We start from the raw sequence: 56,957 nt of genomic DNA, 5'->3' as shown, positions 1-56,957 counted from the left end.
CTCTCGCGATGGTTTGAGCCGGTGCACGGCGACCTCGCACCTGGTGGCCGGTACAGGCTGACAAAGAGCGGCACGGAGGGCGATATTCAGCGATGCGAGCCACCCCAGCACTTGGCGATCACCTGGGAGTACCAGGGGAACGTCAGCAACGTCGATGTGCAAGTCATCCCCACGACGGCGGCGCGGACTGTGCTCCGCCTGATCCACCACTGTCCGCCCGATGACCACTGGGAGACCTACGGGCCCGCAGCGACCGGTGTCGGATGGGAAGAATCGCTGCGAGCCCTCTCGCTGTATCTCGCGGACGACCCTCGATGTGCGCCCGATGAGATGGAGAAGTTCGCGAGCACGCCCGAAGGTCAGGAACTGACCCGCCGCGCATCCGACGCGTGGGGTCGGGTGGACCACGAAGCAGGAACGCCCGCGAGCACTGCGGAGTCCCGAGCACTGAGGACCGCGGCGTTCTACCTGGAAATGAACGAAACGGACGAGAACGATGAGTGAGAAGCCGACAAGCATCGACGAGTACCTCGATGGGATCGAACCCGCATTCCGGCCGCAACTCGAACGGATTCGCACGCTCGTGACCCGGCTGGTGCCGCACGTCGAAGAAGCCATCAGCTACCGCATGCCCACGTTGAAGTACAAGGGCCGCGCGCTGGTCTACTTCACCGCATCCAAGAAGCACATGAGCTTCTACCCCTCGTCGTGGGCAATCGAGGAGTTCAAGGACCAGCTATCGGGCTACAAGACCACCGAACACGGCATTCAGTTCACGCTGGAGAACCCGCTCCCAAGCGAGCTGATCGAGGACCTCGTTCGATTCCACGCGAGCCAGATCGACGCCGGCCGTCAACAGTGAATCCTCATAGCGTCGTCGCTGAGACAGGAGGACTCCCAGCATGAAATACACCATCTCGATGGAGATCGCTCTGCCGCGGGAGCGGGTCATTCAACTACTCGAAGACCCCACAGGGCGACCGAAATGGCTACGAGGATTGGTATCGCACGAGATCGTACGGGGTGTGGACGGACAGGTCGGCACCGAATCGAGGGTCGTCTTCCGGTCCGGGAAGCAGACGATGGAGTGCACCGAGACCATCACGCGTCGGGAACCGACGAACCTGCGGGATGTCACGTCAGGCCGGGGCATCCATTACGAGCGTGAGATTGTCGCAAATGGCATGTGGAACGCCGCGCGTGAGCGTCTGACTGAGGCCGGCCCGGAGCGAACGCTCTGGGTCAGCGAGAACGAGTACCGGTTCACCGGCCTGATGCGGTTGATCGCTCCTCTCATGCGCAGCTCCTTCATCAAGCAGTCACGACAACACATGGAGGACTTCAAAGCGTTCGCCGAGCACGGCACAGACGTCCGCGAAGCGAACGGCTGACCGGGCATCACCAATTGATGACCTCGAACAAACCGTTGCCGTTTCGATACGGGGTGGCTCTGACAATGCGCGCGCAGCGCCTGGCGGGCAGCTATGCGGTGAGGTCAACGGGGTTCGTATTCGCTCCACAGAGCACTACGCAGACCTTCTCACCATCGTTGGGGGTGTACCCGGTGGGGCTGAGGACGCCGGCCAGCGCGGCGCCGGCGGCGTGTTCCACGGCGAGGCGATACTCGTCCCACAGCGACTGACGAGCACGGACGATCTCAGCGTCGGAGACCAGCACCGAGCGCACACTCTCATGCTGGGCGGCCCGCAACGCCATGTCCGACGCCCGCCGCGCGCCGAGTGAATCGGCTGCTACCGAGTCCAGCTGGACATCGACCAGATGCCCAGCCTCAACTGCCGCGTTGAGCGCGCGACAGTTCTCCGGCTCCACCGCGATGGTCCGGACGCCGTAGTGCCGGGCGGCGGTCGCCACGCCGGCGAACAGCCCTCCCCCGCCGACGGCGACCACCACCGCATCCAGGTCCGGCAGTTGACGGTGGATCTCGAGCACCACGGTGCCGGCACCGGCGGCGATGAACGGATGGTCGTAGGCGTGTGAAGCCAGCGCCCCGGTCGTCGCCGCGAACTCGGTACAAGCCGCCAACGCTTCGGCGTACTCGGCGCCGACCAGCCGCACCTCGGCACCGTAGCCACGAAGGCGTTCCACCTTGACCCGCGGCGCGTTCGCAGGCAGGAACACCGTCGCCGGCACACCCAGCTCCCTCGCGGCCCACGCGCACGCCAAGCCGGCATTGCCGCCCGAGGCGATCGTCACGCCGGCCCCGGTCAGGGTGCCGGCCTCACGGTGGGCGAGCAGGAAGTTCTGCGCGCCTCGGGCCTTGAACGTCCCGGTGTGCTGCAGGAACTCCAAGGCGAAGAAGACCTCGGCCGAGCCGGTCTCGGTGACGACGTCATCAGCACGGACGACGGGCACCTCGCGGACCCGTCCCGCGATGCGCGCCCGCGCAGCCTCGACATCGGCAAAGCTCAACTCACCCATGCGGTCATTCTCGTCCGGCTCCGTCAGACAGGCGAAATGCGCTCTCTGGCGCCGCATGATCCTCGGGCATCCTGGAGATCGGCTGATCCGATGTACTCGCTACGCTGCACGCATGAGGCAGCCTGGGACGAGCGACCGGCCGGAACCTCCGCCCGTCCCGGCGGCTCGGCGTCGCGATGGCTCCGACGGGCTCGAGCACGCTCAGCCGGGCAGTGACTGGCCCACCCTGTGCGGCATTCCGGCGGGTGAGGTCGATCTCTACCGCCACCTGTTCACCGCGTCCGACCCCGACGACTGCCCGCGATGCGCCGAACTCATCTGGCGGCTCGGGCCGACCGATCGCCCGCCCGGCCACTTCGCCAGTCTGGTCTGGCTGGGAGATCAGCCGGCGATGCGCCTGCACGTCCGCGCCAACTCCTCGGCCGAGGCCGAAGAGCGCTTGCGGATGGGGTTCGGCGAGTCGAGTGTGATCAGTGTGTGGGCCGAGGAGGCGACGGCCCAAGCGCAAGGGACCGACTTCGCCTCCGAGCCGGCACGGTTGGCGGCCGCCGACCAGGTGATCGTCTTCACCGGCGCCGGCTTCGACGCGAAGAAGCGTCGCAGCAACGAACGACTGGCCGTCGAGCACTCGTCGCCGGCGATCGCCGAACTGACCGGACTGCTCACCGACTTCCGTCCCGGCGAGGCCGCGGACTGGATGGAGTGGCCGGCTGTCTCGATCGCATTCCTCGAACGCCGCCGGTTGATCGCCGAGTTCGGACTGCTCTCCGGCCTCCGCTGGGTCAGGACGCCCACGGCGTCCGATCGCGAGATTCGTGATCCTGAACGCCTGCGCACTTGGCTGAGCAGCCACGGAGTCGACCTGGGCTGATCAGTGTTTCGCTGGTTGAGCTCGTCGAAACCCGTTGCCAGACAGAGAGCCGCGACAAGCTCGACCAGCGATGGATCAGCGTCGTTCGGCTAGCGGTCGAGCTCATACGACCGGGCGATCAGGTCGGCCATCGCCCGATGGAACTCGTCGCGGCGCCGCTGGCTCCAACCCTGAGTGAGTTGACCGAAGACCTCCTCCTGCCAGGCGTGGGCGTGCGTCAACAACGTCCGGCCGGTTTCGGTCAGCGTCAGCTGGCGGCGGCGTCCATCGATCGACGAGGTCGTGATGTCGAGGTGACCCGCTTGCGCCGCGTCCCTGACCAGCCGGGATGCCCCGCTCTGGTCGATGCCGATCTCATCGGCAACCGCGTTGACGGTCACCGGCTCACCGCGACCGGTCAGTGCATGCACCGCCTCGATCACCTGCACCAATCTGCCCTGCTCAGCGGCCGTCGCGTCCCCTTCGGCAGCTCGGCGCGACCAGTGCCGGACGAAGCCGAACAGCAGCTGTCCGGTGCCGGACTCGGTCATTCGGTGGCCGCCATCTCGCGGCAGATGTAGGCCAGATCGAGCGCCGACCGCAGATTGGGCAGCCGAAGCGACGCCGTCACTTTGCCACCGGCTACCCGGAACATGGTCGCAACCCTGGTGGACACCGGGTTGCCGGGCCAGGTCGCGTCCTCTTCGACGACCATCAGCCGCTCGCTGACCGGATGCCATGACCGCGGGACCAGCCTGATTCCCGAGCGCTGCACCCACTGCGCGAACTGTTCCGGACTGATCGGACCCGCACCCTTGGGGCCGAGCACCACGATCGGATCGCCCACCGCACCCGCCGATCGGGCGAGATCTCCCGCATTCACTGCGGTGTGCCACTCGTTGATCGCTGTCTCGAGAGATGCTGCCATGAGGCTAATCATATGCGATTCGCATACATCAGTCCGCACATGCATCGGCTCGGCGGTCGACCAGCGATACTCGACAGATGAGCGCCACGTTCGACGAACTGATCCGGCTGGGGGCGTCGGCCGACGTCACCGGCTGGGACTTCTCGTGGCTGGACGGCCACGCCACCGAAAGGCGTCCACCGTGGGGCTACGCCCGGCAGCTCGCCGAGCGGCTGCGGACGGCGTCCGCCTCGCTCGATATTCAGACCGGCGGAGGCGAGGTGCTGGCCCAAGCTGAGCACTACCCACCGGTCGCGGTGGCGACCGAATCGTGGCCGCCGAACGTGCAGCACGCCACGCAGCTACTGCATCCGCGCGGCGTGGTGGTCGTCGCCGATCCGGATGAGCCGCCGCTGCCGTTCGGCGATGAAGCATTCGACCTGGTCACCAGCCGACACCCGGCCACCATCTGGTGGGATGAGATCGCCAGGGTGCTCCGGCACGGCGGCCGCTACTTCGCCCAGCACGTCGGGCCGGCCAGCGCGTTCGAGCTGATCGAGTTCTTCCTCGGCCCGCAACCGGACGCCCGGCGCTGGCGGCACCCCGACGACGAATCGGCCGCTGCACGAGCGGCCGGGCTCGAGATCGTCGACCTGCGGGCGGCGACGCTGCGGATCGAGATCTTCGACATCGCCGCCGTGGTCTACCTGCTGCGCAAAGTGATCTGGTGGGTGCCCGGGTTCACAGTGGAGAAGTACCACGACAGGCTCCGCGAGTTGCACGAGCTGATCCAGCGCGAAGGCCCGTTCGTCGCGCACTCCAGCCGTCATCTGGTCGAGGCCCGGCGCCCTTGATCGCCCGGCAGCCGAACCAGGCTCGCCGCACGTTTGGGCGCACCCTGGTCGGCCCGGTATGGTTCTTCGGTCAGGTCCCCATCGTCTAGCGGCCTAGGACACCGCCCTTTCAAGGCGGCAGCGCGGGTTCGAATCCCGTTGGGGATGCCAATGAGTGAAGCGGCGACTAACGCCTACCGGCTGACCCACGCGCCCGGCTCTTCGGCCAGTCGAAGGACATGCACCGGCAACCTGCCGGTACGCAGCTGCTGAGCGAGGTGTCGTCCAGCACCTGCCGCAGGCTGGACCGCACCGCCACCCACAGCACGGGCAGGTGTTCCGCGACCCCCTCGTAGGCGGTCTGGTGCGGACGCAGTCCGCGGACCTCGGCCAGCGGGCCGTCGACGGCCCGGAACACTGCCCCGACCGGAATCTCCGACGCCGCGGGCGCCAGCCGGTAGCCACCGTAGGCACCCTTGGTGCTGATCACCAGCCCGGCACGTCGCAGGTCGGCCAGGATCGCCTCCAGGAACTTGCGCGGTAGCCCCTGCCCCTGGGCGAGCACGTCGACCGAGACCGGCAGATCGGGTTCGTCCGCGTCGGCGAGCTGCAGCATCGCCCGGACGGCGTACTCGGTCTTGGCGGTGATCTCCACAGGCCCCATTGTTGCCAATAGCTGCCGGACAAGCACGGCGATCCGCATCGAATGCGCGGAGCCGATCTCCGAGGACCACTGCCGCAGCACCAACACGGAGATCGGGCGGCAGGCCAGCGGAGCGGCTCAGGACGCGGTCCGGGCCATCATGGCCGGCAATGCCGAAGTGCCCTGATCTGGGGCGATGGCCCACACCGGCAGAGCCAGGCCGGCTATGCCGTCCGCGATTCCGCGCACCCGGTCGATCCAAGCGCGACCGGATCGGCTGGCGCCCAACGCTGTCGAGGCGGCCAGGCCGATCACCTGATCGCCGGCGGCGAGCCGCAGCGCTATACGTTCGAAGACCGCCTCAAGTTCGTCCAACTCGACCAGGCGCTCGGCCACCTGTGGCGGCGCCGGGCGTCCGCCTGGACCCGGTCTGCGGGAGACGAAGGCCGGCACCGGCAGCGGATGGAGTTCCACCGCGTTGCGGGCGGCCCAATCAGCGAGCGGGACCACTGCCGAGACGTTGTCGCCGGACATCAGCCCGTGCCCCACCAGCAGGATTCTGCTACCGCGTCCGTCTGCGTTGCTGAGGATCATCGGTGATTTCCTTCCTCGGGTCGAGCTGTCTGGTCGGTCATTCGGGGCCGGGTTCTTCCGGCAGGCAGCGCGCCTGTCCGCCGCGCCGCCTGCCGGTCGAGAGCGGCCAGGACATCCGGACGCCGCGTGGCACCGACGATGCGCTGCCGCACCGCACCTGAACCGTCCAGAACCAGCACGGTGGGCGTCCGGGTGATGCCGAACTCCTCGACCAGGTCGAGTCGGCTCTCCGCATCGAGGTCGACGTGGGTCACTGTCGGACGGGTGGCGGTGACATCGGCGAGCAGCGTGTGGGTGGCACGGCAGGGTGCACAGACGCGGGAGGAGAACTGCACAAAGGTCGCTTCGGAACCCAGGCTGCCACCCAACCGGACGGCGTCCAGCCGCTGCCCGGCATCGGATCGGATTGCCTTGGCCCGACCGTCGGTGAGCCACCGGTAGCCGCCGAAGGCGAGCGCCAGCGCAACCGCGGCGAACGCCACCCATACGCCGGTCATCGCTTCACCGCTGCCCCGGTGGCGGCATGGGTGAACACGCGTCGTCCGAGCAGGTAGATCTCGCAGCCGAGGCAGTAGTCGAAGACTGCGTTCAGCACGGCCGCCACCAGGGCGAAGCCGCCGGCGACGTAGAAGAGGGCGGGCACCGCTGCGGCGACGCCGAGCAGCCCGGCGAGCCCGAACAGCAGGCCGACGGTTTGTGCGAACCGGGGCGGACGGGCGTCCTCGAGCGCAGCGGGCGGCGAGAGCCGTGGCTGGACGGCGACTCGGTACACCCAGCCCCACGGCTGGTACCGCAGGCCGAGCAGCGAGCCGGCGGCGAACGCCAGGGTTTGCACGAGCAGGACGGGCCAGCCGAGCACCGGCCCGAAAGTCAACGCAGCGGCGAGCAGGACGGCAGTAACAGCGGCCGCAAAGCGCGGGCCGCGCGGATCGATCAGCTGCGCAGAGGCGTCGGCGCCAGCAGTTGAAGGCATCGGAACTCCTTCGAGACGGAGGTGCAGGGTCTGCCGGAGGGCACATCCGGGCGGAACCCCGGGGTTCGGTGAAGACGCGCAGCCGAGGAAAGGGCGCGATCGTCAGGCGTGTGGTGAGAACCGTCAGTGCCGACAGCACATTCGCGCACGGACAAGGACCACAGCGGGTACGACTCGTCCGGCGAACATGTGAAGAATGGTAGCACCATTGCTCGAGCCGGCCGTCGCGACAATGCTCAACACGTCGATCAATCTCCTATTAAATCCGTAGGCAAACCATGTTAACCTCTCCCGGTGACCTCCTCCAAGAAGCCCCGTCAGCTGCACCTGAACGCCTTCGTGATGAACGTCGGCCACCACGAGGCCGCCTGGCGGCTGCCCGAGTCCGACGTCTCGGGCGGCACCGGGCTCGACCACTACGTCCGGATGGCCCGGATCGCGGAACGCGGCACCTTCGACTCGATCTTCCTCGCCGACCATCCTGCGGTCTTCCCGGTGCACCGGCGTCCGACCAGCGTGCTCGACCCAACCGTGCTGCTGGCTACCGTCGCCGCGTCGACCGAGCGGATCGGGCTGATCGCCACGGCTTCGACGAGCTACAACTCGCCCTACAACCTGGCCCGCCGGTTCGCCTCGCTGGACCACGTCAGCGGCGGCCGGGCCGGCTGGAACATCGTCACCACCGAAGTGCCGGACGCCGCGCGCAACTTCGGCTTGGACGAGCACCCGAACCATGCCGACCGCTACCGTCGCGCAGCCGAGTTCGTGGACGTCGCACTCAAGTTGTGGGACAGCTGGGGCGACGACGCGATCCTGGCCGACAAGGAGCGCGGCATCTGGGCCGACCCCGACCGGGTGCATCCGGCCGCCCATCGCGGCGAGTTCTTCTCGGTGGCCGGGGCATTGAACGTCTCTCGCTCGCCGCAGGACTGGCCGCTGCTGGTCCAGGCCGGAGCGAGCGAAGCGGGCCGTTCATTCGCCACCCGGTACGCCGAAGCGGTGTTCACCGCCCAACAGAGCATCGACGACGCCCGCGCCTTCTACACCGACCTGAAGCGCCGCGCCTCCGGACTCGGACGGGATCCCGAGGGCATCAAGGTGCTGCCCGGGCTGGTGCCGATCATCGGTGCCACCGAGGCCGACGCCGAGGCGCGCAGCCGGCTGTTCGACGAACACATCAACCCCGAGCTCGGACGCGAGGAGCTGGCCCGGATCCTTCGGCTGCCCCTGGAGGACCTGCCGCTGGACCGACAGTTGCCGGCCGATCTGCCTGAGGAGGACGAGATCGAGGGCAACCGCAGTCGGTACACGCTGATCGTCGAACTTGCCCGGCGCGAACGGCTGACCGTCCGCGAACTGGTCCGGCGACTCGGCGGCGGACGCGGCCACCGCACCTTCCACGGCACCCCCGAGCAGGTCGCCGACACCATCGAGGAGTGGTTCAGCACCGGCGCCGCGGACGGCTTCAACGTGATGCCGCCCGCACTGCCCGGCGATCTGACCACCTTCGTGGACGAGGTGATCCCGATCCTGCGCCGCCGCTCGCTGTTCCGCACCGAGTACACCGGACGGACGCTACGCGAGCACTACGGCCTGGACCGGCCGGCGGCCACCGGCCTCTCGATCGGCCAGCGCGCTCACAACGGACTGGATGGGGTGCTGGCGTGACCGCCCAGCCGATCGTCGGCGGAGAGCAGGGCATCGATGCCGAGCAGTTCCGGATGATCTTTCGGGGACATCCGGCCGGAGTGGCGGTGGTCACCCTGCACGACGGCAGTCGCGCCTACGGGTTCACCGCAACCTCGGTGATCTCGGTCTCGGCCGAGCCTCCTTTGTTCGCCTTCTCGGTGCACAAGGCGTCCTCGTCGTGGTCGGCGCTGAGCAGGGTGCGACGAGTGATGATCAACTTCCTCGCCGAGGACCAGGCCGACGTCGCAGCCCGCTTCGCGACCAGCGGCATCGACCGGTTCGCCGCCGGCGGCTGGCATCCGCTGCCGACCGGCGAGCCGGTACTGGCGGGCTGCTCCGGGTGGATCGAGGGCCGGGTGCGGTCCCGCGTCCCCGCCGCGGGGAGCCGGCTGATCATCGCCCAGGCGGCGGCCGCCTGGAGTTCGGGCCTCTCCCCACTCATCTACCGCGACCACACCTACCACCGGCTGGCGGCCCAGGAGACCTGATCCCGCCGGCACCAGCGACGCCCCGAGCGTTTCGACAACGCTGGATGCCCCGATCCACTGCCGGCGAGCCGGCGGTAGATCGGGGCACTTGGCGTTGAAGGAGGTGTTGACTTCGTTGGTCGAGCTTGTCGAGACCTTGAACCTATGCGCCCGGCACAGGGGGTTTCGACAAGCTCAACCCGCGGTGGCTGGGGGGTTCTTAGGCGGCGACGTCGTCCTGAGCCCGGTGGATTGCGTCCAGCAGAGTGTCGCGCAAGTCGACGAAGCCGGGGTCGGCCCGGAGTTCGGCGGGGGTCAGGCCGTCCGGCAGCTCGACCGGCAGGTCCAGCAACACCCGGCCGGGACGGGCGGTCATCACGATCACCCGGGTACCGAGGAATATCGCCTCCTCCACGTCATGGGTGATGAACACCAGCGTCTTGCGGCGCTCCCGCCAGATCTGCAGCAGCTCCACCTGCATGCGCTCGCGGGTGAGGGCGTCCAGCGCCCCGAACGGCTCGTCCATCAGGATCACCTTGGGGTCGTTGACCAGCACTCGGGCGATCTGCGCCCGCTGCTGCATGCCGCCGGACAGCTCGTAGGGCTTGCGGTCGGCGAACAGCGACAGGCCCACCATCTGCAGGAACCGCTCGGCCTGCTCGCGGCGTTCGGCCTTGCCGATCCCTCGGATCCGGGGACCCAGCTCCACGTTGCCGCGGGTGGTCAGCCACGGATAGAGATTCGCCTGCTGGAAGACCACGCCGCGGTCCGCGTCCGGGCGCCGCACCTCCACGCCGTCGACCAGCGTCTGCCCGGACGACGGCGCGTGGAAGCCGGCGAGCATCTGCATCAGCGTCGACTTGCCACAACCGGAGGGTCCGACCACGCAGACGAACTCGCCCTCGGAAATGTCGAAGGAGGTCTCCGAGAGCGCGATCACGCGTTCGCCGCTGTCGGTGGCGTAGGTCTTGGTGACCCGGTCGAAGCGGATCTTCGGCGTTACCACGTTGTCCTGGTTGCTGGTCATCACTTCGCTGCTTTCTTGATCGAGGTCTGGTAGACGCCGGCCTGATAGGCCGACAGGTCACTGACGGCGGCAACTTCGCCCTGGGTGGCGAGGAACTCGGCAGTCGCCTTCAGTTGGCCGGGCAGCGCCGCCAGCAGCTTGAGCTGCTCGGTGGCACGCGGGTAGGTGTAGCCCTTGAGCTGGCTCCGGACGGCTTCGGGTGTGCTGCCCAGCTGGACAGCGACCGACTGGGCGGCGGACGCCTGCTCACTGCCGGTCAGCAACCCGACCGCATGGTCCTGCAACGCCGTCCAGGTGTCCATGAAACCCGGGTTGGCACTGACGAAGCTGCGCGTCGCACCTTCCAGGTCGAAGGTCGGCTTGCCTTGCGCGGCGGTCTCCTGGCTACCGGTGATGATGTGCCCATGCTCGGTCAGCTCGCTGAGCACCGGATCCCAGACCCAGGCGGCGTCCACCTCGCGACCGCTCCAGGCGGCCAGGATCTTGTCGGGGCTGAGGTTGATCAGCTTCACGTCGGTACCGGGCGTCAGGTTCGCCGCCTGGAGTGCCATCAGCAGGCTGAAGTGCGACGTCGAACTGAACGGGACGGCGATCGTCTTCCCGCGCAGATCGGCCAGCTTCTTCACCTCCGGGTCCTTCACCACCAGCGATTCCGCGGCACCGATCACGTCGTCGATCCAGACCACCTGCATGTCGACGTTGAGCGGCGCCGACAGCGCCTTGGTGGCCGGGCTGGAGCCCAGCGTGGACAGGTCGACCGAGCCCGATCCGAAGCCCTGCACCACATCAGCGCCGGAGTCGAATTTGATCCAGGTCACGGTCACGTTCGGCAGGCAGGCCTCGATCCAGCCCTTGTCCTTGACCAGCAGGTTCGCGCCCGGGATGGCCTGCCAGCCCAGCCGGACGGCACCGGTGGCGGACTGGTTCACCTCGACCGGGCACTGGACGGCGGAGCCGTTGTTCGCGTTGGCCCGCGCCTCGGCCTCGCGGGCGGTGGTGCAGCCCGCCAGGGCGAGCGGCAACACCAGGGCGCAGGTCAGGGCGGTCAGCGGAGCTCGGCGGGTCAGGCGGTTCTTCATGGATGCGGATTTCCTCTCGCGGAACGACATATCAGGCCTTGCCCTGCCACGGCACGAGCAGACCGGCGATGTACTTGATGCCGCCATCGAGGGCGATCGCCGCCAAGCCGATGACGATGATGCAGGCGATGGTCAGCGGAGTCTGCAGTTGGGTGCCGGCCAGGTAGGCGAGCCCGCCGATACCTGGGATGCCGTTGTTGAGTTCGGCCGCAACCACCGTCGTCCAGGCGAAGCCGGTGGCGATCCGGATTCCGCTCAGAATGCTCGGCAGGCTGGCCGGAATGATGACGTGCCGCAGCACGTGCGCCGGCTTCGCCCCCATCGCCTGGGCAGCCTGGATCCGGTCCACCCGAATGCCCCGGACGCCGTCGATGGTGGCCATTGCGATCGGAGGAAAGGCCGCCAGGAAAAGCAGCCAGACCTTCGAAGTGTCCCCGATACCGAACCAGACGATCAGCAGACCGATGTAGCCCAGCGGCGGCAGCGAACGCAAGAAATTGAGGTACGGCTCGAACAGCCGCCCGAGTACCGGGGTGAGTGCCATCGTGTACCCGAGCAGCACGCCGAGGACGATGCCGAACACCACGCCCACCCCGATCCGCTGCAGGCTGGCCAGCAGGTGCTCCCAGAGGAAGTAGCCCTGGGAGCCGCAGACGATCCGGGCACTACCCTCTTGGATGGGATGGCAGCCGTTGGCATCGATGAACGCCCCGACGACCGCCTGCGGACTGGGCAGGAAGAGCGGCGCGATCAGCCCGGACGCGGTGAGTGCCCACCAAGCGGCGATGACTCCGGCGAACACGCCGGCGTTGACCGCCCAGCGTCGCCAGGGGACGACTCGGGCTCGAGCGCGCTGTCTCGCTGGCGGCGCAGCCGGTGGCTGGGCGACGACCTTCTCGTCGACAACGGTCATGGTGGTCGTCCTTTCGAGCCCGCAAGGGCCTCGTCCGCCCCTCCGGGCGCTTGGATCTGCTGATTGGTTTCGTCCGGCGATCGCGGCTCATGGCTCGTGATGTTGTCCGAGCCACTCAAGGTCCATGCTGCGATCAGCGCATTCGACAGGAACGACAGCGGAGCCGGACCACCAGCCCGAAGCGATCCCGCTTATTCCTAGTAAACATATGGGGATTATATGTATCAGCGATAGACCGGTCAAACGCCTGCCGTCGAGCAGCCGCTGCAGATCGCCGCCATGGCCACGGTCACACAGAACGCGCTGCTGGGCGTCGCGGCGATCCTGTTGACGCTGTACTTCACGCTGCGGGTCGACTGCGGATCACAGGAGCAGCGCCCGAGCGCGGCCGCCGTGTCGCAGCGGTTCCCGAAGTTCGTGCTGGGCTTCCTTGGCGGCGCCGGCGCTCGCGACGATCTGCGCCGGTAGCGTCTCGGCGGCGACGGTGACCTGGCGATCGGCCTGGGGCTGTCGCTGCTGCTGTTCGGCTCGTTCATATTCTGATCGGCCCTACCGATGGGCGGTCGGCGCACCCCCGGCCGCCCATTGGTATGACGATTTGCATCGGGCTGGGATCCGTGGGCAGACTGAGTCCGTGTTCACCACCGTGCGCCTCCATGCCTACCTGCGCCCCGCAGTGCCGGCAATGATGATGCGCATGTGTATGTGTCGTTGATCCACACCGGTCCGACAGCACACTCCCGGGTCCTCCGCCGACCCTGATCCCGCCTCCACAGCACGGACGCCGTCCGATCGGCCGTCCGCGTCCGCGCATCCCCTTCGCCAGCTATTTCAACGTCCGACGAAAAGGACCCACTGTGATCGCAGTCACCGACCTCGAGAAGGTCTATCGCCAACCCAATCGTGAGATTCGCGCCCTGGACGGGGTGACCTTGCAGGTGCCGGACGACTCGGTGCACGGCGTCATCGGCCAGTCCGGCGCCGGCAAGTCGACCCTGGTGCGCTGCATCGCACTGCTCGACCGGCCCACCAGCGGAACCGTCGAGATCAACGGCGCCGACCTGACCGCCGTGCGCGCCGCCGAACTGCGCAAGGCACGACGGCGGCTCGGGCTGGTCTTCCAGCACGCCAACCTGTTCGACTCACGCACCATCGCCGGCAACGTCACCTATCCGCTGGAACTCGCCGGCGTTGGACGCGCCGAGCGTGCCGCGAAGGCGTCCGAACTGCTCGGGCTGGTCGGTCTGGGCGATGCCGGCCAGGCGTTTCCGGCGCAACTGTCGGGTGGCCAGCGGCAGCGGGTCGGCATCGCCCGGGCGCTGGCCACCGACCCCGACGTGCTGCTCTGCGACGAGCCCACCAGCGCACTGGACCCGAAAACCACCGGCGAGATCCTCGACCTGATCGGTGCACTCAAGGCGCGGCTCGGCCTGGCGGTGCTGATCATCACCCATGAGATGACCGTGGTGAAACGGATCTGCGACTCGGTCTCGCTATTGCAGACCGGACGGGTGATGGAGTCCGGCTCGCTGGTCGATGTGGTGGGCCGTTTCGGCAGCCGGTTGAGCGAGTTGCTGCTGGCGCTGCCGCCGACCGCGGACCATGCGCCCGACGGTGGGCCCACCGTCGAGGTGCTGGACACGGTACGCCCTGGTGACGCGGCGGCGCTGACCCTGGCCGGGCACGAACTCGGGACGGATCTGCCGGTGCTCGCCGGCACCGTGGAGACGCTGGCCGGCGTCACCTTCCAGCGGCACCGGGTGCTGGTTCCCGCCCCACTGGACGCGGACCAGGCGGTGGCGGCCCTGCGCCGCCACGGCGCTCAGGCCGCTGTGACGGGAGCAGCGGCGTGAACGACTTCATCGACAGCCTGGTGCACAACCCGGCGATCAGCACCGCGCTGTGGCCGGCCTTCCTGGAGACCCTGCAGATGGTGGGCCTGTCCGGCCTGCTGACCGTGGTGCTGGGACTGCCGCTCGGTGTGGTGCTGTTCATCACCCAGCCCGGCGGCATGGCCGGCAACCGCCCGCTGAACATCGTGCTCGGCGGGGTGCTGGTCAACATCACCCGGTCGATCCCCTACGCGATCCTGATCGTGGCGCTGATCCCGTTCACCCGCTGGCTGGTCGGCACCTCGATCGGGCCGATCGCCGCCTCGGTGTCGCTGACCATCGCGTCGGTGCCGTTCTTCGCCCGCCTGGTGGAGACGTCGTTGCGTGACGTGCATCCGGGCAAGGTGGACGCGGCACACGCGATGGGCTCGACCCGCGCCCAGACGGTCTGGAAGGTACTGATTCCCGAGGCGCTGCCCTCGCTGGTGGCCAGCATCACCACCACTCTGGTCGCGCTGATCGGCTACTCGGCGATGGCCGGCCTGGTCGGCGGCGGCGGACTGGGGCGGCTCGCCTACAACTACGGCTACCAGCGCTTCCAGCCCGAGGTGATGATCGTCGTGCTGGTCATCCTGGTGCTGATGGTGCAGCTCGTCCAGGTCGCCGGCGATGCCCTGGTGCGACGCGTCGACCACCGCTGAAATCCCAAGCCAACCAACGATAAGGAGAAATACCCATGTCCAGATTCACCCGCTCTTTGGCCAGCCTGGCCGCCGCTGTCGCCACCGTTGCGCTGACCGCTTGCGGCGGCTCACCGGCGGCGCCCAGCAGCGAGACGACAGCGCCGTCCGAGGCCCTCACCACGGTGAAGGTCGGCGCCAGCCCGGTACCGCACGCCCGGATTCTCGAGTACGTGAAGAACAACCTGGCCCAGGCCGCCGGCCTGGATCTGCAGATCGTCGAGTTCGACGACTACGTGCAGCCGAACGAAGCACTCGCCTCCAAGGAGCTGGACGCCAACTACTTCCAGCACCTGCCCTACCTGGAAGCACAGATCAAGGAGCGCGGCTACCAGTTCGAGCACGGCGCCGGGGTGCACATCGAGCCCTACGCGGCCTTCTCGAAGAAGTACAAATCGGCGAACGAGTTGCCGCAGGGTGCGACCATCGCGATCACCAACGACGCCTCCAACCAGATCCGCGGGCTGCGGCTGCTGCAGGGCGCCGGGCTGCTGACCGGGATCACCGATTCCTCCAATGTGCTGAATCTGACCAAGGCGCAGAACCCGAAGGGCTTCAAGTTCATCGAGAACCAACCGGAGGTGATCGTCCAGCAACTCGATGACCCGAAGATCGACCTGGCCTTCGTGAATGGCAACTTCATCCTGACCGCCGGGCTATCGACCAAGGACGCCCTGCTGGCCGAGACCGCCAAGGACAACCCCTACGCCAACTTCCTGGTCTGGCGCACGGACAACACCAACCCGGGGGTGGCCAAGCTCGAGACGCTGCTCCATGACCCGAAGGTCGCCGAGTTCATCAAGACCACCTGGCCCTCGGGCGACGTCCTCCCCGGATGATCGCTTTCCCGTTACCTCACCGACGCGGTGTTTCCGGTCTCGGCGTCCTTTCCGTCGCAAACCACGGAACGACGCTGACATCCGGGAGCATCGCGTCGGTGCGACTTTGGGTATGCGGAAGAAGTTGGCGACCGAGTGGCTGAGCTCATCGCGGCTCCTTCGGCGACGGGCGCGGGAGGTCAGCTGTCGCAGGGGACTCCCCTACGCCGGCCTCACGCCGGGCCTACCTTGACCCGGGCACGGTCGATGAACTCGAGAGAGGTCGCGGCGACCTCACGCCAGCCATGGTCGATGGTCAGCGAGTGACCGCGGTTGGGCATCTCGATGAACTCGGTGACCGCCTCGTTGTGCTTGTCCTGGATCTTGTATGCACTGTGGGCGGTCGCGTAGGGCACGGTGTGGTCGGCTTCGCCGGAGATGATCAGCAGCGGTCCGCGCTCGGGGTTGCCAGTGTCGACCTTCGTCTCGGAGAAGGGATTGAGGTTTGCGGTGACGGCCTGGAAGATCGGGTTGCCGGCGGCGGCGACATGGTAGGTGTCGTACAGTTCACGCGCCTCCGCCTCGTCGAGAGCGTTGGCCCATCCGTAGCTGAACTGATCGAAAGTCAGGGTCACTGAACGACGCGTGTTGGCAGGGTTGCTGACGACGGGGAAGGCGCTCTTCAATGCTGCCGCGGGGATGGGCAGCACACCCTGGAACGGTGCCGGATCGATCGCCACCGTCGCGACCGATGACCCTTGGCCCGCGAGCTTCTGTGCGATGAGCCCACCGAAGGAGTGACCTATGACCGCAGGGCGGCACTGAAGCCGGGCCGCCGCCGCCAGGTAGTGGTCGGTGACCTCCTGCACCATCTTGCGTGCGAAGACCTCCGGGTTCTCACGCGCCTCGGCGACCGTGTCCGGATCGTCCGGCCACCCGGGCGCGATCGTGGTGTAGCCGGCCTCCTCGAAGACCGCCCGCCAGCGGTCCCAGCTGCTCGACAGCAACCACAGTCCGTGCACGAACATGACAGGGCGGAGCCCGCTCGCGTTCGCCCGCTCGATCTCGGCTTCCTCGTGCTCCGTCAGAGCCATGGTCTCCACCTATCCTCGTGACTGTGGCCGGCCCGCGATGGGACAGCACCCTCACCGGAAGCGTAGGAAGAGCGGCGCTCCCGAGCTTCGGTCGCTGGTACCTAAGTCGGCCGGAGGCTGTACCTAGTGGCGATGCGATAATCGCGAGGTGCCGTCGCAGAACGTGTTCGTCGGGCGGCGACAGGAGCTGTCGCTGCTCGCCGACTTGCGCACGCAACTCGGCGAGCACGGGTCAGCGATCGTGGTGGAGGGCGCCCCCGGCGTCGGTAAGACGGCTCTGATCGAGCAGTTCGTGCGGAGCGTCTCAGGGCCGGACATGGTCGTGCTGCGGGCTTCGGGAACGCCCACCGAGTCGCTCGCACCCTACTCGGGGTTGCACCTACTGCTGCAGCCCTTCCTCCATCAGGTATCCGAACTGCCGCAGCCGCAGCGCGATGCGTTGCGCACCGCATTCGGCGTCCAGCCAGGCGCTCCGCCCACGCCGTTCCTCGCTGGGTTGGCGACCCTGACCCTGCTTTCAGACCAGGCCGAGGATCGGCCCGTGCTGATCATCGTCGAGGACCTCCATTGGTTCGACCCGGCGTCGAGGTCGGCGCTGATGATCGTCGCGCGCCGCATCGCATCCGATCCGATCCTGATGGTCATGACCATGAGAAGCGGGCAGCAGTGGGAAGCCGAGGGGGTCAGAAGACTGGAACTGTCGCCGCTGAGCTTCATCGAGGCGAACCTGATCCTTGACAACCGTCCGGATCGGCCCGCGGGAGCCGTACGACGGATCCTGCTCAACCTGGCCGCCGGCAACCCACTCGCCCTGGTTGAACTCTCCGCATCCGATGTGGTCTCCGAGGATCCAGACCTCTTTCCGGTCACGAGTCGGCTGGAACGGGCCTTCGCCGGCCGCTATCGAGAGTTGCCGCAGCCGGCACGACTCACGGTCCTCGCAGCTGCGCTCAATGGACGGGAGTCGATCCATGAGGCGACCTCCGCGGTCTCTCGCGCGCTTGGCGGCGAACCCGAGCATGAGTGGCTGGTACCGGCCATCGAAGTGGGCCTGATCGAGCACGATCTGGGCCAGATCCGTTTTCGGCATCCTCTGGTGCGTTCGGCGGTGGCAAGCGCCAGCAGTCTCGCCGAGCGGTCGATGATCATGCGTGCCCTTGTCCATGTCGTCGACGATCCGGAACGCACCGTCTGGTGGCGAGCAGAACTCGCCACCGCCGCGGAGCCCGACCTGGCGGACCAACTCGATCGGCGGGCCGGCGCGAACCTGGCTGTTGGCGATTCCGCCCGTGCCACCGCCGCGTTGCGTCGGGCAGCAGACCTCACGGTGGACGCTGACCTACGAGGCGACCGTCTGGTGCGCGCGGCGGACGCCGCTCGGCATGCGGGCGCATTCGACGTCGCCGATGACCTGCTTCGCCGTGCCGACGTGGAACTCCAGGACCTCGGGGCTCGAGCCCGAGCATTGTGGATTCGCGAGATGCTTCCGACCGGGCAGTCCGCTCTGGAGCGCGGAGACTTCGGTCCCGCGCTCCACGCGATCGACGCCATGTGCCGAACCGGCCAAACGAATGAGGCGTTGAGAGCACTACTTCAGCTGGCATCCAGCGTCTGGGATCACGCGACCGACGTGCATCCCAGCGAGCAGTTCTCGGCCGCGGCACGCAACTTCGACCTCGACCGGAACGACCCTCGAATGCTCCTTCTTTCGGCCGTGATCGAGCCGTCGGCGCGCGCTCCGGAGATCGTGGAACACATTCGGCTTCTGCCCGAGGGCAGCCCGGGCGACCCCGAGACGCAGTGGTGTCTGGGCTACGCACTCAACCTGAGCGGAGACGTCGAGCTGTCAGCCGACTACCTCCGCCGATCGGCCACCGGGCTGCGCAGGCGCGGCGACACGGCGCTCCTTCCCCACGCCCTGATGGGTCTGTCCTGGGAGTGTCACCTCCTGGGTGCGTTCGCCGAGGGACGAGCCCTCATCGACGAGTGCCTCACGATGGCGGCGGACCTCAACGACCACACCCTCGCGGCCGCGGCGCGAGCCGCGCACGCGTGGTACGACGCCATCGACGGGGTGCCTCCGGACAAGGAGGCGATCGTGAGGGCATCACGCGTCGCCCCGCACACACTGGAGACACGAGACCTCCAGGCCACACTCGTCGTGGCGCAGGGACGGGCCGCTCTCGCCGCCGGTCGCCCGCGAGACGCGTTACCAGCCCTCCTCCGGCTCACCGATCCCAGCGATCCCGCCTACAAACCCATGTTCCGCATCATCTCGCTGCCCGACTTAGTGGAAGCGGCGGCATCGACGGGCGATCTTGCGTCCGCGCAGGAGCAGGTCAGGCTGGTGACCGAACTGACCGACGGGTGGCAGGTTGCGTCGATCGAGGGCGCGCTCGGACTTGCGAAGATCATGCTCGCCGACGAATCGACGCTCGATGAGCTTGCAGAGCGGTTGATCAACCACCCGCTCCCGGTCCCCCTCTTTCACGCCCGGGCTCATCTGAACCTCGGCTCGAAGCTGCGACGCGCCCGCCGAGTCGATGACGCTCGACGCCACCTGCGGATCGCTCTCGACGCGTTCGAGTCATTTCCAGCACCGATCTGGGCGGCGTGGTGTCGTGAAGAACTTCGGGCGAGCGGGGAGCGGCTACCCGACGCACGGCCCTCAGGGAGGCATGTCCTCACACCCCAGGAGCTGCGCATCAGTTCGCTCGCCGCCTCGGGCTTCAGCAACCGGGAGATCGCCGAGCAGCTCTTCCTCTCCCCGCGCACCATAGGCGCACATCTGTACTCGGCCTTCCGAAAGCTGGGCATCACCTCCCGCGAACAGCTCGCGCATGTGCTCGCCCCACATGATCAGCCCGCACTCCGAGCGCTGCCCGCCGCGCCCTGACGAACCTCACTTCATCCGTACGCTCCGTCGAGTCGGGGGCCACCAGCACCTGCCGATTTCCACGCCACCGCTAGGGGCTGTTATAGTTTCGGAGCCGGTCGGGAACGACCGGTGAGGCCTGTAAAGGCCCCGTGGCGCAGTTGGTTAGCGCGCCGCCCTGTCACGGCGGAGGTCGCGGGTTCGAGTCCCGTCGGGGTCGCTTGAGTGGTCATCACTCAGGGGCCAGGTAGCTCAGCTGGTAGCAGCGTTCGCCTGAAAAGTGAAAGGTCACCGGTTCGATCCCGGTCCTGGCCACATCGAGACGCCCCGGGGAAACCCGGGGCGTTTTTCAGTTCAGCGATTCAGTGCGGCAATGAGAACTCTCTCACCGCTCGCTCACCCAACAACTCCGGACGCCTTGCCACAATGAGGCATGGCCTCTGCGACGCGATCGGTGCCGGCACAGCGTCGCCTCGGACGAGGCCGGCTGTTCACCGGGCGATTCGCTGGGCTCCGCGCCCGGTTCCCGGGCCTGATCGACCGGTTCCCGCGTCCGGTGACCGTTCGCGCCCGCGTCATCGCCGCCGTCCTGGCGCTCACGACGTTGGCGCTGACCATCGCCGGCTTGACCGCCTATAGCCTCGAACGCGCCATGGCCGAGCGTCGCGTCGAGGGCTACCTGGAGCGGGCGGTCGACGAGTTCCGGGTGCTCGCCTGCGGGCAGAGCGCCAACTGCGCCCCGGGTATCGACCCGACCACCGGGCGTCCGTTCGCCAGCCCCACCGACCTGATCCGGGTCGCCATGCAGAGCCAGGTGCTGGCGGCCAACGAGAGCGAACTCGGTATCGTCAACGGCAAGGTGGTGTGGACAGCCCCTGAAGGGGTCACCTTCCGGCCCGAACAGGATCCCGAGTTCGTGAACACAGTCGTGCCGCTGAGCGAACTCGACCACGTCACCCGTGGCCGGCTGGCCACCCCGATGGCCGACTACTTCTACGCCGTCACCCCGGTCCGCTTCCCCAACCAGAGCGGCGCGCTGGTGCAGACCTTCGACATGCGCGCCGAGTTCGCCATGCTGCGTGCCACCTACTTCACCTACGCCCTGGTCGCGGTGGGGTCGCTGGCCATGGTCGGCTTTCTGATCTGGCTACTGGTCGGACGCCTGCTGCAGCCGATCCGGCTGCTGCGCACCACCGCCGAGGACATCACCGAACACGACCTGAGCCGCCGCATCCCGGTGCACGGCAACGACGACCTGTCGGCGCTCACCCGCACGGTCAACGCCATGCTCGACCGGCTGAACGCCGCCATGGGCAGCCAGCGACAACTGCTGGACGACGTCGGTCACGAACTGCGGACACCGGTGACCATCGTCCGCGGCCACCTGGAGCTGATGGACGCCGACGATGCCGACGACGTCCGCACCACCCGGGCGCTGGCCCTGGACGAGCTGGACCGGATGGGCCGCCTGGTCGACGACCTGCTCACCCTGGCCAAGGCGGAACGCAGCGACTTCATCCAGCCCCAGCCGACCGACATCGGACGCCTCACCGACGAGACCCTGGAGAAGGCGCGCGGCCTGGCCCCCCGACGCTGGCTGCTCGACGAACTGGCCGACGTCGAGGCGGTTCTCGACCCGCAGCGGGTCACCCAGGCCTGGCTGCAGCTGGCGTCCAACGCGGTCAAGTACTCCCCCGACGACACCCCGATCGCGCTCGGCAGCGCGGTGCGCGACAGCGAACTGTGGCTGTGGGTCCGCGATCAGGGCGTCGGCATCTCGCCCGAGGAACGCGAACTGGTGCTGGCCCGCTTCGGACGCGGCGCCAACGCCCCGCTGCGCGCCGACGGCGCCGGACTCGGGCTCGCCATCGTCGACAAGATCGTCACCGGTCACAGCGGCCGGGTCGACATCGAGTCAACCCCCGGCCAGGGCAGCACCATCGCCTTGGTCGTCCCCCTGCAATCCGCCACTCCCGCCCTGGAGGCAGCCCCGTGAGCCAGATCCTGATCATCGAGGACGAACCCCGCATCGCCGCCTTCGTGGCCAAGGGGCTGCGCGCCGCCGGCTACAGCACCCACATCGAGAGCAGCGGCATCATCGGCGCCCAGCTCGCGGTGTCGGACGACTTCGACCTGGTCATCCTCGACGTCGGCCTGCCCGACATCGACGGCTTCGAGGTGCTGAACCGGCTGCGCGGCCAAGGTGTCGGGGTGCCGGTGATCATGCTCACCGCCCGCTCGTCGGTGACCGACACCGTCGCCGGCCTGGAGGGTGGCGCCGACGACTACATGGCGAAGCCGTTCAGTTTCGAGGAGTTGCTGGCCCGGGTGCGGCTGCGGTTGCGGCCCGACCCGGCCACGGCGGCGTCCGCGACGACCCTGACCCATCGTGATCTGAGCCTCGACCTGCGCACCCGGCGGGCCACCGTCGCCGGCCGCGAGGTCGATCTGTCGGCCCGCGAGTTCACCCTCGCCGAGGCCTTCCTGACCAACCCCGGGCAGGTGCTGAGCCGCGAGCAACTGCTCTCCAGCGTGTGGGGCTACGACTTCGACCCCGGCTCGAACGTGGTGGACGTCTATGTGCGTTATCTGCGACGCAAGCTGGGTGCCGAACGGTTCGAGACGGTCCGCGGCATGGGCTACCGGCTGGTGTGAGGTCGCTCACGCAGACCAAGGTCGCCTCCTCGGCAGACTCGGAGAAGCGCTGATCATTCACGTCATCCCGGGTTCCGACCCGGGATCTCAGGCCCGGGATCTCAGGCGGGAGAGATCCCGGATCAAGTCCGGGATGACGATAGATGGGCTTTGATTCCGTGCATCCTCAGGGCGTGTTCGCGGACCGCGGGGAGCGGGCCGACAGCGGCGACTTGGGGCTGGCCGGCGAATCGTTGAGCGGACGGGGCTTGGCGGCCGGAACCTTCTTGGCCTGACCGTCGGGCTCAGCCTTCGTGGTGGTTGTGCCGGTGTCCGTCCCCTTGCCCTGGATGGCCCCGGCACCCTTGGCACCGGGCGCGACCGCCACGGGCGGCCGCACCGGTCCGACGTCGACACCGGCGTTCACCACGACCGCGGGCCCGGCCTGCTTGATGTCGGGCTGGGCCTCGGTGGCGCAACCACCGGCGCCCAGCACGGCGAGGCCGAGAGCACCACTGACCAGCCATCGTCCGGCACGAGTCGGAGCATCCATGTCAGCCAGCTCATCAGCGGTCGATGAACCGGGTGGGAGCGGCCGATGAGAGAGTTCTCATCAAGGCCGCGGCGACTGGCTGAGCCTCAGCTCAGCGCCTGGCGGGCCCGCACCAGCCAGGCACGGGCCAGGTCGAGCCTGGCCAGCGCCGTGGGCACGTCGGCACCCGAGACCAGGCTGAGAATGACGGCGCCGGTCCGAGCGCGCAGCGAGGCCGGATGCACCGTGCGTTCGAACTCGGCACGCCAGGTCTCGACGATCTCGGCCACCCGCGGGTAGTGCTCCGGGGAGAGGTTCGGCAGCACCGAGACGTGGCCGAGCAGGCAGGCCAGGTCGTCGTCGCGGCGTCCGGGGCCCAACGAATCCAGATCGATCACCGAACTGGCCCGCCCCTCGCGGGTGAAGATGTTCGCCTCGTAGTAGTCGCCGTGGGTGGGCACCAGCGGTCCGGACGGCGCCAGCGCCAGCAGCCTGCTGATCTCGCCGGCCAGGGCGTGGATCTCGTCCGCCTGGTCGGGCAGGACGGCCGCCGCACCGGCGGCGTGGAAGTCGATCCGATCGCTCCAGGAGTCACGACGAGGGAACCGGACGGTCTGCGCCGGCAGCGCGTCCAGCAGCGCCGTCAGGGACGCCGCCGACGGCAGCTGGTCGGGATGATCGGGCCAGGCCACCAGCGCCTGCGCCAGCGAGATGCCCTCCGCCGCGGCACTGACCACCACGCCCGGTACCGGCTCGGCGAGGACGGCGGGGGCGATGCCGGCGTCGTGCAGCAACTGCTGACGCTGCGCCAGGCCGGTCGACTTGCCGGGCCGCAGCACCTTCACGAAGGCGGGCCGTTCACCGCGGGCGGCGAGCACGGCCCGGCGCAGCGGACGGTAGGCCAGCATCTCCAACTCGACCGGGGCACCCAGCCACGCGGCGACGGTGTCGGTGTCGCAGGCCGCGGGAAGCCCTGGCAGCCGCGGGTCCGCGGGATGCCGCCAGGCACGCAACACCAGGTCGTTGTGGACCAGCGTGGCCACACCGTCGGTCACCTCGACGGTGGTCAGGCCGAGCCACTCCTCGGTCGGGGTCTGCGCCGACGGCAGGTCGTACCAGATCTGGTAGATGGCGCTCACGTCGGCACCGGGACGATGGTGCACACGGTCGAGTTCGAACCGGAAGCCGGGGAGTTCGACGGCGGGGTCGCCGGTCAGTGCCAGCTGCAGCACCGAACCCGCCTCCGGCGAGGTCATCAGCGCCATTGCCCGGTCGATCGTCACCCGTGCCCTCCTCGAACTCTCCCCAAGCATGCCGGATGCCGGCGGCCGGGCATATCGCCGGAAGGTGCGTTCCGCACGCACGACCCCCGAACACGCCGATGCCCCGGCACGAGCCTCCTCCTGACTCGTGCCGGGGCATCTGTCCACCCGCTGTGGGCGGCACCGCTCAACGCGTCAGTCGTTGCTGCGCGCCGAGGGGGCGCTCTTCGGTGAATTCGGGGTCCGCGGGGACACCGGGGACTTCGCCGACACCGGAGACTTCGGCGATACCGGCGACTTGGCCGACACCGGAGACTTCGGGGAGACCGGGGACTTCGCCGACACGGCGGTGCGCGGCGACGCCGGGGTCTTCGCCGTGTTCGCGGTGCGCGGCGAGGCGGGGGTGTTCGCGGTCGCGGTGGACGGCGCCGTGAATGCCTTCGGAGCGGCCTCGTGCGCCCCGGTGGTGGTGACCTGCTCGCCGGCGACGGCGGACGCCGCGATGCTCTGCTCGGTGGGCAGCGCGGAGCTCTCCTGGCCGGCGAAAGCGTAGGCCGCACTGGCCATCACGCTCAGTCCGAGCGCTCCGGTGGCCACCCAAGCGGTGGTGGTCTTCTGAATCCTCATCATGATGTCGTTCCTCTCCTCTGGCTTGCCCACTACTGAACCAAGCGGTTGTGAGCAGTCGCGGAGACGATGATGAGAACCACCTCATCTGAGCTCCTACGTCATCCCGGGCGAATGCCGGGATCTCGATCAGCCGCACCGATTGGGCTTGTCGAAAGCGGGTTGACCGGGTCTCGACAAGCTCGACCAACGATGGCCAGAGACAGCGAAATGGCCGGCTCGCAGCAGCGAGCCGGCCAGATCGGCGGTCAGCAGGGGGTCAGTCGGCGAGCTTCGCCATCACGTTGACCTGGGCGCCGTCCACGCCCCGGACCCGGAGCGGGCCCAGGGTGATGAACTCGATCTTCTTGTCACCCAGCGGCGCCAGCGTCATGTCTTCGATGCCGACGATGTAGCGATCGACGTGGTTGCCCAGCAGCCACTGGTGGGCGTCCTTGCCGTAGCCGTTGGACGGGCTGGCGATCGAGAGCCAGTCCATGCCGATGCACTGCACCTTGTCGGTGTTCTCGACCAGCCAGCGGCAGGTGTCCGGGTGGAAGGACAGGCCGTCGTGCTCGTAGGTGTGCGGGTCGCTGAATTTGTTCGCCTCGAAACCGGTGCGGAACAGCACCAGCCGCTTGCCCTGCAGTTGCTCGGCGTAGGGCTCGACGTCGGAGACCTCGATCACCGACTTCGGCTTGTTCTTCGCAGGCAGGTCGATGACCAGTACCTCGTCGCCCTCGTAGCCCCAGATGTCGTCGGGCAGGTCGATCATGTCGATGCCGTCGGGGTTGAAGTGGTGCGGGGCGTCCATATGGGTGCCGAAGTGGTTGGGCAGGTGGATCATCGCCGAGTTGAACGGCTTGCCGTCCTTACCGATGACCGAGTCGGGCTCGAAGGTGACCACCGGCTCGCCCGGGTAGGCGTTGTCCTTCGGATCGAGGATGTGTGAGAGATGGACGAACACTGCTGCTCCTTCGCATATGGGTTGTTCGTTGTCGGATCAAGGATGCGCGACGCCTGACCTTCGCTCATCGATGAACATATCGGGTATCAGACATCTGATCTTCCGTCATGGATGGCGCAGCCGTCAAGAGGTCATCGACGATCACCGTTGGTCGAGCTTGTCGAGACCCCTGCCGGAGCGGGCGCGGGCGGGGTCAGAGCACGTAGCGGATCAGGTCACGCTCGGTCTGGTCCATATGTGCCGCCATCGCGGCGGCCGCCAGGTCGGCGTCCTGGGTGCGCAACGCGTCGAGGACGGCGTTGTGCATCTCGATCGCATGCTCCTGCACCGCCGGAACCCGGGACGTGTCGGTGCGACGCTGCTTCAGCAGCGCCTGCAGCGGGTCGAACAGGGTGCGGACGAAACGGTTGCCGCAGGAATCCAGGATGACGTCGTGGAAAGCGATGTCGTGCACCACGAACGCCTCCACGTCGTTGGCCACCGAGGCGGCCCGCATGCCCTCCAGTTCCCGCTCCATCTGGTCCAGGTCGTCGGGCCCCATCCGGGTCGCGGCGAGCGCGCAGGCCCCGGTTTCGATCATCCGGCGCAACTGCAGCAGCTGGATCGACGAGTCGGCCCGTCCGATCTGCTCCTCGGCCACCTGCAGCGCGGCGCCGATGTCGGTCCAGCGCCCCACCGGATTGAGTTCGCTGCGTCGTCCCGGCACGGTGCGGACGATGCCCTGCGCCTGCAGCTTGCGGATCGCTTCCCGGATCGTCAGCCGGTTCACGTCGAACCGGGTGGCCAGTTCGGCCTCGGCCGGCAGCGGCTCGCCGGGGACGAGGCGTCCGGCCACGACGTCGTCGAGGAGTTCCGAGATCAGCTGGTCGACCAGCGATTCGCGCCCCATGGCCACCCCGCTTCTCGGATCGTCTCGGATTGAGTGGAGTAGGCAATCCACTCGCTTCTCGGGAGCCTAGTCGACAACGCTTATCCGATAAGGGTCTCGACAAGCTCGACCAACGCAACCCACCGCTGGTTGAGCTTGTCGAAACCACTCAGCGAGCGCCCTACCGGTAGGGGTCTCGACAAGCTCGACCGGCGGAGGGGTCCTCGCCTCCGTAGGCTCGTGGCATGCCGCATACCTACGTCAAGACGCGTCCGGACGCCCCCGCGGGCTTCTTCGCCGCCGAGGCCGCGGGCCTGCGCTGGCTGAGCGTGCCGGACGGCGTCCCGGTCGCCGGCGTCCATGCCGTGACGCGGACGTCGCTCACTATCGATCGGGTGCCGACCGGCAGCCCCACCCTCGCCGCCGCCGAGGAGTTCGGACGCCGCCTCGCCGCGACCCACGACGCCGGCGCTGCCTTCTTCGGCGTCGGCCCGGACGACGGTCCTGGCGTCGGCTGGATCGGGGACGCCCCGCTGCCACTGCGCACCGTGGCGCCGGCGTCCTGGGGCGCCTGGTACGCCGAGGATCGACTGCTGTTCCACGCCCGCCGGGCAGGCATCGCCGACCCGGCGCTGGACCGGGTGCTCGAGCGGCTGGCGTTCGGATACTTCGACGACGACGCCCCGCCGGCCCGGATCCACGGCGACCTGTGGTCGGGGAACGTGTTGTGGTCGCCCGATGGTGTGGTGCTGATCGATCCGGCGGCGCACGGCGGTCACCGGCTCACCGATCTGGCGATGCTGGCACTGTTCGGCACCCCGCACCTGGCCCGCATCCACGCCGCCTACGCGGAGGCGTCCGACCAGCTTCCCGACGGCTGGGACGAGTTGATCGGATTGCATCAATTGCACCCGCTATTGGTGCATGCGGAGCTGTTCGGCGGTGGGTACCGCGCCCAGGCCGTGGACGCCGCTCGACGCTATTCCTAGCCGCGCTAAATATCGGCTGGGAGCCGCACCTCGACAACCATTCGAAATGGTGCGGCGAAACTCTGGCGATACTGATTGACTTCAGCCCATGAATTCACGTCGAGGACGAATGGCGACCGCCGGGGCAGCCCTGGGCCTGGCACTCGCCGCCGCCGGCTGCGGCACCCCACCCTGGCAGGCCAGCACCTCCCCCACCCCCACCGTCACGGTGTCCGCCACCCCGGCACCGTCGGCCAGCAACGATCTGGCCCGCGGCTCTCTGAAGCGCAGCCTGACCGCCGGCGCAGCCAAGCTGGAGGTCAACTACTGGTCGACGCTCGACCTCGCCCAATGGACGCCTGAGCTGCCGAAACCGCTGAACATCGTGGTGTCAGGCACCTTGCAGGGCGGAGCGAAGGGCCAGCAGGTCTTCCTCAGCGCCGTCCGGGTGGCGACCGTCGCGACCGGCGCCGACGGAACGCCCCACGTGCTCGACGCCGCCGACGATGTGGCGTCCGTCGCCCCCGGCTATCTGATCAGCAAGCCCAACTCGTATCAGCAGGTGCTCACCCTGCCGGCCGCGCCCGCCGGCAGCACCGCGCTGAAGATCACCCTCACCTACGAGTTGCTGATCCAGTCCGAACCGAAGTCGGACGCCTTTCTGCGGCAGGCCACCTCGGACACTCTCGAAGTCCCTCTGGTCACCGGTTCCAGCCCGCAGGCGACCCCCTGAATCGACGCGAGAACCACGTGTAGGCAACCTCAAGAAATGGTGGATCCGACTCTTGAGAATCTCTTGATTGGAGGCCCACCGGCACCAGGGGAAGCCTCATGGTTGACGGATCAGTCTTTTCTCGACCCCACCAAGGAGTGAGAAAAGATGAGCACCATTCAGTTCGAGACAGACCCCCGTCAGATCGCCCTGCACCGCACCGCGACCGTCAGCAACGACGACGCGACGGCCGAGCAGGACGGGCTCGGCCTGTCACGCTACGTCCGCCAGCACTTCGCGGAGATCGACGCCCTGCCGACCTACCGCCCGGTCATCGGCTGCATCATTCCGGCCTACAACGAGGCCGAGACCATCGAGGCGGTGCTGCGGTCGCTGCTCAAGCAGACCCGGCTGCCCGACCAGATCCACGTGATCGTCAACAACACCTCGGACGAGACCTTCGAGCTGGCGGCCAAGTTCGCCGGCCCGCGGACGGCGAAGAAGCGGCAGAAGGGCGAGAAGGCCCGCCAGACCACCGAGATCTTCGTGCACGACATCGGCGAGAACCCGGACAAGAAGGTCGGCGCGCTGAACTACGGCTACTCGCTGATCCCGGACGCCGACTACCTGCTCGGCGTGGACGGCGACACCACCCTGGCCAAGGACTGCGTCGCCCGGCTCGAGGAGGAGATCCTCTCCGACTCGCGGATCGGCGGCATCTCGGCCATCTACACCATCGACGACAACGGCTTCCGCGGCCTGGTGGCGCCGCTGCTGATCGCCGGCCAGCGCGCCCAGTTCGCCGCCTTCAACATGCAGAACATGCTGCGCGGCCGGAACATGGCGGTGCTCGGCGGCCAGTGCTCGATCTTCTCGATGAAGGCGTTGCGCGAGGTGATGGCCGACAACCACCAGGCCACCCCGTGGGTCAACGACTCCGAGGTCGAGGACAGCCTGCTCAGCCTGCAGATCAAGTCCGCCGGCTACCTGACCAAGATCTCGGCCCGGGCCCGGGCGTCCGTGGGCGGCATGACCACCCTGCGCGCCCTGGACGGCCAGCAGGTCAAGTGGAACTACGGCGCCATCGACCTGATGTGGCCGGGCCAGCGGGGCGACACCAAGGGCCAGCCGTTCCACCCGAACCTGCGGCTGCGCTGGGCGGAGAACTTCGGGATGGCGACCAACATCTTCACCCGGGTGGCGTTCATGCTGCTGCTCGCCGCGGCGCTGTCGATCAACGCCTTCGTGTTCTCGCCCTGGTGGCTGATCCCGCCGGCCGTGGCGATCCTGCTCAACGTCCGGATCGCGATGAGCATGAAGGAGCGCACCTGGAAGGACATGGTGTTCGCCGCCAGCGGCATCGGCGCCGAGATCTACATGTGGCTGCGCGCCGGGCACTTCGTCCGGGCCTGGGTGAAGTTCCTGTCCAAGGTGCAGACCGACAACTGGGCCGAGCAGGCCAAGGCCGAGCGCGGCTCGGGCAACAGCCACCTGGTTCCGCTGATCGTCCTGGGTGTGTCCTTCGTCGTCCTGGGCTGGACCTGGTTCCAGCTGCCCACCCTGATCCAGAGCTCGATCCTGTGGCTCGGCTGGCCGGTCCTCTACGTGGTGACCATCGCCCAGACGATCGTGATGTTCGCCAAGCTGATCCGTCGCCAGCACGGCTACAAGGTCTGATCACACACCACCAGCAACACCCGGTCCGCACCCGCGGGCCGGGTGTTCGGCATTGGAGTGAGTTGAGGAGATCGTCGCACCAGGCGTCCGACCCCGTTCACCGAGCGACCCACCCGACAAGGCCCTCCCTAACTACCTGGGCCCTCCCACATGCGGGAGGGCAGAGATAGTTAGGGAGGGGTTTAGCGGTCCGAGGGGCCGGCGGCGGGTGCCGGGCCGGGATCAGCCGAAGCGGCGACCGTCGCCGTCGTCGGAGTCGGCGTAGCGAGTCGCCAGCTCTGCGTAGGGATCGTCCTCGTCGTCGTCATCTTCCGCTACATCGTCCTCGACCGGGTCGCTGTAGTGGTCACCGCGTAGTTCGCGCTCAAGAGACGCGAAGTCGGTGTCGTACGAACGGTATTTGAGATCGCGAGCAACTCGTGTTTGCTTCGCTTTGGCACGGCCGCGCCCCATATGGGTCAGCCCCCTCGCAGGTCACAGCGGCAATGCCGCTTCATTCGTCAAAATGTGTCGTGAGCACAGGGTACCCAAAGACCCCAAGCCAGGAAAGCTGGCCTCACTGCGCGGGATGGTTCCCGATCAGCTCGACCGAGGCGGGCGCTCCGGCCCCCGCTCGGGTCTCGCCGAGCACCCAGGAGGGCACTCCGCGGGCCTCCAGCAGGGCCTGGGCGGCGTCCACCGACGCCTGCGGCAGCACCACGGCCATGCCGACGCCCATGTTGAGCGTGGCCTCGATGTCGGGCTGCGCGATTCCGCCCACCTGCTGCACCGTGGCGAAGACCGGGGCCGGCGTCCAACTGGCCCGGTCGAGCCGGGCCGCGATGCCGTCCGGCAGCACCCGGACCAGGTTGTTGGCCAGTCCGCCGCCGGTGATGTGGCTGATCGCATGCACCTCGCAGCCCTCGACCAGCGCCAGGATGTCCTTGGCATATACCCGGGTGGGGGTGAGCAGTTCCTCGCCGAGGGTGCGGCCGAAATCGTCGACGTGGCGGTCCAGCGACCAGCCGGCGTCGGTCAGCAGCACCTTGCGGACCAGCGAGTACCCGTTGGAGTGCAGCCCGGACGCCGCCAGCGCCAGCACCACGTCACCCGCGCGGACGCGGTCGGGGCCGAGGATCTTGTCCCGCTCCACGACGCCGGTGGTGGCGCCGGCGATGTCGTACTCGTCGGGGTGCAGCAGGCCCGGGTGTTCGGCGGTCTCGCCGCCCAGCAGCGCCGCGCCGGCGGCCGCGCAGGCCTGCGCGATGCCCTTGACGATGCCGGCTATCCGCTCGGGCACCACCTTGCCGCAGGCGATGTAGTCGGTGACGAACAGCGGCTCGGCACCGGTGACCACCAGGTCGTCGACCAGCATGCCGATCAGGTCCCAGCCGATGGTGTCGTGGATGTCCAGCGCCTGCGCGATGGCGACCTTGGTGCCCACACCGTCGGTGGAGGTGGCCAGCACCGGGTGGTCGTAGCCCTTCAGCGCGGACGCGTCGAAGAAGCCGGCGAAGCCGCCCAGGCCACCGAGCACCTCCGGACGCCGGGTGGCGACCACGTGGGCCTTCATCAGCTCCACGGCGCGGTCACCGGCCTCGATGTCGACACCCGCCGCGGCGTACGCCGAGGTCGTCCGGTCCGGTCCGCTCACGTGGTCCTCCCCCGCTCTGCCGGAGTCTGCTCCAGCCGCATCTTCTCGGCCCGTCCGGCCGGCACCTCAACCGGGTACTCACCGTCGAAACAGGCCCGGCACAAGGTCTTCTTCTGCAAACCGGTGGAGGCCACCAGGCCCTCGAGGCTGATGTAGCCGAGCGAGTCAGCGCCGATCGAACGGCAGATCTCCTCGGTGCTCAGCCCGGGCGCGATCAGTTCGGCGCGGGTGGCGAAGTCGATGCCGTAGAAGCACGGCCACTGCACCGGCGGCGACGAGATCCGGACGTGCACCTCGGCGGCACCGGCCTCGCGCAGCATCTTCACCAGCGCCCGCTGGGTATTGCCGCGAACGATCGAGTCGTCGACGACCACCAGCCGCTTGCCCTCGATCACGTCGCGGATCGGGTTCAGCTTGAGCCGGATGCCGAGCTGGCGGATGGTCTGCGACGGCTGGATGAAGGTGCGGCCCACGTAGGCGTTGCGGGTCAGCCCGAGCCCGTACGGAATGCCGGACGCGTCCGCGTAGCCGATCGCAGCCGGAATGCCCGACTCGGGCGTCGGGATGACCAGGTCGGCGTCCGCCGGGGCCTCCAGCGCCAGAGTGCGGCCGATCTCAACCCGCACCGAATGCACCCGGCGGTTGCTGATCAGGGTGTCCGGACGGGCCAGGTAGACGTACTCGAACAGGCAGCCCTTGGGGTCGGCGGCCGCGAAACGGGTGGACCGCAGGCCGCCCTCGTCGATGGTGATCAACTCGCCCGGCTCGACCTCACGGATGAAGGTGGCGCCGACGATGTCCAGGCCGGCGGTCTCGCTGGAGACCACCCAGCCGTTCGCCAGGCGTCCGAGCACCAGGGGACGGATGCCCTGCGGGTCGCGGGCGGCATACATCGCGTGCTCGTCCATGAACACGAAGCAGAAGGCGCCGCGCAATCGGGGCAGCACCTTCAGCGCGGCCCCATGTACGCCCAGATCGGAATAGGTGGCCATGATCGCGGTCACCAGCGCGGTGTCGCTGGTGGAGTCCATCCGATCCTTGTGCGGCACCTCCTGGGAGGCGTCGCGCTCCTTGAGCCAGCGCTCCAGCTCGTCGGTGTTGGTCAGGTTGCCGTTGTGCGCCAGCGCGAGACCGCCGGACGCGGTGGCCCGGAAGGTCGGCTGCGCGTTGCTCCACACGCTCGCACCGGTGGTCGAATAGCGGCACTGCCCAATCGCCAGGTGGCCGTGCAGCGAGTTCAGGGTGGGTTCGTCGAACACCTGGGACACCAGGCCCATGTCCTTGAACACCATGATCCGTTCGCCGTTGCTCACCGAGACACCGGCGGACTCCTGGCCGCGGTGTTGCAGCGCGAACAACCCGAAGTAGCTGAGTTTTGCGACCTCCTCGCCCGGAGCCCACACACCGAAGACCCCGCAGGCGTCCTGGGGTCCCTTGTCCTGGGGATCTAGATCGTGAGTGAGGCGACCATCCGGACGAAGCACGGCGTTCACTCTAGCGTGGACGCCGCGGCCTCCCGACCCCGCCCGGGAATCGCGGGCGATTGGGACGGCCGTGGCTGGGCAGAAGATCCCGGCGTCCACCGGGATGACGGGGCCAGGGTTGGTCGCTGTGGCAGGGCCGGCTCGTCATCCCGGGCTCGCCCCGGGATCTCCGTACGGACGCCACAGGGCCCGCCGGGTCGGCGGGCCCTGTGAGCGGTGGTGCTACTTGATGACCTTGATCGAGAACGGGTACTTGTACGGCCGTCCCTGGTTCTCCGACACCGCGCCCATGATCGAGAAGATCAGGCTGGCCAACCCCACCAGCGGCCACAGGAACGTCCCGATCACCACGCCGGTCAGGATGTAGCTGATGATGAAGCCGATCGCGATGGTGATCTGGAAGTTCAGCGCCTCGACCGCCGCGGCCCGGATGCGGGGGCTGGTCCGGCCCTTCGTGTTCATGATCAGCAGTGGCGCGATCCAACCCAGGACGCCGGCGGTGATCAGGGCCGCGACTGGCCCGGACCAGTGCGCCGCGGGTGCCCAGAACTTCTCGTCGCTCTGGCTCGCGCCGTAGGGCTGCATGCCGTAGCCGGGCTGTTGCCCGTAGCCGTACGGCGGCTGCTGACCGTAGGACTGCTGTTGACCGTAGGAGCCGGGCTGGCCGAACGGGCTCTGCTGCCCGTAGGGCGACTGCTGCGGATCGGCATAGGGCGGCTGGGTCTGGCCGTAACCGGACGGCGTCTGCTGCCCGTAGGCGGCCTGGGGCTGTCCCGTTGAGCCGTAGCCGCCGGCCTGCCCGTACGAGGAGGCGGACGGCGCCGACGGCGCACTGCCCGACTGGCCGTAGCCGGACTGTCCATAGCCTGGCTGGCCGTAACCACCCTGTTCCGACGGGGCCTGAGCACCCGATGACACCGACGGTGCGGCACCCGGTTGGCCATAGGACGGCTGACCGTAACCACCGGACTGGGCCGACGGCGCCGCACCCGGCTGGCCGTAGCCACCGGGTTGTCCGTAGCCACCGGCGGGTTGCCCGTAACCCGAATAGGGCGTGGTAGCCGCGGGCTGGCCACCCGGCTGGCCGTAGCCACCGTAGGGGGCCGACTGAGCCGACGGCGCACTGCCCGACTGGCCGTACTGGGACGCGGGCTGCCCGTACCCCGAGGTTTGACCGTATTGCGAAGCAGGCTGGCCGTAGCCGCCGTACGCCGCCGGTTGGCCGTAGTCACCCTGGCCGGCGGCCGGAGGCGTCGCGGCAGGATAGGGGGTCTGTCCGTATCCACCCTGGCCGTACTGGCTGGGCTGCGGGGTGGTCGAGCCGAACCCGAACGGCCCGGCATCGGCGCCCGGGGGCGGCGTCCCGAGATCGAAGGCACCAGGTGCCGACGTCGGCAGGCTGCCCGGCAGATCGAGCGGGGACCCACCGGCGGACGGCTGGGCGGCCGTGGGACGGTCGGCGGCGGCGGAGTCGAAATCGGTGCCGACCGGCGCGTCCGGCTGGTCCTGGCCCAGGTCGAGATCCGGGCCGTTCGCCGGCGCCGGCTCGTCGGCGACGACCTCCGCTTCGACGGGCTCAGCCTCGGTGGACTCGTCGTTCGCCGCCTCGGACGAGGCGGGATCATTCACGTCCGCAGCAACTTCCGCTGGTTCGGACGGTGCCGGGTCAGTGACATCCGCGGCGGCTTCAGGCTCGGACCAGGCCGGCTCAGCGGCCTCGGTGTGGAAGCCCGCAGACTCGGACGGCGTGACGAACTCGGCATCCACAGGCTCGGACGGGGTCTGCTCGTCGGTTGCGTCCACAGGCTCGGCGCTCACCGTGTCGGCCGACTCGGTCGAGTTCCAGGAGTCCTGGGTCTCCGAGTCGCTCACTTCCTCGGCCACCTCGGCGTCGACCGGCGTCTCGTCGGCGGGTGCGGCCGCGTCGGAGGCGTCGGACTCGACGAGTTCGGCCTCGACCACCTCACGAGGGGCCTCGTCGGCACCGCCGGCATCGGGGACGAATGCTGCCTCGACAGGCGCGTCCGACTCGGTGGGCGTCGGCGCCTGCTGGGGTTGCTGTGCCTCCCAACCCGACGATGGCTGGGATTCCGTCCCCCATCCCGGCGGGACGTCCGCTGGGTCTGACTGCTCGCGCTCGACGGGGCGCTCCCACGGATTCTGGGTCATTGCCTGATCACTGTCCTCACGATGGCTGGCTTGAGTGCCTGGACCGCTCCATTCTTGCGCACCCTCGTCCCTCAGACAGCAGGGTCAACCCGGAGCCCACCCGGTGAACACCGTGATCTCCCGACGGTGCGGAGAGACCGAGATTCCGGGTCGGAGCCCGGAATGACGCGTCACCCCGTCATCCCTGCGCAACGCCGGGATCTCTGGCGGGCGCGAGAAGGGGTCTCGACAAGCTCGACCAGCGGTGGCCCAGCGGAAGTCGTCAGTGGGCCATCGCCTCGCGCAGCGGGGCTTCCCAGCGGGAACGGATCTCGTCCAGCGGCAGGGCGAACTGGCCGACGACCTCGAACTCGGCCAGTTCGGTGACCTCACCGAGGCGCTGCAGCGGGATCTCGTGCTCGACGCACAGCGCCGCGAACTCGGTCGCCGACGAGGCCGGCAGCGAAACGATCGCGCGTCCGGGGCTCTCGGCGAACAGCTGCACGGTCGGGTCGCCGTCCGGGAGGGTGATGGCAACGCCCAGCCCGCGGCGCAGGCAGGACTCCACCAGCGCCTGGGAGAGGCCACCGTCGGCCAGGTCGTGCGCCGAGCTCAACAGCCGGGCCTTGGCCGCGGCCACCAGCACCGTGGCCAGCCGCTGCTCGTGGTCGAAGTCGGGCAGCGGCGGCATGCCGCCCAGGTGCCCGTCGTGGATCACGTTCGCCCAGGTGCTGCCGGAAAGGTGCTCACCGGTCTCGCCGAGCAGGAAGACGGCGTCGCCGGCGTGGGCGAAGCCGAGGTTGGTCCGGTCGGCGACGTCGTCGATCACGCCCAGCACACCGACCACCGGGGTGGGCAGGATGTTGGTCTCGCCGGTCTGGTTGTAGAAGGAGACGTTGCCGCCGGTGACCGGGGTGCCCAGCGCCTTGCAGCCGTCCACCAGGCCGAGGATCGCCTCGGAGAACTGCCACATCACCGACGGGTCCTCGGGCGAACCGAAGTTCAGGCAGTCGGTGATGGCGACCGGTTCGGCGCCGGTGACGGCCACGTTCCGGTAGGCCTCGCACAGGGCGAGCTGCGCACCCAGGTACGGGTTGAGGTAGGCGAACCGGCCGTTGCAGTCGGTGGCCAGCGCGATGCCGAGACCGGTCTCCTCGTCGATCCGCAGCATGCCGCCGTCCTCGGGCTGAGCCAGCACCGAGTTGCCCCGCACGTAGCGGTCGTACTGGTCGGTCACCCAGGACTTGTCGCACAGGTGCGGCGAACCGGCCAGCCGCAGCACGGTGTCGGCCAGCTCCTCACCGGATCGCGCCCGGGGCAGCGTCTCGGCGGTGTCGGCGTTGAGCGCGTCGATCCAGTCCGGACGGGCGTAGGGCCGCTCGTAGACCGGGCCCTCGTGGGCGACGGTGGCCGGGTCGACGTCGACGACGACCTCGCCGTCCCATTCGATCAGCAGCCGGTCACCGTCGGTAACCTCACCGATCACGGTGGCCAGCACGTCCCACTTGGCGCAGATCTCGAGGAAGCGGTCGACGTGGTGCGGCTCGACGACCGCCATCATCCGCTCCTGCGATTCGCTCATCAGGACCTCTTCGGGGGCCAGCGTGTGGTCGCGCAGCGGCACCGTGTTCAGGTTGACGTGCATGCCGCCGTCGCCGGCACTGGCCAGTTCGGACGTGGCACAGGACAGCCCGGCCGCCCCCAGATCCTGGATGCCCGAGATCAGGTTCTCGGCGAACAGCTCCAGCGTGCATTCGATCAGCAGCTTCTCCATGAACGGGTCGCCGACCTGCACGCTGGGCCGCTTCGCCGGGCCGTCCGCGTCGAAGGTCTCGGACGCCAGAATGGACGCACCGCCGATGCCGTCGCCGCCGGTCGCCGCGCCGTACAGGATCACCTTGTTGCCGGTGCCGCGGGCGAACGCCAGATGCAGGTCGTCGTGCTTGAGCACCCCCACGCACAGCGCGTTGACCAGGGGGTTTCCGTAGTAGGTCGGGTCGAAGACCAGCTCGCCGCCGATGTTGGGCAGGCCCAGGCAGTTGCCGTAGCCGCCGACGCCGGCGACGATCCCGGGCAGCACCCGCGCGGTGTCGGGGGCGTCCAGCGGGCCGAAGCGAAGCGGGTCCATCACGCCGATCGGCCGGGCGCCCATGGCCAGGATGTCGCGGACGATGCCGCCCACCCCGGTGGCCGCACCCTGGTAGGGCTCCACGTAGGAGGGGTGGTTGTGCGACTCGATCTTGAAGGTGACCGCCCAGTCGCCGCCGATGTCGACCACACCGGCCTGCTCGCCGATGCCGGCCAGCAGCTTGCCGCGCGGGGTGTCCCGGCCGAGTTCACCGAACTTCTTCAGGTGCACCTTGGACGACTTGTACGAGCAATGCTCGGACCACATCACCGAGTACATGGCCAGCTCGCACGAGGTCGGCCGGCGTCCGAGGATCTGTCGGATCTCCAGGTACTCGTTCTCCTTCAGGCCCAGAGCGGCCCAGGGCTGCTCGAGATCGGGGGTTTCGGCGGCATGCGTCACGGTGTCGACCACGCCCACAAGTTACCGTCTCGGCGACCTCGTCCGATGCGTGTCCCGAGGCCGAGGTTTGGGTACGTATCGGGCGTGGCGCCGTGCTCGCGGGCCTAGAATTCGAACCGAGGGAGGGCGGTGAGGCTGATGTCCGACTCAACGAGCGGCGTGCTGGCCATCGACTGCGGGCAGACCGGTATTTCCTGGAGCATCTCCGGCGGCCCGGGCTTTCTGGGTGGCTCCGGCGCCGGCATCGACACCGGCCGTCCGGTCGAGCCGCAGATCGCCGAGCGGGTGCGCACCATCCTGGACGACAGCGGCGCGCGGCCCGGCGTCCTGGCCTGCGGCTCCCCCGGCCTGGATCGTCCGGACGCCGAATCGATGCTGGGTGCGTTGCGGGACACCTCGATCGACCGGGTCGCCCTGGCCCATCACTCGACCACCAGCTACCTCGGGGCACTCGGCAACGCGGAAGGCGTAGTGATCGCCTGCGACACCGGCGTGGTCACCCTTGCCGTCGGCGCCGACGAGGTGGCCCGGGTGGACGGTTGGGGCTGGCTGGCCGGCGACGCCGGCTCGGCGTACTGGATCGGCCGGAACGCGCTCGAGGCGGCCCTGCGCGGCTACGACGGACGCCGCCAGTCGACGGTGCTGACCGAGATGTTCGCCGACGACTTCGACGATCTCGAACTCGCCTATCTGGAGCTGCAGAACGATCCCGACCGGGTGGCGCGGGTGGCGTCCTACGCGGCCAAGGTCGACGAGGCGGCGGCCGCCGACCCGGTGGCCCGGAACATCCTGGACAAGGCGGCGGCACATCTCAGCGAGGCGGTCATCGCGGCGGCGCATCGGGTCGAACTCGGACGGCACGAACCGCCGGTGGTGTGTGCGCTCGGCACGACGTTCGCGTCGGACCGGATCAAGGATCGGTTCGTCGAGTTCCTGGCGATGAACTGGCCGTCGTTCGAGTTGAGCAAGCCCCGCGGGGACGCACTGAACGGGGCGGCGTTGTTGGCAGATCTGGACGAGGGTCCGCTCAGCAGCAGGGTCTATCGGGCGTCCCGCTGATCGAGACCGCGTTGATCGAACTCCGTTGATCGAGCTTGTCGAGATCAGGTTTCGACAAGCTCAACCAGCGGTGGCGCAGACACGCTCAACCAGCAGTGGTGCGGGACCGGCTCAGCCGGTGACGACCGCGGAGAGGAAGCGCTCCAGCGAGGCGAAGAAGCCGCGTCCGTCCAGGCTCGGCGAGGTGAGCTCCTCCATGTTGTGCTCGGGGTGCGGCATCAGGCCGACGACGTTGCCGCGGGCGTTGGTGATGCCGGCGATGTCGTTCATCGAGCCGTTGGGGTTGCCGTCGAGGTAGCGGAAGACGACCTGGTTCTCACCCTCGAGCCGGGCGATGGTGTCGGGGTCGGCGACGAAGCCGCCCTCGCCGTTCTTCAGCACGATGGTGATCTCCTGGCCGGCGTCGAAAGCGCAGCTCCAGACGGTGTCGACCGATTCGACCCGCAGCTTCTGGTCGCGGCAGACGAAGGTCCGGACGTCGTTGCGGATCAGCGCGCCGGGCAGCAGATGCGATTCGCACAGCACCTGGAAGCCGTTGCAGATGCCGAGCACCGGCAGCCCCTGGTTCGCCGCGGCGATGACCTCGGTCATGATCGGGCTGAACCGGGCGATCGCCCCACAACGCAGGTAGTCGCCGTAGGAGAACCCGCCGGGCAGGATCACCGCGTCGACGCCCTGCAGCGACTCGTGCGCGTGCCACAACGCCACCGGCTCGTGGCCGGCCAGCTTCACCGCGCGTTGCGCGTCGTGGTCGTCGAGCGAACCGGGAAAGGTGACGACGCCGATCCGGCTCACTGCTCGACCCGGACGTCGAAGGCTTCGATCACGGTGTTGGCGAGCAGCTTCTCGGCCGCTTCACGCACCTGGTCGAGCCGTTCGTCGGTGAGGTCGCCCTCGACGTCGACCTCAAACCGCTTGCCCTGCCGGACGGTCAGTCCATCGAACCCGAGCCGCTTCAGGGCTCCGGTGACGGCCTTGCCCTGGGGATCCAGGATCTCGGGCTTGGGCATCACATCCACGATCACGCGCGCCATGCGGCACAGCCTATCGGTGCGCGCGACGGCGTCCGGACACTTCCACGGCGGCCGTCGCGCCCTCGTCCTGAGGAGAACCGAAACGGCTCCCCACCGAGGGTGAGGAGCCGTCGTGCCGGTCGAGTGGACCGGCAGCTGGAGCGTCAGGACAGCCTGATGGTCGCGCGCACCATGTTGTGGTCGGACGGGATGACGCCGGAGAAGCTGCCGTTGGACTTGAGGTCCATGACGACCTTGTACTCCAGCACCTTGATCGACTTCGCGGTCAGGATGTAGTCGATGTGGGCGCCCAGCGCGTAGTTCTTGCGGCTGGTCGGCTTGGACTTGAAGTTGTTCAAGGTGTCGTACTTGATGTTGATCAGCTTCTGGGCGGAGGCCTTGCTGGTCGACTTCATCTTGTGCGTGTTGCCGAGCGGGTCGACCACCAGGCCCGACCTCATCATCGCGTCGTAGACCTGGTTGGCCGAGGTCAGCTTGGTCGCGGAGAAGTCGCCGAGCATCACCACGGGCAGCCGGCTACGGTTCTTGGACTTGATCTCGGCGATGATCTTCGCCGCCTGCTTCTTGCGCAGCGCGCGGGTCTTCTTGCTCTGACCGGGCTCGGTGTGGGCGTTGGCGACGAAGAACTTGCGCCCGTCGGTGCGGTCCTTGAAGATCGCCCAGGCCACGAACCGCGGCCCGGAGGTGGCCTTCTCGTTGTCGAGTTGCTTCGAACCCTGGTCGAGCAGGCTCAGCCGGCTGCTGTTGTAGATGATCCGGACGTCGGCCGCAGCGCCGTTGTTCACCTTCTTGCAGTTCTTGTAGCTGTTGCTCTTGGCGCACCCGTAGCGCTTGTTGTTGGTGAGCCGGTAGGCGCCGCCGAGGCGATTGGCGAGGTCCTCGAACTGGGAGATATTGGCCTTGATGCCCTTGAGCACGCCGGGCGAGGCCTCCTGCAGGCCGACGACGTCGACCTTCTCGCCCTTGATCTGCGAGATCACCTTGGCTCGGCGGGTCTCCCATCTCTTCTCGCGACTGTTGACCCGCATGGTGATCGAACAGTTGGCGCAGCGCACGTTGAAGCTGGCCACCCGAAGAGAGTTGCCGGTGCCGGACGCGGTGGGCACGGCCGCGACCTGGGGAGCGAGCGGGTCGGCGACCGCCTGAACAGCGGCCGGGGAGACGCTGAGCAGGGGCAGCGACAGGCCGAGCGCGAGGATCGCGGTGCGGCGACGGGTCGACGAGCCGATGGAGGGGGTGGGGCGGGGGGATCGGGACACGGGGGGTTGTCCTTTGCTGAATTTTCCAAGCTGACTCTCAGCTTGTATTCAGCATCTTAAGCTATTCGTTCGCGAGAGGTAACTGCTTCGCGATTCAGCCGGCGAAGGTGCGGCCGGTGAGCTTCTCGTAGGCCTCGACGTACTTGGCCCGGGTGGCGGCGACGACCTCGTCCGGCAAGGGCGGCGCCGGGGTGTCGGACGCCTTGTCCCAGCCCGATTCGTAGGTCAGCCAGTCCCGGACGAACTGCTTGTCGAAGGACGGCAGCGCCACCCCGGGCTGCCAGAGTTCGGCGTCCCAGAACCGGGACGAGTCGGGGGTCAGCACCTCGTCGGCGAGCACCACGGAGCCGTCGGCGCGGCGTCCGAACTCGAATTTGGTGTCGGCCAGGATGATGCCGCGACCGCGGGCGATCCCTTCGGCGCGGGCGTAGATCGCCAGGGTGAGCTCGCGCAACTGGTCGGCGAGTTCGGCGCCGTGCAGGTCGACGATGGTGGCGAAGTCGACGTTCTCGTCGTGCTCGCCCAGCGGTGCCTTGATCGCGGGGGTGAAGATCGGCTGCGGCAGCCGCGAGCCGTCCACCAAGCCGGCGGGCAGTTCGATGCCGCACACCGTGCCGGACGCCTGATATTCCGCCCAGCCCGATCCGGTCAGGTAGCCGCGCGCGACACACTCCACCGGGATCATCTCGAGCTGCTCGACGACCACCGCCCGGCCGCGGACGCCGTCCGGGACGTCGGTGCTGACGACGTGGTTGCCCACCACGTCCGCGAGCTGCTCGAACCACCACAGCGACAGCTGGTTCAGGACCGCGCCCTTGTCGGGGATGGGCGTCGACAGCACCTGGTCGAAGGCCGAGATGTTGTCCGTTGCCACCATCAGGATCGTGCCGTCGGGCATCGCGTAGAGCCGACGCACCTTCCCGGCATGGATGAGCGGCAGGTCCAGGTCGAAGTCGGTCACGCCGCTCAGTCTAGGGAAGCACCGATCGACGCACGCACCTCGGGGACGGTTCTTGAACGTGCGAGATTCGCATTTCCGGGGACGGTTCTTGAACGTGCGAAATTCGCACCTCCGGGGACGGTTCTTGCGCATGCGAATTTCGAACGCCGAAGAACCGTCCCCCGGCGTGCGAGATTCGAACGCGAGAGAACCGCCCCCCGGCGTGCGAACTTTCGCCCGCACCGCCGATCGAGCTTGTCGGGATCCTTCTGAGGGTCTCGACAAGCCCCGACCGACGGTGGGGCGACCGGTGGGAGGCGGGTTACCAGGCGGCTCCCACCACCTCGGCGAGGAGGGCTCCGGCGTCCACGTCGAGGCCCTTACGGACGAACCAGTCGGCCATGGTGCGGCAGTCCCGCTCCAGGTAGCCGAAGCCGTTGGGGTTGCTGACCAGGTCGAGCACCTGCGGCACGTCGATGATCACCAACTCGGGTTCGGCGCCGTCCAGACCGCGCACCAGCACGTTGAACGGGCTGAGGTCGCCGTGCACCAACTGCAGTCGGCCGAACCGGATCATCGCCTCAACCACCTGCGGCCACAGCCAGCGCAACTGGTCCGCCGACGGGCCGCACTGGGCGAGCCGGGGCGCCGCGGCGTCCCCCTCGGCGATGAACTCCATCAGGATCTCGCCGCCGTCGATCTGCACCGGGTACGGCACCCGGACGCCGCCCTCCCACAGCCGCTTCAAGGTGGCGAACTCGGCCTGCGCCCAGCGGGTGGCCTCGGTTTCACGACCGAAACGCGATTTGAGCCGGACGGCCCGGTTCTCGCGACTGTCGCGTCCGCGCCGGCCCTCGGTGTAGCTGCTGGCCCGGTGGAACAGCCGGTGGTCGGACGATCGGTACCGCTTGGCGGCGAGCAGGCAGGACTCGGCCTGCGGCACCGCACGTTCGAGCAGGAAGACATCGGCCTCCTTGCCGGACTTGAGGATGCCGAGTTCCGTGTCGAGCGCCGCCTGCGAGGTGACCAGCCAGCCAGGACGAGGTTTGGGACCGCGCGAGGACCGGTCGACGTTGCGCCACGTCGACCAGCGTTGGTTCTCACCGAGGTCTTCGGATATTTCGGTATAGCTCAGCGCAGCCCAATCGAAGGCTGCGGGATTGTCGAGTGACAACGGGTTCTCCTGTGGAGGGAGGCCCGGCGATGCGGCGGACGGCCGCGAAGATTCAGTGAGTGCGGGCCTCGAACGGACGGGACGCGAACGCGCCCAGAACAGTGACGGACATGACGCGCCTCCCTTCCAGCGGAGTGATACCGAACGCCAAGGCTACTCCGGCTCGCGTGATTCCGACAGACCGGGTTTGCGCGTCAGCAAGCAGATCCCGGGTCGGAGCCCGGGATGACGGATGAGGGCCCGGGATGACCCGCCCTCGTCATCCCGGCGAACGCCGGGATCTCCGCCGCGGGTACAGGGAGACGAGATCCCGGGTCGGAGCCCGGGATGACGGTGAGAGCTCGGGATGACCAGTCGTGCGCGTCCGTTCACCGTCCGTTCGTCCGCACGGGCGATAATGCAGACCCAGCCGGGACGGTCCCGCCGCCCACCGATCGAGGAGCCCTCGTTGAGCCTGTTGCGCAGCACTCTCGCGCCAACACCCCGCACCCTGGTCGACATCTTCCGCGAAACCGTCGCCGAATGTGCGGACGCCGACGCGCTCGACAACGGCGCCACCGTCCTCAGCTACGCCGATTTCGCGGACGCCGCCGACGAGTTGGCCGATGAGCTGGCCGGCCTCGGCGTCGGGCCCGGCGACAAGGTCGGGGTGCGGATCGCGTCCGGCACCACCGACCTTTATGTGGCGATCATGGGCATTCTGCTGGCCGGCGCCGCCTACGTGCCGGTGGACGCCGACGACCCGGACGAACGCGCCCGCACCGTGTTCGCCGAGGCCGACGTCCGTGCCGTGATCGGCAACAAGCTGGAGATCGACCCCCGCGGCCCGGCCCGTCCGGCCGCCGAGCGGGTCGATCCGAGCCTGGACGACGACGCCTGGGTGATCTTCACCTCGGGCTCCACCGGCAAGCCGAAGGGGGTGGCGGTCAGCCACCGCAGCGCCGCCGCCTTCGTGGACGCCGAGGCCCGGATCTACCTCACCGACGCACCGCTGGGTGTCGGCGACCGGGTGATGGCCGGGTTGAGCGTCGCCTTCGACGCCTCGTGTGAAGAGATGTGGCTGGCCTGGCGCTACGGCTGCTGCCTGGTGCCGGCGCCCCGTTCACTGGTCCGTTCCGGGATGGATCTGGGGCCGTGGCTGCTGGCCAACCGGATCACCGTCGTCTCCACGGTGCCCACCCTGGTGTCGTTGTGGCCGGCCGAGGCGTTGCGCCGGGTCCGGCTGCTGATCCTGGGCGGCGAGGCCTGCCCGCCCGAACTCGGCGCCCGGCTGGTCACCCCCGGACGCGAGGTGTGGAACACCTACGGACCCACCGAGGCGACCGTGGTGGCCTGCGGCGCGAAACTGACCGGCGAACCGCCGATCCGGATCGGGCTACCGCTGGACGGCTGGGACCTCGCCGTCGTCGACCCGGACGGCAACCCGGTATGGGCCGGCGAAACCGGCGAACTGATCATCGGCGGCGTCGGCCTGGCCCGCTACCTCGACCCGATCAAGGACGCCGAAAAATACGCCCCGATGCCGTCCCTGGGCTGGGAGCGTGCCTACCGCTCCGGTGATCTGGTGGTGAACGACGAAGCCGGGCTGCTGTTCGTCGGGCGTGCCGACGATCAGGTGAAGGTGGGCGGACGCCGGATCGAGCTGGGTGAGATCGACAACGCCCTGCTCGACCTGGGCGGGGTCAGCGGTGCCGCGGCGGCCGTCCGGCGCACTGGCTCGGGTACTCAGCTGCTGGTCGGCTACCTGGCCGTCGAGGACGGTTTCGACAGCAACGCCGCGCTGGCCACGCTGCGGGAGCGGCTGCCGGCCTCACTGGTGCCGCGGCTCGCGGTGGTCGACGAACTACCCACCCGCACCTCGGGCAAGATCGACCGGGACGCGCTGCCCTGGCCGCTGCCGGACGCCGGCGGCGACGGTCCCGAGCTGCAATTGGCGGGCACCCGGGCGATGGTCCGGGACCACTGGGAGGCGGTGCTCGGCACCCGGGTCGGCTCGCTGGACGCCGATTTCTTCGACCTCGGCGGCGGCTCGCTCAGCGCCGCCCAGATGGTGTCGCTGCTGCGCCGCACCCATCCTGAGGTGACCGTCGCCGACATCTACGACCACCCCCGGCTGGCGGCGCTCGCCGACCACCTGGACGAGATGGCCACCCCGGCGTCCCAGCTGAACTCGAACGTCCGGCCGGTTCCGGTCAAGACCCAGCGCGGACAGTTGGTGGCGCTGCTGCCGCTGCGCACCATTCCCGGTCTGCGCTGGACGATCTGGGCCGCGGCCGGCGCCAACCTGGCTCACGCCGCCGGGATGACCTGGCTGCCCACGCTGTCCTGGTGGTGGATCGTGACCGGCGCGATCCTGTTCATCCTGACCCCGACCCGGATGCTGGTCACCGCCGCCGGGGTCCGGCTGATCCTGGCCGGCATCGGGCCGGGTGAGTATCCCCGCGGCGGCAAGGTTCATCTGCGCTTGTGGCTGGCACAACGCTTCGCCGACGAGATGGGTGCCGAGTCGATCGCCGGCGCCGTGCTGCTGCGCTGGTACGCCCGGCTGCTCGGTGCCCGGATCGCACCCCACGTCGACCTGCACAGCACCCCGCCGGTGACCGGGCTGCTGCGGCTGGGCGAGGCCTGCTCGATCGAACCCGAAGTCGACCTGAGCGGCCACTGGCTGGACGGCGACCGGCTGATCATCGGCGAGATCCGGGTCCGCAAGGGTGCCCGGATCGGTGCCCGCAGCACCCTGTGCGCCGGCACCGACGTCGGCGCGGGCGCCGAAGTGGCGCCCGGTTCGTCGGTGTTCGGACGGGTCGGCACCGGCGAGTACTGGTCGGGTTCGCCGGCGGTGAAGGTGCGCGACCAGGCCCGCGGACCGTGGCCCGAACAGCCGGCCAACAAGCCGGTCTGGCTGGCGGCCTACGCGGCGACCGGTGTGCTGATCGCAGCCTTGCCGCTGCTGGCCAGCCTGGTCGGACTGGCGGTGCTGTGGCCGGCGCTGGCGGCGTCCACCTCGGCCGGCGGTGCCCTGGCGGCGGTGCTGCCCTGGCTGCTGCCCGCGGTGCTGGTCGGCTATCTCAGCCTGGCGGTGCTGATCTGGGCGCTGGTGCGGCTGCTCAGCCGTGGCCTGGCGCCGGGCCACTACCCCGTCCAGTCCCGGCTGTCGTGGCAGGCCTGGTCGATCATCCGGGTGCTCGACGAGGCCCGGACCTGGCTGTTCCCGCTCTACTCCAGCTTCCTCACCCCCGCCTGGCTACGGGCGCTGGGGGCCACCATCGGCAAAGAGGTGGAGGCGTCCACCGTGCTGATGATCCCCAGCCTGGTCACCGTGGACGACGGCGCGTTCCTGGCCGACGACACCCTGATCGGCGGCTACGAGTTGGGCGGCGGCTGGCTGCGGATCGAAGAGGTGCGGGTCGGCAAGCATGCCTTCATCGGCAACTCCGGCATGGCGGCACCGGGCCGCAAGGTGCCCAAGGGCGGCCTGGTCGCGGTGCTGTCGGCGGCACCCGCGCGGTCGCGGGCCAAGCGTGGGACGTCCTGGATCGGCTCCCCACCCACCAAGCTGCGGCGCACCGCGGCGAGCGCCGACCAGTCCCGCACCTACGCGCCGGGCGTTCAACTCAAGGTTGCGCGGGCGCTGGTGGACGTCTGCCGACTGATCGCGCCGCTCACCCTGGTCACCCTGACGATGCTGTGCGTGACGACGCTGGTCTGGTTGGCCCAGGGTGGCTGGTGGCTCGCCGCCCTCCTGTCGGGCGTGGTGCTGGGGATCGGCGGCGTGCTGGCGGCGGCGTCCGCGACGGCCGCGAAATGGGTGCTGCTGGGCAAGCTGACGCCGTCCGATCATCCGCTGTGGAGTTCGCTGGTGTGGCGCAACGAACTGGCCGACATGTTCGTCGAGATGCTGGCCGCACCGTGGTTCGCGCATCCGACGATGGGGACGCCGGCGCTCAACGCCTGGTTCCGGTCGATGGGCGCCAAGGTCGGCGCCGGCGTGTGGTGTGAGACCTACTGGCTGCCCGAGGCCGACCTGATCGACCTGCGCGCCGGCGTCACCGTGAACGCCGGCTGCGTGGTGCAGACCCACCTGTTCCACGACCGGGTGCTGAGCATGGACACCGTCACGTTGAGGGCCGGCGCCACGCTGGGACCGAACAGTGTGATCCTGCCGGCGGCGACCATCGGGCGACACGCTACGATCGGGCCGGTATCGCTGGTCATGCGCGGTGAATCCGTCCCTGACAAGACCCGATGGATCGGAAACCCGATCGCTCCGTGGCCGGCGTCCGAGCCGTTCACGGAGGAATGATGCCCGCAGCCGACCCGTACGTCCCTGGTCATGGGAGCCGGCGCTATGCCGTGGGCTGCTATCGGCTCGACTTGGACTACAAGGTCACCACCAACCACCTGACCGCCCGCGCGGTGCTCGAGATCGAGGCGCTCGAGGACCTCGATCACGTCGCCCTCGACCTGTACGGGCTGAGCGTCTCCCGGGTCCGGGTGGACGGACGGCAGGCCCGCTACGCCCACCGGGAGCGGAAGCTGCGGATCACCCTGCCGTCGAAGACGAAGCGGGGCGGACGGCTCAAGGTCGAGGTGCAGTACGCCGGCAAACCGCGTCCGATGCCCAGCGTGTTCGGCCCGGTCGGCTGGGAGGAACTCACCGACGGGGTGCTGGTCGCCGCCCAGCCGTGCGGTGCGCCGTCCTGGTTCCCCTGCAACGACCGGCCCGACGACAAGGCCCGCTACCGGTTCGCGGTCACGGTGGCCGAGAGCTATCGGGTGATCGCCAACGGCCGGCTCGAGGAGCGCCACAAGCGCTCGGGGCGAACGACCTGGCATTTCCGGCAGGACGAACCGATGGCGCCCTACCTGGCCGTGCTGCACATCGGGCACTACGTCGGCACGCCGGCCGGCGAGCGAGTGGAACTGGTGCATCCGCGCGGCGTCACCGTGGGTGCCGGGACGGCGTTCGAGCGGCAGGCCGACATGGTGGACACCTTCGCCGAGCTGTTCGGGCCGTACCCGTTCGGGCGCTATGCGGCGGTGATCACCGAGGATGAACTGGAGATCCCGCTGGAGGCGCAGACACTGTCCACCTTCGGCGCCAACCACGTCGAAGCCGGCTGGGAGAACGAGCGGCTGGTGGCGCACGAGCTGGCCCATCAGTGGTTCGGCAACAGCCTGACCGTCGCATCCTGGAAGGACATCTGGCTGCACGAGGGGTTCGCCTGCTACAGCGAATGGCTGTGGTCGGAGGAGTCCGGCGGTCGCAGCGCGGCCGAGTGGGCGTCCGAGCATCATGGACGGCTGGCCGAGTTGCCGCAGGATCTGGTGCTGGGCCATCCGGGCCGCGACCTGATGTTCGACGACCGGGTCTACAAGCGGGGTGCACTCACCCTGCACGCCCTGCGTGGCGTGCTGGGCGAACAGTTCTTCCCGATGCTGCGCGACTGGACGGCAGCCAACCAGTGGTCGAGCGTGACCACGGAGGAGTTCGTCGCGCATGTCCAGCGCTACACCGATGCTGACGTGGCGGGGTTGATCGACGCCTGGGTGTATTCGACTCCCCTGCCTCCGCTCGGGTAGTTCGTCCACACCGTCGGTCGAGCTTGCCTGGGCCACCGTTGGTCGAGCTTGTCGAGACCCCTTTCGCCACCGTTGGTCGAGCTTGTCGAGACCTCTGTTCTGTGGTCGGGTTCGGGGTGGTCGGGTTTGGTTCCGCGGAGTGGGCTGCACCCCGTCCCGCCCGTGCGCAGCTCGCCACTTCTGCTTTTGTCTTTCAGACCGTGGGCGGGGCTCGCGCGCTTTACGCCCGACCTACCCGGACGCGGTGCAGCCCACTCCGCTTTCCGGTTGCGTCTCTGCCGGACCCACCGGTCGTCGGTTGCGTCTCTGCCGGACCCATCGGTCGTCGGTTGCGTCTCTGCCGGACCCACCGGTCGTCGGTTGCGTCTCTGCCGGACCCACCGCCATCGCGACTGCCGTCATCCGGGCTCCGACCCGGGATCTCAGTAGACCGACCGACCGGCCACGAACTCGCCGCTGGCCCCGCCGTTGGTCACGCTTGTCCAGCCCCTTCCCCACCATCATCGGTCGAGGGTGCCGAGATCCCTGCCCCACCGCTGGTCGAGCTTATCGAGACCGCTTCCCAGGCACCGGTGGCCAGTTCTCGAGCGGTTGGGCTCAGGTTCCTGCGGCCAACCAGCTGGCGATCGCGCGCGTCCCTAGTTCGAACGCCTCGGATTCGGGGCGGGCCAGATAGCCGTGGGTGGTGTCGGGGATGTACCAGCCCTCGTGCGGGACGCCGGCCAGGGTGAGTCGGTGAGCGAAGTTCTCGGCGGAGGCGCGCAGGATGTCGCGGTCGGCGTTCAACAGCCGCACCGGCGGTAGCCCGGTGAGGTCGCCGAGGCCGGGGAAGATATGCGGATTGTCGAGCGAGTCGGCCGTCCCGGCATGATTCACGGCGGCCCGGCGAACCATCTCCTGCATCACCCGCAGGTCGGGCAGCCCGAACAGCCGCCAGCGCAGCGCGGCCGACGTGGGCGGCAGCACGCCGTGGAACAGGCCGTAGAGGAAGGCGAGGCCGATCGGGGGCGGCGCTTCGCCGTCCCGCAGCCGCAGCGCGACCCCGGCGGCCAGGCAGGCTCCGGCGGACGCACCGCCCAACCACATCGGACCGCCGTGGGTGGCCTGAGCGTCCAGCCAGGCGTCCATCACCTGGTCCTGCGACACCGGATACCGGAACGGTGAGGGACGCAGCCGCATCGGTCCCACCACCGGGAACATCGGCACCAGTCCGTACTCGACGCTGGTCACCGGGAAGCCGGCCGCCGCCACCCGCAGCGACACCTGGTGCGACTCCGGCTCGTCCAGGGTGCCGACCACCCAGCCGCCGCCGTGCACCCAGACCAGCCGGGGCCTGGCGACGTCACCCGGCGGCAGGTATTCACGCACGCGAACCTCGCCGTGGCGTCCGGGAACATGGCGCTCGATCCAGGTCGGTTCGGACACCGCAACTCCCGTTCTCTCGCGCCCGACATGTTGTCAGCGCCATGATGCCAGTGTCGTCGTTGCGCGAGCGATGCACGGCGGTACCTTTTGTCCCATGCACGAACTGAGCCGTCGTACGGCGTTGGTTGGGCTGCTCGGCACCGGCGTCGCCGTCGCCGGCTGCTCAGGCCAGCCCGCGTCGTCCACCCCCCCGGTCGAAGCCCCCTCCGCCACCCCCACCCCCACGCCGTCCACCGATGCCCCACCCCGCTGGCCACTCTCCGGCAGGCTGCTCAAGGACCCGGCGGACGCCAAACACGCCGCGGTCGCCGTGAAGGTTCCCGACAACCGCAACGAGCATCCGCAGCGCGGCTTGGATCAGGCCGACATCGTCTTCGTCGAACTGGACGGCTACCGCGACGACTCCGGATACAGCGGCACCCGGCTGGTGCCGGTCTTCCATTCCTCGATGCCGGACGCGGTGGGCCCGGTGCGCTCGATCCGTCCGGTCGACATCGCGCTGCTCTCCCCCATGCACGCGATCATCGGCAACACCGGCGCGACCGGCTGGGTGCTCAAGTACGTCCAGGAGTTCGACAGCTACATCGAGGGAATGCTGTCGTACATGAACACCAAGGGCACCGGGTCGTACTCGATCGACAGCTCACGGATCCGGGTGCTGAACGGCGTCCGCTACTACGACCGCGCCGTGGTGTGCCATCCGGCGGTGCTGGCGAAACAGACCAAGAAGTTCCGCGACGGGCCACCGCAGATGTACTTCCCGTTCGGCGACGCCGACGCGGCCAGCACCGTCGACGGTGACAAGGTCAAGACGATCAGCGTGCCGTGGAAGAGCGGCAACAGCTACAACATGGGCTACACCTGGAACGCCTCGTCCGGCACCTGGCTACGCAGTATGCCGTGGGGTCCGCATGTGCTGGCCGGCGGCAAGCGGGTGGCGCCGAGCAACGTGCTGGTGATCAGCGCCCACCAGCACTACGCCAAGCTCCGCTCCGGCAGCGGCCACGACGAGCCGATCCACGACGTCATCGACACCTCGGGCCCGTTCCACTACTTCCAGGGCGGTCGCTACGTGACCGGCACCTGGACCAAGGGCGACGTCTCGGAGCCGTTCAGCTTCGCCCTCGACGACGGCAGCCCCCTGGTGATGGCCCCCGGCCAGACCTACGTCGAACTGCCCGACAAGAAGGCGAAGATCGTCATCAAGAACTGACCGTCTTCCTCCACCCCGCGACTGCCCTGAACATCGTTCAAAGCCTGGGGACGGTTCTCCAAGATGCGAATCTCGAACGCGCCGGGGACGGTGCTTCGACATGCGAGTTTCGAATGTTCGGGGACGGTTCTTCGACGTGCGAGTTTCAAACGCGAAAGAACCGTCCCCGGGCATGCGAATTTCGCACCTCGGAGAACCGTCCCCCAATGTGCGAGAGAAGGGGCCCGTGGGTCAGAGGACGGAGCCGGGGGTGTAGGCGGCGGCGTCCGGGTAGAGCTTGGCGATGCGCTTCACCTTGTCGGCGACGTCGTCCACCTGGTCGCGGGCGGCGCCGGTGAGTTCCAGCGGGTCGGCCTGGGTGGCTTTCAGTTGCTTGCGGCTGAGGCCGAGGCGGGGGTCGGCGGCCAGCCGGTCGAGCAGGTCGTTGGTCTGAGCGCCACGGCGTAGCTCCAGCGCGACGGCGACGGCGTGCTCCTTGATCGCCTCGTGGGCGGCCTCGCGTCCGACACCGGCCTGGACGGCGGCCATCAGTACCTTTGTCGTGGTCAGGAACGGCAGATAGCGGGCCAACTCGGCCTCGATCACTGCCGGGAAGGCACCGAACTCGGCCAGCACCGTCAGGAAGGTTTCGAACAGTCCGTCCAGGGCGTAGAAGGCGTCCGGGAGCGCCACCCGGCGCACCACCGAGCAGGAGACGTCCCCCTCGTTCCACTGATCGCCGGCCAACTCGCCGACCATGGTCGCGTAGCCGCGCAGCACCACACTCAGCCCGTTGACCCGCTCACACGACCGGGTGTTCATCTTGTGCGGCATCGCGGAGGAGCCGACCTGGCCCTCCTTGAACCCCTCGGTGACCAGCTCGTGGCCGGCCATCAGCCGGATCGTCGTCGCCACATTGGACGGTGCCGCCGCCACCTGCACCAGCGCGGTCAGCACCTCGTAGTCGAGCGAGCGCGGATAGACCTGGCCAGTCGAGGTGAAGATTCTTGCGAAACCCAGGTACTGACCGATCTGCGACTCCAGCGCCAACTGCTTCTTGGCGCTGCCGCCGAGCAGGTCGAGCATGTCCTGCGCCGTCCCCATCGGACCCTTGATGCCGCGGGCCGGGTAGCGGTTGATCAGCTCATCGACCCGGGCGAACGCCACCAGCAGCTCGTCGGCGGCCGTCGCGAACCGCTTCCCGAGCGTGGTGAGCTGCGCAGCGACGTTGTGCGACCGTCCGGTCAGCGCCTGATCGCGGTACTGGACGGCGAGCCTGGACAGCGCCACCAGCACGGTCACGATCCGCTCGCGCACCAGCTTCAGTCCGCTGAGCACCTGGTACTGCTCGATGTTCTCGGTCAGGTCGCGGCTGGTCATGCCCTTGTGCACGTGCTCATGGCCGGCGAGCGCGTTGAACTCCTCGATCCGCGCCTTCACATCGTGCCTAGTGACCCGCTCCCGCGCCTCGATGGACGCCAGGTCGACGGAGTCGATCACCCGCTCGTAGTCGGCGATCACCTCGGCCGGGTCGTCCCCGCCGAAGTCGACGCCCAGATCCTTCTGCGCCTCCAGGACGGCCAGCCAGAGCCGCCGCTCGGCGACGATCTTGTTCTCGGGGCTCCAGATCGCCCGCATCGCCTCGGACGCGTAACGGGTGGCCAGCACGTTGGGAACGGTCATGGGTTCATGGTTTCACGACCGGACGCCGCCGCGCCCCCGGCTCCGAGGTAACGGACGCCGTGGGGCCGGTAGCGCTGGTGCCACTCGCCGCACTATTCCCAGCACCATCGACTCGCAGCCAGCAATCGGGTGGAGTGGGAGCATGAGCCGATCCCAGACAACCACCGCCGGTCGACACCTGCCGGCTCCCCAGGCCACGATCCGACGGCACTCACGACTGCGGCGGCGGCCGGGCGCGCGGACGGAGTGGGCATGAGGGTGCGACCCGAACCCGAGCAGGTGGTGGAGCGCATCGCAGCCATGGTCGGCTCCACCTGGCCGACGTCCGAGGGCGAGCGGCAGGCCTGGTTCACCCTGATGGGGCTGCCGGCCGATGGTGAGCCGGTGCCGGAAACCGACGGACAGATTCATCGAAGCGTGCAGTTCACCAGCCCGGCGAGCCAGGAGTGGCCAGCGATCTGGTGGCATCTGCACCGTGGACGATTCGTCGGCGTGCACTGGTTCCTTTGGGCCGGCGAGGACGAGGCCGAGACTCGCGCGGCGGCCGAGCATCTTCGCGGCCTCATCTCCGCGCGGTGGCCGGCGATCGATGAGTTGGCCGATCCGGCAGTCGGGTTCACGACGTTGTGGCAGCCGCGGGACAGTCAGATCGACATGTATTACCACGCGCCGAGGCACGACCTGAGACCGCCGCCGACACCTGGCGTCGTCCAACTCCACGTGGACCACCGTGACCGTGCGGCTGCCGAAGAAGCCGACGCGATCCGCGACCAGCGGGGGCGTCCGGGCGACTGAGGCGCACGCGCAACCCGCGCGGCACCCGTCAATCCGTGACTGCCGTCACCACTCCCCGGCGTCACCCTCGGCAACATCACCGGCGTACTGGGTGAGGGTCGAGTTCACCTGGTAGGCGTCCGAGACGGTGATCTCGCCGCGTTCGGCGCGGGCCGCGATGTCACGGCGGCAGAACAGCGAGGGTGCATCGAGCTGGTCGATCGCGGCATAGGCGTCCGCCCGCGCGCCGGCCAGGGTGTGCGCGTGGGCGACGACGCCGAGCACCCGTCCGCCGGACGCCACCAGCTCGCCGTCGGCGTTGCGGGCGGTGCCGGCATGCACGATGTGCACGTTGTCGTCCGAGCCTTCCAGCCGCGGGCCGCTGATCGTGCCGCCCAGTTCCGGCGTGCCCGGGTAGCCGTTCGCGGCCATCACCACGACGACGGCGGATCCGGGTTTCCAAGCCAGCTCGCCGATCTCTTCCAGGCTGTCGGTCGCCGCCGCGTACAACACCTGGCCGAGCGGCGAGTCCAGCGCGGCCAGCACGGCCTGGGTCTCCGGATCGCCGAAGCGGACGTTGAACTCCACCACCCGCAGGCCCTTGGAGGTCAGCGCGAGCCCGGCGTACAGCAGGCCGACGAACGGCGTGCCCTGCCCTCCGAGTTGGGCGATGGTGGGCTCGACGACGCTCTCCATGATCTCGTCGACCAGGCCCGGCGGCGCCCAGGGCAGCGGGGTGTAGGCACCCATCCCGCCGGTGTTGGGACCGGTGTCGCCGTCGCCGACCCGCTTGAAGTCCTGCGCGGGCTGCAGCGGCAGGGCGGTGTGCCCGTCGGTGATCGCGAACAGGCTGACCTCGGGGCCGTCCAGATACTCCTCGACGACCACCGGCAGGCAGCCGGCGGCATGCTCGAGCGCGGCGGCGCGGTCGTCGGTGACGATCACGCCCTTGCCGGCGGCCAGTCCGTCATCCTTCACCACGTGCGGCGCACCGAAGTGATCCAGTGCCTGCTCGACCTCGGCGAGCGACTCGCAGTACCGCGAACGTGCGGTCGGCACGCCGGCGGCGGCCATCACGTTCTTCGCAAAGGCCTTGGACGCCTCCAGCCGGGCGGCGGCCGCGGACGGCCCGAAGCAGGCGATCCCGGCGCCCCGGACGGCGTCCGCGACCCCGGCGACCAGCGGCGCCTCGGGCCCGACGACGACCAGGTTCACGTGCAGCCGGCGGGCCAGCGCGACCACGGCGCGCGGATCGTTGATGTCGACCGGGTGGTTGCTGGCGATCGTCGCGGTCCCGGGGTTGCCGGGCGCGCAATGCAACTGGGTGACCGCCGGATCACCGGCCAGCGCGAGGGCGATCGCATGTTCGCGTCCGCCGCTGCCAAGGATCAGGACCGAGAGCTGGGTATGCACCCGCTCAGCCTAATGCCGTCCGTCCTCCAGGTCTCCGCACGCCGTCACTGGCACGAGGGGACGGTTCTTTCCGTTCCACTTCACGAACTCCGGTGGCACGAGGGGACGGTTCTTTTCGTTCCATCTTCTCGGGATCCGGACAGTTGGGACGGGATTTCCCGGGATTTCTGGTCCGCAAGAGCGCTGTCCCCCTCGAGTCGGCCCGGTACGAAAAGAACCGTCCCTTCGTGCCACCCGTGCCACGTGGCCGTCTCGGACGCAGTCTCAGCCGTCGCCGGGTGTGCGTTCCGCCTGGGCGGTGGCCAGGAAGACGCCAAAGCTGCGGAGTTCGCCGTCGATCTCGCGTTCGGTGGTGAGGGCGTTGCGGACGCAGACATGGCTGTAGCCGGCCGCGGCGAAGGCACGCCGTAGGGCGCCGCGGCTGAATCCGTGGTGACCCTCGAAGCCCGGGTCGTGGTACGTGCCCGATTCGGGTTCCAGGTCGAGGACGGCGACCCAGCCGCCGTCGACGGTCGCCTCATGCAGCCGGGTCAGCAGCAGCGTGATGTCGGGCACGTGGTGCATCGCCATCAGGCTCACCACCAGCTCGAACGGTTCGCCCGCCCACGGCTCGGCGGTCAGATCGCCGACCTGGGCACTGATGTTCGCCCGTCCGGACTCGACGATGCGCTGGCGGGCGGTCTCGATCATTCCGACGGAGGAATCGAGCAGCACCACCTCACGGACGCGGTCGGACAGGGCGATCCCGAGCAGTCCGGTGCCTGCGCCGTACTCCAGTACGCGCATGGTCTCCCGGACCGGGACTGCGGCGGCGATGGCATCGGCGGCCCGGCGGGCCCGCTCGACCCGGCGGGGATCGTCGTCCCAGCCCTTCGCCAGCTCATCGAAATCGGTCATGCCCTCAGCCTGCCGCACGACGGCGCGCACGGTAAGCCGCCACGTTGGCCCGATTCCCACAACCCGCGTCACAGAACCGCCGGGAACGGTTGCGGCTGAAGTCGACCAGCACCTGATCACAGTCGTCGCCGGCACAGCGGCGCAGCCGGTCGAGGCCGTCGGCCCGGACGACGTCGATCATCGACATCGCACATTCGACCATCATTCGGACCGCGAGCGGGGCGTCGTCGCTGGTGGCGTGGATGTGCCAGCCGAAGTCGTTGTGCCGCACCAACCGGGGCAGCGCGTCACCCTCCCGCAGCAGCCGGTTGATCAGGGCGACCACCTGCTGCTCGCTGCCGGCCTCCCAGAATCGGGCCAGCGTCGGACGCAGCGCGCGGACGTCGGCGAGTTCGACGGCGTCGTGGGTACGGCTGCCGCTCCACTGCCAGCGGACGCAGAAGGCGTCCAGGTCGGCAACAGTGGTCAGGGTGTCAGGAGCACGGCTGTTCACCAGCGCAGCCGCCGCTTGCAGCGACAGTCTTGCGTCATGAGTGAATTCCACTGTTACTCCTGACACGGCCTACGATGTCATGAGCTTAGAGGTTCCGCAGGTAGGGCTGCCGAGCTGGGCGTCGTTCCAGTGCGTACATGAGTGCCGCCGACGAGGGAGTCGTGGCGGAGCCACGACGACCGAGGAGAAGGTGCTCAGGTGCGTGCTGGGGCGGCGGCCAATCGACATTCGCCTACC

General features: G+C 68.6%; 51 protein-coding genes, 3 tRNA genes and 2 pseudogenes (1 of these 56 running past the window's edge). 25 read left to right on the top strand and 31 right to left on the bottom strand.

Going from position 1 to position 56,957, the window contains the following annotated elements; translation table 11 throughout:
• The 3 genes in view from QM624_RS03455 to QM624_RS03445 are tightly spaced (at most 40 nt apart) and all read left to right on the top strand, a layout consistent with a single transcriptional unit that may run on beyond the window.
• On the top strand, positions 1–504 hold the 3' portion of the coding sequence (locus QM624_RS03455; RefSeq protein WP_415088751.1) for an SRPBCC family protein. The gene continues 135 nt to the left of window position 1, outside the view; 504 of the gene's 639 nt are visible here — the last part of the coding sequence; its start codon lies beyond the left edge, outside the window; its stop codon occupies positions 502–504.
• Positions 497–862, top strand: a complete 366-nt coding sequence (locus QM624_RS03450; RefSeq protein WP_415088749.1) for an iron chaperone — start codon at positions 497–499, stop codon at positions 860–862. Before QM624_RS03455 ends, QM624_RS03450 begins: the two co-directional genes overlap by 8 nt.
• A gap of 40 nt (positions 863–902) precedes the next feature.
• On the top strand, positions 903–1,391 hold the full coding sequence (locus tag QM624_RS03445) for an SRPBCC family protein (RefSeq protein WP_415088747.1): 489 nt from the start codon (positions 903–905) through the stop codon (positions 1,389–1,391).
• 91 nt (positions 1,392–1,482) lie between these two features.
• On the opposite strand, the gene QM624_RS03440 is transcribed toward QM624_RS03445, so the two are convergent.
• Complete coding sequence (locus QM624_RS03440; protein ID WP_415088745.1) at positions 1,483–2,439, bottom strand: threonine/serine dehydratase; 957 nt, start codon at positions 2,437–2,439, stop codon at positions 1,483–1,485.
• A 112-nt stretch (positions 2,440–2,551) separates the two neighbouring features.
• Between QM624_RS03440 and QM624_RS03435 the strand changes: the two genes are divergently transcribed.
• The gene (locus tag QM624_RS03435) at positions 2,552–3,310 is read left to right on the top strand and encodes a hypothetical protein (RefSeq protein WP_415088743.1); all 759 of its coding nucleotides are present in this window, start codon (positions 2,552–2,554) and stop codon (positions 3,308–3,310) included.
• Between the two features lie 89 nt (positions 3,311–3,399).
• On the opposite strand, the gene QM624_RS03430 is transcribed toward QM624_RS03435, so the two are convergent.
• Both QM624_RS03430 and QM624_RS03425 read right to left on the bottom strand, forming a co-directional pair.
• Positions 3,400–3,840 carry a MarR family winged helix-turn-helix transcriptional regulator gene (locus QM624_RS03430; RefSeq protein ID WP_415088741.1) on the bottom strand — a complete coding sequence of 147 codons (441 nt, stop codon included), beginning with the start codon at positions 3,838–3,840 and terminating at the stop codon, positions 3,400–3,402.
• Complete coding sequence (locus tag QM624_RS03425) at positions 3,837–4,217, bottom strand: nuclear transport factor 2 family protein (RefSeq protein WP_415088739.1); 381 nt, start codon at positions 4,215–4,217, stop codon at positions 3,837–3,839. Before QM624_RS03425 ends, QM624_RS03430 begins: the two co-directional genes overlap by 4 nt.
• A 77-nt stretch (positions 4,218–4,294) precedes the next feature.
• On the opposite strand from QM624_RS03425, the gene QM624_RS03420 reads away from it, so the two are divergent.
• On the top strand, positions 4,295–5,050 hold the full coding sequence (locus QM624_RS03420) for a class I SAM-dependent methyltransferase (protein WP_415088737.1): 756 nt from the start codon (positions 4,295–4,297) through the stop codon (positions 5,048–5,050).
• A gap of 74 nt (positions 5,051–5,124) precedes the next feature.
• Positions 5,125–5,200 (top strand) — tRNA-Glu (locus QM624_RS03415).
• A gap of 16 nt (positions 5,201–5,216) precedes the next feature.
• Here QM624_RS03415 and QM624_RS03410 read toward each other — a convergent pair.
• The 4 genes from QM624_RS03410 to QM624_RS03395 form a co-directional block, all read right to left on the bottom strand.
• Positions 5,217–5,684 carry an RrF2 family transcriptional regulator gene (locus tag QM624_RS03410; protein WP_415088735.1) on the bottom strand — a complete coding sequence of 156 codons (468 nt, stop codon included), beginning with the start codon at positions 5,682–5,684 and terminating at the stop codon, positions 5,217–5,219.
• A gap of 126 nt (positions 5,685–5,810) precedes the next feature.
• Positions 5,811–6,266, bottom strand: coding sequence for a hypothetical protein (locus QM624_RS03405; RefSeq protein WP_415088732.1), 456 nt, complete (start codon positions 6,264–6,266; stop codon positions 5,811–5,813).
• Positions 6,263–6,763: a thioredoxin family protein gene (locus tag QM624_RS03400; protein WP_415088730.1), complete on the bottom strand. Its 501-nt coding sequence runs from the start codon at positions 6,761–6,763 to the stop codon at positions 6,263–6,265. The genes QM624_RS03405 and QM624_RS03400 overlap by 4 nt, the downstream gene beginning before the upstream one ends.
• Entirely contained in the window at positions 6,760–7,239 is a 480-nt protein-coding gene (locus QM624_RS03395; RefSeq protein ID WP_415088728.1) for a DUF4395 domain-containing protein, read from the bottom strand. Before QM624_RS03395 ends, QM624_RS03400 begins: the two co-directional genes overlap by 4 nt.
• A gap of 294 nt (positions 7,240–7,533) precedes the next feature.
• On the opposite strand from QM624_RS03395, the gene QM624_RS03390 reads away from it, so the two are divergent.
• Both QM624_RS03390 and QM624_RS03385 read left to right on the top strand, forming a co-directional pair.
• Positions 7,534–8,907 carry an LLM class flavin-dependent oxidoreductase gene (locus QM624_RS03390; RefSeq protein WP_415088726.1) on the top strand — a complete coding sequence of 458 codons (1,374 nt, stop codon included), beginning with the start codon at positions 7,534–7,536 and terminating at the stop codon, positions 8,905–8,907.
• Positions 8,904–9,416 carry a flavin reductase family protein gene (locus tag QM624_RS03385; RefSeq protein WP_415088724.1) on the top strand — a complete coding sequence of 171 codons (513 nt, stop codon included), beginning with the start codon at positions 8,904–8,906 and terminating at the stop codon, positions 9,414–9,416. Before QM624_RS03390 ends, QM624_RS03385 begins: the two co-directional genes overlap by 4 nt.
• Positions 9,417–9,615: 199 nt before the next feature.
• Here the strand turns inward: QM624_RS03385 and QM624_RS03380 are convergent, their stop codons facing one another.
• From QM624_RS03380 to QM624_RS03370, 3 genes are read right to left on the bottom strand one after another with little or no spacing between them, the layout of a single operon-like run.
• Entirely contained in the window at positions 9,616–10,422 is an 807-nt protein-coding gene (locus QM624_RS03380) for an ABC transporter ATP-binding protein (RefSeq protein WP_415088722.1), read from the bottom strand.
• Entirely contained in the window at positions 10,422–11,501 is a 1,080-nt protein-coding gene (locus QM624_RS03375; protein WP_415088720.1) for an ABC transporter substrate-binding protein, read from the bottom strand. The genes QM624_RS03380 and QM624_RS03375 overlap by 1 nt, the downstream gene beginning before the upstream one ends.
• A gap of 31 nt (positions 11,502–11,532) precedes the next feature.
• On the bottom strand, positions 11,533–12,414 hold the full coding sequence (locus QM624_RS03370; RefSeq protein WP_415088718.1) for an ABC transporter permease: 882 nt from the start codon (positions 12,412–12,414) through the stop codon (positions 11,533–11,535).
• A 279-nt stretch (positions 12,415–12,693) separates the two neighbouring features.
• Here QM624_RS03370 and QM624_RS03365 point away from each other — a divergent pair, with 279 nt between their 5' ends.
• The 4 genes from QM624_RS03365 to QM624_RS03350 all read left to right on the top strand — a co-directional run bounded on the left by QM624_RS03365 (position 12,694) and on the right by QM624_RS03350 (position 15,825).
• The gene (locus QM624_RS03365) at positions 12,694–12,882 is read left to right on the top strand and encodes a hypothetical protein (RefSeq protein ID WP_415088716.1); all 189 of its coding nucleotides are present in this window, start codon (positions 12,694–12,696) and stop codon (positions 12,880–12,882) included.
• A 389-nt stretch (positions 12,883–13,271) separates the two neighbouring features.
• Positions 13,272–14,267 (top strand): methionine ABC transporter ATP-binding protein, encoded by a 996-nt coding sequence (locus tag QM624_RS03360; RefSeq protein ID WP_415088714.1) that lies wholly within the window; start codon positions 13,272–13,274, stop codon positions 14,265–14,267.
• A gap of 35 nt (positions 14,268–14,302) precedes the next feature.
• Positions 14,303–14,947 (top strand): methionine ABC transporter permease, encoded by a 645-nt coding sequence (locus QM624_RS03355; RefSeq protein ID WP_415088893.1) that lies wholly within the window; start codon positions 14,303–14,305, stop codon positions 14,945–14,947.
• A gap of 35 nt (positions 14,948–14,982) precedes the next feature.
• Positions 14,983–15,825 (top strand): MetQ/NlpA family ABC transporter substrate-binding protein, encoded by an 843-nt coding sequence (locus QM624_RS03350; RefSeq protein WP_415088712.1) that lies wholly within the window; start codon positions 14,983–14,985, stop codon positions 15,823–15,825.
• A gap of 212 nt (positions 15,826–16,037) precedes the next feature.
• On the opposite strand, the gene QM624_RS03345 is transcribed toward QM624_RS03350, so the two are convergent.
• Positions 16,038–16,898, bottom strand: coding sequence for an alpha/beta hydrolase (locus QM624_RS03345; RefSeq protein ID WP_415088710.1), 861 nt, complete (start codon positions 16,896–16,898; stop codon positions 16,038–16,040).
• A gap of 148 nt (positions 16,899–17,046) precedes the next feature.
• Here QM624_RS03345 and QM624_RS03340 point away from each other — a divergent pair, with 148 nt between their 5' ends.
• The 5 genes from QM624_RS03340 (at position 17,047) to QM624_RS03320 (ending at position 22,428) form a co-directional block, all read left to right on the top strand.
• Positions 17,047–19,794: an AAA family ATPase gene (locus QM624_RS03340; protein WP_415088708.1), complete on the top strand. Its 2,748-nt coding sequence runs from the start codon at positions 17,047–17,049 to the stop codon at positions 19,792–19,794.
• Positions 19,795–19,919: 125 nt separating this feature from the next.
• A tRNA-Asp gene (locus tag QM624_RS03335) sits at positions 19,920–19,993 on the top strand.
• Positions 19,994–20,014: 21 nt separating this feature from the next.
• A tRNA-Phe gene (locus tag QM624_RS03330) sits at positions 20,015–20,088 on the top strand.
• Positions 20,089–20,206: 118 nt separating this feature from the next.
• Positions 20,207–21,769 (top strand): sensor histidine kinase, encoded by a 1,563-nt coding sequence (locus QM624_RS03325; RefSeq protein WP_415088706.1) that lies wholly within the window; start codon positions 20,207–20,209, stop codon positions 21,767–21,769.
• Complete coding sequence (locus tag QM624_RS03320; protein ID WP_415088704.1) at positions 21,766–22,428, top strand: response regulator transcription factor; 663 nt, start codon at positions 21,766–21,768, stop codon at positions 22,426–22,428. Before QM624_RS03325 ends, QM624_RS03320 begins: the two co-directional genes overlap by 4 nt.
• Positions 22,429–22,594: 166 nt before the next feature.
• Here the strand turns inward: QM624_RS03320 and QM624_RS03315 are convergent, their stop codons facing one another.
• The 5 genes from QM624_RS03315 to QM624_RS03295 all read right to left on the bottom strand — a co-directional run bounded on the left by QM624_RS03315 (position 22,595) and on the right by QM624_RS03295 (position 26,663).
• Complete coding sequence (locus QM624_RS03315) at positions 22,595–22,960, bottom strand: hypothetical protein (protein ID WP_415088702.1); 366 nt, start codon at positions 22,958–22,960, stop codon at positions 22,595–22,597.
• Positions 22,961–23,046: 86 nt separating this feature from the next.
• Positions 23,047–24,222, bottom strand: coding sequence for a phosphotransferase (locus QM624_RS03310; RefSeq protein WP_415088700.1), 1,176 nt, complete (start codon positions 24,220–24,222; stop codon positions 23,047–23,049).
• Positions 24,223–24,396: 174 nt separating this feature from the next.
• The gene (locus QM624_RS03305) at positions 24,397–24,828 is read right to left on the bottom strand and encodes a hypothetical protein (protein WP_298130733.1); all 432 of its coding nucleotides are present in this window, start codon (positions 24,826–24,828) and stop codon (positions 24,397–24,399) included.
• 259 nt (positions 24,829–25,087) lie between these two features.
• On the bottom strand, positions 25,088–25,774 hold the full coding sequence (locus QM624_RS03300; protein ID WP_415088698.1) for a cyclase family protein: 687 nt from the start codon (positions 25,772–25,774) through the stop codon (positions 25,088–25,090).
• 193 nt (positions 25,775–25,967) lie between these two features.
• On the bottom strand, positions 25,968–26,663 hold the full coding sequence (locus QM624_RS03295) for a FadR/GntR family transcriptional regulator (protein ID WP_415088696.1): 696 nt from the start codon (positions 26,661–26,663) through the stop codon (positions 25,968–25,970).
• Positions 26,664–26,887: 224 nt separating this feature from the next.
• Between QM624_RS03295 and QM624_RS03290 the strand changes: the two genes are divergently transcribed.
• From QM624_RS03290 to QM624_RS03280, 3 genes are all read left to right on the top strand, one after another.
• Positions 26,888–27,631, top strand: a complete 744-nt coding sequence (locus QM624_RS03290; RefSeq protein ID WP_415088694.1) for a fructosamine kinase family protein — start codon at positions 26,888–26,890, stop codon at positions 27,629–27,631.
• An 88-nt stretch (positions 27,632–27,719) separates the two neighbouring features.
• Positions 27,720–28,343, top strand: coding sequence for a hypothetical protein (locus tag QM624_RS03285; RefSeq protein WP_415088692.1), 624 nt, complete (start codon positions 27,720–27,722; stop codon positions 28,341–28,343).
• A 147-nt stretch (positions 28,344–28,490) separates the two neighbouring features.
• Positions 28,491–29,999: a glycosyltransferase family 2 protein gene (locus QM624_RS03280; RefSeq protein WP_415088691.1), complete on the top strand. Its 1,509-nt coding sequence runs from the start codon at positions 28,491–28,493 to the stop codon at positions 29,997–29,999.
• A gap of 222 nt (positions 30,000–30,221) precedes the next feature.
• On the opposite strand, the gene QM624_RS03275 is transcribed toward QM624_RS03280, so the two are convergent.
• From QM624_RS03275 to purL, 5 genes are all read right to left on the bottom strand, one after another.
• On the bottom strand, positions 30,222–30,452 hold the full coding sequence (locus QM624_RS03275; protein ID WP_298130719.1) for a DUF3073 domain-containing protein: 231 nt from the start codon (positions 30,450–30,452) through the stop codon (positions 30,222–30,224).
• Positions 30,453–30,555: 103 nt separating this feature from the next.
• A complete protein-coding gene (gene purM / locus QM624_RS03270) occupies positions 30,556–31,632 on the bottom strand; it encodes a phosphoribosylformylglycinamidine cyclo-ligase (protein WP_415088690.1) in 1,077 nt (358 codons plus the stop codon).
• Complete coding sequence (gene purF, locus QM624_RS03265) at positions 31,629–33,116, bottom strand: amidophosphoribosyltransferase (protein WP_415088688.1); 1,488 nt, start codon at positions 33,114–33,116, stop codon at positions 31,629–31,631. Before purF ends, purM begins: the two co-directional genes overlap by 4 nt.
• A 222-nt stretch (positions 33,117–33,338) precedes the next feature.
• The gene (locus QM624_RS03260) at positions 33,339–35,285 is read right to left on the bottom strand and encodes a DUF4870 domain-containing protein (RefSeq protein ID WP_415088686.1); all 1,947 of its coding nucleotides are present in this window, start codon (positions 35,283–35,285) and stop codon (positions 33,339–33,341) included.
• Between the two features lie 262 nt (positions 35,286–35,547).
• Positions 35,548–37,806: a phosphoribosylformylglycinamidine synthase subunit PurL gene (gene purL / locus QM624_RS03255; RefSeq protein WP_415088685.1), complete on the bottom strand. Its 2,259-nt coding sequence runs from the start codon at positions 37,804–37,806 to the stop codon at positions 35,548–35,550.
• Positions 37,807–37,932: 126 nt separating this feature from the next.
• On the opposite strand from purL, the gene QM624_RS03250 reads away from it, so the two are divergent.
• Positions 37,933–38,853, top strand: coding sequence for an N-acetylglucosamine kinase (locus QM624_RS03250; protein WP_415088684.1), 921 nt, complete (start codon positions 37,933–37,935; stop codon positions 38,851–38,853).
• Positions 38,854–38,964: 111 nt separating this feature from the next.
• Here the strand turns inward: QM624_RS03250 and purQ are convergent, their stop codons facing one another.
• The 5 genes and pseudogenes from purQ to QM624_RS03225 form a co-directional block, all read right to left on the bottom strand.
• Positions 38,965–39,648, bottom strand: a complete 684-nt coding sequence (gene purQ, locus QM624_RS03245; RefSeq protein ID WP_415088683.1) for a phosphoribosylformylglycinamidine synthase subunit PurQ — start codon at positions 39,646–39,648, stop codon at positions 38,965–38,967.
• Positions 39,645–39,887: pseudogene (gene purS, locus QM624_RS03240) on the bottom strand (phosphoribosylformylglycinamidine synthase subunit PurS); the annotation flags it as partial. The gene purQ and the pseudogene purS, both read right to left, overlap by 4 nt.
• 143 nt (positions 39,888–40,030) lie before the next feature.
• The gene (locus QM624_RS03235; protein WP_415088682.1) at positions 40,031–41,146 is read right to left on the bottom strand and encodes an endonuclease/exonuclease/phosphatase family protein; all 1,116 of its coding nucleotides are present in this window, start codon (positions 41,144–41,146) and stop codon (positions 40,031–40,033) included.
• A gap of 112 nt (positions 41,147–41,258) precedes the next feature.
• Positions 41,259–42,107 (bottom strand): annotated as a pseudogene (locus QM624_RS03230) (phosphoribosylaminoimidazolesuccinocarboxamide synthase); the annotation flags it as partial.
• A 301-nt stretch (positions 42,108–42,408) separates the two neighbouring features.
• Positions 42,409–43,260: a serine protein kinase RIO gene (locus QM624_RS03225; RefSeq protein ID WP_415088681.1), complete on the bottom strand. Its 852-nt coding sequence runs from the start codon at positions 43,258–43,260 to the stop codon at positions 42,409–42,411.
• A gap of 448 nt (positions 43,261–43,708) precedes the next feature.
• Between QM624_RS03225 and QM624_RS03220 the strand changes: the two genes are divergently transcribed.
• A complete protein-coding gene (locus QM624_RS03220) occupies positions 43,709–47,563 on the top strand; it encodes a Pls/PosA family non-ribosomal peptide synthetase (protein ID WP_415088680.1) in 3,855 nt (1,284 codons plus the stop codon).
• Positions 47,563–48,843, top strand: coding sequence for a M1 family metallopeptidase (locus tag QM624_RS03215; RefSeq protein WP_415088679.1), 1,281 nt, complete (start codon positions 47,563–47,565; stop codon positions 48,841–48,843). The genes QM624_RS03220 and QM624_RS03215 overlap by 1 nt, the downstream gene beginning before the upstream one ends.
• A 597-nt stretch (positions 48,844–49,440) precedes the next feature.
• Here QM624_RS03215 and QM624_RS03210 read toward each other — a convergent pair.
• Positions 49,441–50,268: an alpha/beta hydrolase gene (locus QM624_RS03210; protein WP_415088678.1), complete on the bottom strand. Its 828-nt coding sequence runs from the start codon at positions 50,266–50,268 to the stop codon at positions 49,441–49,443.
• Positions 50,269–50,362: 94 nt separating this feature from the next.
• Between QM624_RS03210 and QM624_RS03205 the strand changes: the two genes are divergently transcribed.
• Positions 50,363–51,481, top strand: coding sequence for a DUF3048 C-terminal domain-containing protein (locus QM624_RS03205; protein WP_415088677.1), 1,119 nt, complete (start codon positions 50,363–50,365; stop codon positions 51,479–51,481).
• 231 nt (positions 51,482–51,712) lie between these two features.
• Here the strand turns inward: QM624_RS03205 and purB are convergent, their stop codons facing one another.
• Positions 51,713–53,143 carry an adenylosuccinate lyase gene (purB, locus tag QM624_RS03200; RefSeq protein WP_415088676.1) on the bottom strand — a complete coding sequence of 477 codons (1,431 nt, stop codon included), beginning with the start codon at positions 53,141–53,143 and terminating at the stop codon, positions 51,713–51,715.
• Positions 53,144–53,395: 252 nt separating this feature from the next.
• Here purB and QM624_RS03195 point away from each other — a divergent pair, with 252 nt between their 5' ends.
• Positions 53,396–53,938 (top strand): hypothetical protein, encoded by a 543-nt coding sequence (locus QM624_RS03195; protein ID WP_415088675.1) that lies wholly within the window; start codon positions 53,396–53,398, stop codon positions 53,936–53,938.
• A 45-nt stretch (positions 53,939–53,983) separates the two neighbouring features.
• Here QM624_RS03195 and purD read toward each other — a convergent pair whose 3' ends face one another.
• The 3 genes from purD to QM624_RS03180 form a co-directional block, all read right to left on the bottom strand.
• Complete coding sequence (gene purD / locus QM624_RS03190; RefSeq protein ID WP_415088674.1) at positions 53,984–55,330, bottom strand: phosphoribosylamine--glycine ligase; 1,347 nt, start codon at positions 55,328–55,330, stop codon at positions 53,984–53,986.
• A gap of 264 nt (positions 55,331–55,594) precedes the next feature.
• Positions 55,595–56,227, bottom strand: a complete 633-nt coding sequence (locus QM624_RS03185; RefSeq protein ID WP_415088673.1) for a class I SAM-dependent methyltransferase — start codon at positions 56,225–56,227, stop codon at positions 55,595–55,597.
• Positions 56,228–56,231: 4 nt separating this feature from the next.
• The gene (locus QM624_RS03180) at positions 56,232–56,771 is read right to left on the bottom strand and encodes a CGNR zinc finger domain-containing protein (protein WP_415088672.1); all 540 of its coding nucleotides are present in this window, start codon (positions 56,769–56,771) and stop codon (positions 56,232–56,234) included.
• Between the last annotated feature and the right edge of the window lie 186 nt (positions 56,772–56,957).

The sequence above is a fragment of the Micropruina sp. genome, from assembly GCF_047606365.1.
Classification (GTDB): Bacteria; Actinomycetota; Actinomycetes; order Propionibacteriales; family Propionibacteriaceae; genus Micropruina.
This window is presented reverse-complemented; position numbering and strand designations above follow the sequence as displayed.

What these genes read in the sequence shown, in the direction of transcription:
- QM624_RS03295 (WP_415088696.1), bottom strand. Translation starts at nt 26,663, where the DNA reads ATGGGGCGCGAATCGCTGGTCGACCAGCTGATCTCGGAACTCCTCGAC.
- QM624_RS03275 (WP_298130719.1), bottom strand. Translation starts at nt 30,452, where the DNA reads ATGGGGCGCGGCCGTGCCAAAGCGAAGCAAACACGAGTTGCTCGCGAT.
- QM624_RS03435 (WP_415088743.1), top strand. Translation starts at nt 2,552, where the DNA reads ATGAGGCAGCCTGGGACGAGCGACCGGCCGGAACCTCCGCCCGTCCCG.
- QM624_RS03280 (WP_415088691.1), top strand. Translation starts at nt 28,491, where the DNA reads ATGAGCACCATTCAGTTCGAGACAGACCCCCGTCAGATCGCCCTGCAC.
- purB (WP_415088676.1), bottom strand. Translation starts at nt 53,143, where the DNA reads ATGACCGTTCCCAACGTGCTGGCCACCCGTTACGCGTCCGAGGCGATG.
- QM624_RS03440 (WP_415088745.1), bottom strand. Translation starts at nt 2,439, where the DNA reads ATGGGTGAGTTGAGCTTTGCCGATGTCGAGGCTGCGCGGGCGCGCATC.
- QM624_RS03375 (WP_415088720.1), bottom strand. Translation starts at nt 11,501, where the DNA reads ATGAAGAACCGCCTGACCCGCCGAGCTCCGCTGACCGCCCTGACCTGC.
- QM624_RS03345 (WP_415088710.1), bottom strand. Translation starts at nt 16,898, where the DNA reads ATGGCTCTGACGGAGCACGAGGAAGCCGAGATCGAGCGGGCGAACGCG.
- QM624_RS03445 (WP_415088747.1), top strand. Translation starts at nt 903, where the DNA reads ATGAAATACACCATCTCGATGGAGATCGCTCTGCCGCGGGAGCGGGTC.
- QM624_RS03425 (WP_415088739.1), bottom strand. Translation starts at nt 4,217, where the DNA reads ATGGCAGCATCTCTCGAGACAGCGATCAACGAGTGGCACACCGCAGTG.
- QM624_RS03185 (WP_415088673.1), bottom strand. Translation starts at nt 56,227, where the DNA reads ATGACCGATTTCGATGAGCTGGCGAAGGGCTGGGACGACGATCCCCGC.
- QM624_RS03305 (WP_298130733.1), bottom strand. Translation starts at nt 24,828, where the DNA reads ATGAGGATTCAGAAGACCACCACCGCTTGGGTGGCCACCGGAGCGCTC.
- QM624_RS03450 (WP_415088749.1), top strand. Translation starts at nt 497, where the DNA reads ATGAGTGAGAAGCCGACAAGCATCGACGAGTACCTCGATGGGATCGAA.
- QM624_RS03430 (WP_415088741.1), bottom strand. Translation starts at nt 3,840, where the DNA reads ATGACCGAGTCCGGCACCGGACAGCTGCTGTTCGGCTTCGTCCGGCAC.
- QM624_RS03420 (WP_415088737.1), top strand. Translation starts at nt 4,295, where the DNA reads ATGAGCGCCACGTTCGACGAACTGATCCGGCTGGGGGCGTCGGCCGAC.
- QM624_RS03260 (WP_415088686.1), bottom strand. Translation starts at nt 35,285, where the DNA reads ATGACCCAGAATCCGTGGGAGCGCCCCGTCGAGCGCGAGCAGTCAGAC.
- QM624_RS03205 (WP_415088677.1), top strand. Translation starts at nt 50,363, where the DNA reads ATGCACGAACTGAGCCGTCGTACGGCGTTGGTTGGGCTGCTCGGCACC.
- QM624_RS03325 (WP_415088706.1), top strand. Translation starts at nt 20,207, where the DNA reads ATGGCCTCTGCGACGCGATCGGTGCCGGCACAGCGTCGCCTCGGACGA.
- QM624_RS03395 (WP_415088728.1), bottom strand. Translation starts at nt 7,239, where the DNA reads ATGCCTTCAACTGCTGGCGCCGACGCCTCTGCGCAGCTGATCGATCCG.
- QM624_RS03380 (WP_415088722.1), bottom strand. Translation starts at nt 10,422, where the DNA reads ATGACCAGCAACCAGGACAACGTGGTAACGCCGAAGATCCGCTTCGAC.
- QM624_RS03400 (WP_415088730.1), bottom strand. Translation starts at nt 6,763, where the DNA reads ATGACCGGCGTATGGGTGGCGTTCGCCGCGGTTGCGCTGGCGCTCGCC.
- QM624_RS03370 (WP_415088718.1), bottom strand. Translation starts at nt 12,414, where the DNA reads ATGACCGTTGTCGACGAGAAGGTCGTCGCCCAGCCACCGGCTGCGCCG.
- QM624_RS03250 (WP_415088684.1), top strand. Translation starts at nt 37,933, where the DNA reads ATGTCCGACTCAACGAGCGGCGTGCTGGCCATCGACTGCGGGCAGACC.
- QM624_RS03195 (WP_415088675.1), top strand. Translation starts at nt 53,396, where the DNA reads ATGAGGGTGCGACCCGAACCCGAGCAGGTGGTGGAGCGCATCGCAGCC.
- QM624_RS03315 (WP_415088702.1), bottom strand. Translation starts at nt 22,960, where the DNA reads ATGGATGCTCCGACTCGTGCCGGACGATGGCTGGTCAGTGGTGCTCTC.
- QM624_RS03290 (WP_415088694.1), top strand. Translation starts at nt 26,888, where the DNA reads ATGCCGCATACCTACGTCAAGACGCGTCCGGACGCCCCCGCGGGCTTC.
- QM624_RS03215 (WP_415088679.1), top strand. Translation starts at nt 47,563, where the DNA reads ATGCCCGCAGCCGACCCGTACGTCCCTGGTCATGGGAGCCGGCGCTAT.
- QM624_RS03285 (WP_415088692.1), top strand. Translation starts at nt 27,720, where the DNA reads ATGAATTCACGTCGAGGACGAATGGCGACCGCCGGGGCAGCCCTGGGC.
- QM624_RS03365 (WP_415088716.1), top strand. Translation starts at nt 12,694, where the DNA reads ATGGCCACGGTCACACAGAACGCGCTGCTGGGCGTCGCGGCGATCCTG.
- QM624_RS03350 (WP_415088712.1), top strand. Translation starts at nt 14,983, where the DNA reads ATGTCCAGATTCACCCGCTCTTTGGCCAGCCTGGCCGCCGCTGTCGCC.
- QM624_RS03405 (WP_415088732.1), bottom strand. Translation starts at nt 6,266, where the DNA reads ATGATCCTCAGCAACGCAGACGGACGCGGTAGCAGAATCCTGCTGGTG.